Genomic DNA, 57,182 nt, shown 5'->3' on the forward strand with positions numbered 1-57,182 from the left:
TTTTCGCTTGGAGTATTTACAACTATAGATTGGAAGATGGGATCTTCCAGCTACAGACATAGCTGTATCGATAAAGTTTAAGTAATCGCTTGACAAAATGCATTCACCCCCTTTGTGTTTTTGTGGTCAAAATCACATTGGGGGCCTCTTCTTATAAAAATGATAATGTATTAGTGGAGGTTAGAGGAAAGGGTTTCTACAGAGCCGATATAATTTTTATTTATCCCTGTCTTAGTTACATTTACCAATACCTTTGGAGACAGATATAAATAACCCGTATCCTCTGGTTCTATGGCACTCAATGTACACCATGTCGTCAATATAACCATCAAAATACACATTAACATCATTTCTGCCCCATCCAGTATTAATTAGCAAAAACATCACTTTAGACCATGGGATTCAACCTCAAATGATGTAATCCAGTCCTGCCAGGCTCCGACGCAAAAACATCACTTTAGACCATGGGATTCAACACCCAATGCAACCACATGCACGGTTTGAAAACTCTCTTTTTGATTTCCTAATTATTAATCACAGAAAAGTTCCATTGAAAATTTACTAATGGTACATCATAATAATATTTCTTGTTAACATGGGAACAAGAATCATCACTTTCTACTTATTGCCAGCATCACCAATCCAACGATAAGCAGAATTGAAGTGAAGCCTGGTAGTTGGTTGTTTGCCCCCTTATCTTGTTCTGTTGTTTCATTACCTACTATTACAGGATTTCCATCTTCATCAGATGTGCTTTTCTCTTCAACGATTGCTTCATCTAAAACAGCACGTTTCTCCCATCTAAACACCACAGGTACCCCAGTTATGCCAGCTTCCTGTTCAAAGTGACTGTCTATTGCTTGATAGACTTCATCAATTCCTGACTCATTTATTTTTTCAGGGCTGTCCATATCCATGCCCACAAACAGATATCCATTTATGCTGACTCCGTAACCTGTTACAGGTCCGCCAAATTCAGCAGAAAATGGGCGAACTTCTCCGTCCATTGAATGGCCGAGTGAATCTATCCACCTTCTTTTTTCACTTTCTTGTTCAATTACGGGCATTGTCCCATAGACCGCTATAACAGATGGATCGTTTTTAGCATTTTCAAGGGTCTCCGGTCCATAGTCAAGAAGCGGTATATCTTCATCATCCTCTGTCCACATAAAAACCACTGGAATTTCATTGATTACTGCTTCCTGTTCGCAGTATTCATCTATTTTCAGGTATATCTCATCAATCTTTGACTCATTTATTTTTCCCTGATAAGAGGAACTCAAGTACACTTCCAGAAATTCACCAGCATTACCGATGGCATATACCGACGGATCAAATTCGACAAGCGATTTTTCGGTTGATATGGATAACCAGCATTTAGATACCGAATTATTCCATTCCTGATCAATTGTTTCGGGAAAAGTTCCCCTGCTGGCTATGAATAGCGGTTCGTCCTTATATTCTTCAAAATAGGAATTAGAACTATTCGAATCAGAGATTTCATCCGTATGTCCAGAATCATTTACCTCGTCATCAACTGCACTTGCTGAAACTATTGATAAGATAGAAATAAAGAACATCAGAATTACAATTTTGTAAATTTGATTTTTTATAAGCATTTTCTTCCACTCTTATATGCTTCATATGATTTATGCCAACAGTTTAATAATTATATGGACAATATATAAAACTATTTAACTTATATACGAATAAATCTAAAATATAAAAGCCAGATTATACGTCAATAATCTGGCTAAACCACAGAATACATGATATTCTTACGTCAAAGGTTCTACATCCAAATCTAACTCAACTCCACTAATTGGTGAAAAAAGGGCGTTTGTAGCAGTACTGCCCCAATGTACACCAGAGATCATTACTTGATTTCCATATTTCTTAAAGATAGGTGCACCACTATCACCATTGTCGGAATCATAATCTGCAGAAAGTTGATCATAAAGAGTTCCAAAAACTGGGTGGTTTATTTCATCCCACTCTTCTTCGACATAGCCATATGTCCGGCCACTGGTAATTCCTGACATGTAGACTTTGCTGCCTAAGTTTGGATCGTAATAATTACGTACATCCCTAACATCATCAACATCTTCATAATAGATATCATCTTCAACATTACTGGCTTCAACCCATGCAGCATCTGCAAAATGGCCCGTGATGTAAGTTACTTCACCCACTTTTCTGGTTGAACTGGGTTGATAAATGTCTCCTCCGACACTACCAGCTGTCATAGCAGAATGTCCAGATATTACAAACCCTTTTGTTCCAGTGCTGTTTTCTGCAGCAAATGATAACGTTGACTCATACCATGTGTTTGTTGCATTTTGGTATATTATCCTTATACCACCAATCATATCTGACCATTCATCGTCACGTTCATCAAGATAAACTTCTTCTCCTTTTCTGAAAACTACCGGCACATTAGATATTTCTAATTTTTTTGCATTTGTATCCACAATACTGTAAAATTTATCAATTGTAGATTGGTCAATATCTCCCACTTCCTTATCAAATTCTACAAATATATATCCCCCATAGTTTACACCAAACCCTAACAGAGGACCACCACATTCTTTCATATAAGGATGAAGTTCACTTCCAGAATTGTTAAGACTTTTTCTGAGAGTCGCCACCCATTCCACTTTTGTTTTATCATCTGTAAGCTCAGGTACTGCTCCCCTGCTCTCAATTACACTTGAATCTTTCTTCAGGGAATCAAATGTGTTTGCACCATACGCCGGGAAATAATATTCTTCTTCGAAAGAGTCATCATGGCTGGAATCAGACGCTCCTGCCCACGCAAATCCAATGAGCATTATGCTTACAAGCAATATGCTCAAACTTATTTTTGTAATATTCTTCATATATTTACCTCATTTGTTCAATTCTGCTCCCGAGGCAAAGTTACGCTTATATACTGTAAACAGCAAACTAGCTCTGCCTCCGGGCCGATGTGGAGTTCTGGTTGGTTAATATTCATCGGAACCCCACATTGTAAGATCTCGTTCGACGTTAAACTATATATTACGTGTCATAATTCAATTAAACATGAGTGATTAATCTTCATCGCTTCGATTAACAACCAGAATTCCCGAAACGGCATCCCCTGAGAAATCAGAACTAGAGACAAAATATTAATCCTTTTCCAGCTTAAAATGAAATATACAGAATGACTATTGATTGCGAAAATTCAGTCTGTTAGAACAATAAAATTCAAACCCATAACTGCAAAAACAGACTCTCAACAAAATGACAGAAGAAAATTCCCTCTTCATTGTTGGCCCTTAAAATTGAAGCTTAATTCCAACAGGACAATGGTCCGAACCAGTCACTTCCCTAAAAATAGAAGCCTCGATTAAATTCGGCTCCATATCATCACTTACAAAAAAGTAGTCCAGCCTCCATCCCACATTACGATCCCTTGCCCTGGTTTTCAAATCCCACCAGGTATAATTACCATCATCTGAATTGAAAAGCCTGAAAGTATCAATGAAACCATGAGAAAGGAACTTATCTATCCATTCCCTTTCAATTGGGAGAAACCCGGAATGGTTTTCATTTTGCTTTGGTCTTGCAATATCAACCGTTTTATGAGCCGTATTCAAATCCCCACAGACAACTATGGAATATCCCTTGTCTTTTAAGGCCTGTGCATAATTCAGGAGAGCCTCATAGAAATCCATTTTATACTGAAGCCGCTCATCTGAAGAATTACCATTGGGAAAGTAAATATTAAAAAGTACAAAATCATCATAAAAAGCGATTAAAATCCTTCCTTCATGGTCAAAACGGTTTATACCAAAGCCGTAACGAACCTCTTGTGGCTGGACCTTACTGTAAAGGGCAACCCCACTATAGCCTTTCCTTGCAGCAGCACTGAAATAACTGTAATAACCATCTATGCGCCTGATATTTGGTGGGAGCTGGGAAGGGCGGGCTTTTGTCTCCTGCAAACACAGAATATCAGGTGATTCAGAATCCAACCATTCCAAAAATCCTTTTTTAGCAACTGCCCGCAAACCATTGACATTCCAGGAAAGCAGTCGCAGGTTTATTCCCCCTCATTTTTCACAGGAGAAATACCTATATCGACAGCTCGAATAGTAGCAATCACTTCATCCCCCTCACCGACATCCAGATTTCCTAATTCCTTTTCCCTCAGTATAGAAGTTAATACTGCAGACTCAACTTCAATCTGAATCCTGGAGATTCCATCAGAAGATTCTACATTCCTGACCTTACAGGGAATATTATTGATCTCACCCTTATTTTCAGAGGATAATTCTTCCTACACCATCCTGTCAACATACTCACGATTTAGCTCATATTGATTTATCAGATCCCTTCCATACTCTGTAAGAAAAGTACCCTGCTCCTTACCTCCTCTTACAGTCCTTACAACATCGTGTCCGGTTCTTAAATTCATCTTCTTCAATATGTTCCAGGCATGTTTATAGGAGATCTGGAGCTTTTCACAGGCTTTTTTCAGGGATCTCTCTTCATCTATAGCCTTCAGGAGACGTACCTTACCGGCACCAATCACAGGTTTGCCTTCATGTGTCAGCCATACTTTTGTACGGGTTTCCAGAATATCAACCCCTAATGCATTTTATTACATCATCTGCAGGATAATTCAGACGAATAATACGGGTTCTGCCCCGCATACCTTCACCTGAAAACGAAACATCCAGATAATGCGAATCTTTTAATTTATTCACCAAACTATAAAACCGGGTATATCCCAATTCATTATTGTCATTGAAAAGTTCATAAAGTTCGCCTGCTTTGATTCCATCATTTTCCGCCACAAGCCGCAAAATCTCTTTTTCATTATCTGAAAGGGATGATATGTTACGCCTCAGATGCAAAAGGCGTGACGATTCATAGGCCTTATCCACATCATCCTCTGAAATGTTTTTGCTTGCCCTTTTTTCTGCATTCAGGCCTGATCTCTTGAGTAGATCGATACCAACACGCAGATCACCGGTCAAATCGACATAATTCACTATTTTCTCTCTGACTTGATCCGGGACTACTTCCGGATAGAAAGCCAGCTGGATTCGGGAAGAAATGATGTCTCCTATTTCGTCATAAGAATAAGGAGGAAATTCAATCTCTTCAGGCAGGAATACAGAACTCACCTTTGGATCAAACCTGTAAAGTTTTCCCGTATCACTTACAATCGCAATTACACCCATTTTCACACCGGGATACTGTTCATGGGCTCGTAGTATGGAATACATGATCTCATCGGCATGCCCGCCGTGGAATAAATAATTGATATCATCCAGACACACCACCATTACCCTATCCTTTTCGATAAGTTTCAGGACAATTTTTTCAAAAAGTTTCCTGAAAGCTACTCCTGAAGACGGCGGGTCTATATTGAAAAGTTTGCGATATATGCGTGAAACAACAGCAAAGCGGGTGGAATCCATCTGGCAATTGATCTTTACAAGGACCACATTCGAGGTGTGTGCTTCTATTTCTTCAAAAACCTTCAATACAGCACTGGTTTTTCCGGTGCCGGGTGGACCATAAACAAGACAATTAATAGGTCTCATACCTTTTACTGCAGGCTTTAAGCTATAGATGAGAGATTGCAACTGAGAATCCCGGTGCATAAATTGTTCGGGGAGATAATCCAGTTCCAGTACGATGGGATCTCTGAAAATTGTCTCATCCCAGAGAAGCATATTATCTTTCATATACCTGACTCCTAAACCTATTATCAAATTCCCCTGTAAATATAATAGCTTTTTTGCAGGGCAATTTGCGCTTTGTCCGAAAAATCGATTTGTCCGAAAATTACATTGAAAAGCTTGATGCATTCTAATGCAGATCACAAGCACATCGAGCTTACCCTAAAAGTCCCATACATTAGAGCTTAAAACATAACTTTGTAGTCAAATGTCATACATTGCGATCAAATTCGATGATTCAGTTCAAGAAAAGAACATCCACAAGATCCTTTTGTTAAATTTTTCCCAGTGGCCATTTTATTATAGATGTGATTCATATAATGATATACCAAATCATAATGGTGGATTGAGGGTAAGAACGGATGAATAGAAAAGAAGGATTGCTAGTGTTATGTATTGGTATGGTATTGTGTCTATGTCTGACACCGTCAGCAATAGCTTCGACTGGAGAAGAAAACAACACCCCAGTCAAAGATGCTGCTCAATTAAAGATGGAAGAGTTGGAGGCTGAGTTGGGTGAAGAAGGAATGCAAGAAGTCCAGGAATATTTGGAACTACAGGCATCTTTGCCACATGTGGTAAAGGCATCTCCTTATTCATATATTGCCTTTGCTGCAACTGATGAGGAAAGTCAAATTGCATATATGACTGGAATAGATGAGTCTGATTTAACTGAAGAAGAAAAAGAAAAGCTAAAAGCAGAATTGCAAGATATCTGGGATAGGTATCCTGATGGTTTCAAAATTGAAGACAATGAGCCCTTAGAAGTGATTGCTGGAATAATGGAGCAAAGATTCATTGAATCAGAAGAATCTAAAAGAGATGATTTAGATAAATCGGTGAGTAATGAGCATTCAAGTAGCCAGTTTCAATCCAATATAACTTTGCTTAGTATACTTGTGACAAGCCTGCTTATAGTAACGATATGATTCAGGCGACCTTAAAATAGATTTGTAGTCAAAAAAGTACTTTATAATCAGATTCCAAATTTTGTAGGCAAGAGCACTTTATAGACAAGCCCGATTGTGGATGTAAGTTATTTTGCCAACAGGTGCGCAACATATTATTAATTGAACCAACCGCTTTGACCGAAAATCACTTTGAAAAATCTTGATACTTCTTGATGCAATTACACCACCATCCGTTTTGTCCGATAAATACCTTGTTTGTCGGACAAAACGGGCAATTTGGAATCCTTTATATATTTGCTCACCTATGGGTGATTGGTTAACGTATGAAATGCAGGAGAGGAAGACCAAAATGCCCCCGCAGGATACGGGCAGAGCCCAATATTATGTGCTTTAAACCCTGCGGCATACCAAGGTCTGAAGTTGAGGTAGTAGAACTCGCATTTGAGGAACTGGAGGCCATCCGGCTTGTGGATGTGGATGAGCTGACACAGGAAGAAGCAGCCCTTGAGATGGGAATTTCCAGAAGGGCTTTCTGGGAAGAACTGAAAAATGCGAGGAAAAAAGTCGCCAGAGCTCTTGTTGAAGGGCAGGCCATAGATATCAAAGGTGGAAATTACACTACTGAATAAATGGAGTCATTAAAATGAGTCAAAACATACAGTCAGCTGAAAGTCTGGTAAATTCCAAAGTTGAAGAGCCAAAACTCGTATCGAATCTGCGCGGAATAAAAAACAAGCTAATGGTAATGAGTGGCAAAGGCGGCGTAGGAAAAAGTACTGTTTCTGCAAATCTCGCTGCAGCCCTTGCCAGACGCGGGAAAAGGGTCGGGCTGCTTGACAGTGATATTCATGGACCAAGTATTCCCACAATGTTTGGAATTGCTGACAAGAGACCCGAAGTTGGAGAAAAGGGGATCCTGCCTGTACAGGTTGCCGATAACCTCAAGGTTATGTCCATAGGTTTACTGCTGGACGATCCGGATTCCCCTGTTGTCTGGAGAGGGCCTGCCAAGATGGGAGCCATCAAGCAGTTTCTGGAAGAAGTTGACTGGGGAGTGCTGGACTACCTGATCATAGACCTGCCTCCGGGCACAGGAGATGAACCATTGAGTATAGTACAGTTGCTGGGCAAGGTCGACGGTGCCATCATTGTCACAACTCCCCAGGATGTAGCACTTACAAGTGTAAGGAAATCCCTGAAATTTACAGAAATGCTGGAAGTACCCCTTATCGGAATGGTCGAAAACATGAGCGGTGTAATCTGCCCCCACTGCAATGAAGAAATACAGGTCTTTGGCGGTGAATCTGTAGAAAAGGCTGCAAAAGATTTCAACACCCCCATACTTGCTACATTGCCCATCGAACCCGATGTTTCATCATCAGGGGACAAAGGAGATGTATATGTCAATGATGACAAATCCATCTGGAAAGAAAAATTCGATTTAATCGTTAATTCTGTGGAGGAAAAGTTCAACTAATCTTCCATTATATTTTAAGGGCAAGGGAATTTTTATGGAAAATAAAGAGATAAGTGACAAACTCAAGGAAATACTGCAGCTAAGATACGAACCAGTAGCCGTGAAATTGGTAAAAAAGAGCGAAGATATTCCTGCAGACTTTAACCAACCCGAGAAGAAAACCCGTCATTGCCAGTCTATCATGAAAGCAAGGACTGGCGAATGTCTTGTGATACCGGCAGATAAACATGCATGTGTGGTAGGTGGTTCCAGTCTGGGACTTTTAGAAACACCTGACAATGTAAGAAGCGGGGAATTCCACTCCAAAATCGGCATGTTTGATACACCTGAAGCAGCTGCTAAGATGATAGAGGAGAGGGCAGAATTCGAAGAGTGTTCCATGCAGGCAACAGTAGTTTGTCCTCTTGAGAAGGCTGACTTTAAGCCCGATGTAGTGGTTCTGGTCGACCTTCCGGAGACCCTTTACTGGATCGTACCAGCGTTTACTTTTGAAAAGGGAGGGAGGGTAACCCTGAGCACAGCATCGTTCCAGGCCACCTGCGTAGATTCAACGATAATTCCCATCCAGACCGGCGATGTAAATTTTTCCATGGGATGTTTCGGATGTCGCAGGACAACCGATATAGGCAGGGATGAAATGCTGGTGGGAATTCCAGGCCCAATTCTTGAAAATATAGTAGAGCATCTTGAAAAACTCTATGAAAAGCCTATCAAGAAAGCCAGGGGATTGTAAGATTCAGACAAAGGAAACTAAATATAAAGATGCAGCAAGAAGAGGGCTTGATTGGCTGGATGAAAATCAGCCTGTGACCCTCAAGGAATATGCCAGAAGCACAACAGCCAGCTACCTCTGGGGCAGGGGATATACCCGTACAGCCACCCTCATAAAAGAGATTCACAGGTCACAATCTTTCAGGGAAATTTGCAGAGGTGTATCGGCCCTTGCCACAATGGGGATTTACTATCCTGCATTCACCCATTATATCAAAACCAAACAGAAAGGTGGCAATTTAGAAGATATATATGATAGAACTTATGCCCTGATTGCCCTTGCAGATCTCGAAGTGTCCTGCCCCGGCGAATGCCAGAAAATCATAAAGGATTTTGATAGCACATGGGAACATCCCGGTACAATTGCATTGATCATAATTTGCCTCATGAAACAATCAAAACTGACAGGAACAGATCACACTGATTTTATCCGGGAAAAATCCGACTGGTTATTGTCCCGGATGCAGGAAAACGGTGGCTGGAAGTTCATAGCAACCAGCAATCTTGTAATGCAGGCATTGATAATGGCCGATCGCTCTGCTGAAATAGACCAATCTATCAGGTGGTTACTGAAAAAACAAAATGATAATGGTAGCTGGGGTAAAAATAACGGAGATATTACGGCTACTGCACAGTCATTGATTACTCTTGCTCTGTATCTCAATGCTTAAAGCAGAAGGGCTAAAATACAAGCCATTTATAATATTGAAACCATGAATGAAAACAAAGAGAACATCATGAAATTCCATCCACAGAGCAATACCTACATTCTCCGGAAAAAATCCTATTTTGAGCAAAATGTAAGCCTGGATGGAAATCTCATTACAGGACCCGATACTAATTTCTGGAAAAACCTGAAAGTTGCCGGCAACGTAGAACTGGGCAAGGGTACAGTTATCAGGGGAAGCCTACATGCAGAAGAAGTGATATTGGGCCCTGATTGCAGGGTTGACGGGGATATTCATGCCAGCAGGAATGCGACTCTGCTTGATCGTTGTACAATTGGTGGCCATGCCACTACAGATGGCTGGATGAAAGTACGACCTGGTTGCAATCTAAAGTTTGTAAGGGCAAAAAAAGAACTGGAACTTGTTGGTAAAGTCAATGTTGAAAGTATAGAATCAGGCACGAAAGTAATCATACATTCTGAATGAATTACTTATTTTCTTCAGCCAGCATATTCAACAGATTGTTACGCAGTTTATTTGCAGAGGTACTTGTCCTGTCCCTGGGCCGGGGCAGATCAACATCAATCATTTCCTTTATTCGCCCGGGTCGAGAGGTCATGACAGCAATCCTGTCGGAGAGATAAACTGCTTCATCCACGCTGTGTGTTACAAAAAGAATTGTTATCTTTTTAGATTCCCATATCTGTAACAGTTCCTGCTGGAGTTTATTGCGTGTCTGGGCATCAAGGGATCCAAAAGGCTCATCCATAAGTAAAACCGCCGGATCATTTGCAAGGGCTCTGACAATAGCAATCCTTTGTCTCATTCCCCCTGAAAGTTCATAAGGATAACTATCCCTGAACTGCTCAAGGCCTACAAGCCTCAGATATTCTTCAGCAATCTTCCTGGATTCCTTCCTATCCATACCACTCATATCCAACCCAAATGTCACATTGTCCATGACCGTCCGCCAGGGAAACAGGGAATATTCCTGAAAGACCATTCCCCTGCGTGGGTCAGGAGAGGTTATCGTTTCGCCATCCAGCAGTATCCTGCCCGAATCCGCCCTGTCCAATCCGGCAACAATTCGCAAAAGGGTAGTTTTTCCGCAACCTGATGGACCAATGATACAGACAAACTCACCATCCTTCACCTCAAAATTGACATCCCTGAGAGCATCGGTAGCCTCTCCTTTATCCTTCTCAAAACTCTGCCCCACATTCTCAATCACAAGTCTGCCCATTTAAACAACGACTCCTTTTCTCCATTTGAGCAATTTCCCGTCCACATACCAGCGGAAAATACGATCTATCAACAATCCCAAAAAGCCCAGAATAAGCATATAGACCAGCACGAAATCCATCTGGTGCAGATAATAATGCCACCAAATCTTGTATCCCAGACCGTTTTTACTGACACCGAACATCTCAGCTGCTACCAGACACATCCAGCCAACACCCATTGCGATTCGTATTCCAGAGGCTATGGAAGGAAGAGAATAGGGCAGAGCAACATGCCTGATAAGTGAGGTGCTCTTCATGCAACCAAGTACCTTGCCAGCTTCCACATAAACCCTTGATACACTCTTAAAACCCGCTACTGTATTAATTATTATAGGGAAAACTGCGCCCACAAAAACAACAAATCCGGCAGATTGGTGGGTCAGACCGAACCACACAATTGCAAAGGGAATCCATGCAAGAGGAGGAATAGGACGTACAATCTCGATTAAGGGGTCAGTAATCCTGTCCACTGTTTGGAACCATCCCATTGCAATACCTATGGGGATACCCACTATTAGTGCTGATATTATACCTATTCCAAAATGCAACAGGCTTATACCAATATCTGTAAACAGAACACCCCTTTCAACTATGGTGATAAAGGAATAAACTACATCGGTAAAACTCGGAAGAATAAATGTGTTCCCTATAACAAAATCAGCTATCAGTTGCCATATAATAATGGCTGTTACCAGGGAAATGATTTCTATGCCTTTTTTTGAAACCGGTTTGGTTTTCATAATTCCTCCGAAAAATGTGTGGAGATAGAAATCCCCACTTCCGGCGACCTATAATCAACAGGTCCTTAAAAAGTTTACTGTTTTTATTCAGCTGTAGCCTGCTCGTAGAAGCTCATGTCAAACATGTCTGCCCGAGTGAATTCTTCATTTACATAGCCAAGTTCATACTGGATCTGTGCATAGTCCACAGTGGATTCTGCAATAATAGTAGGATCAGCAATCAATTGACCATCCCAATCTTCCAGGGAAGCACGGATTACATCAACATCCCATCCCTGCCTGTCTGCATAGAGCTGTGCAACTTCATCCTGGTTTTCGTTACTGTATTCTGTACCCTTTATATGGGTCTTTACAATCTCAGTCACCAGATCGGGATGATTGCGTATCAGGTCTCCGCTTACAACAACCACACAACAAACATGATCGGGAAGCATTTCACCGGAATATACAACGGACCTGCCGTTGCCCTCCTCTGCAATCAGAGTAGGAGCTGGGTGTGGAAGGAATACTGCATCTACCTGTCCTGCAGATATCGCAGAGATTGCATCACCGGGACCCATTGCTTTTATGTCAACGTCATTATCCGGATCAATACCATTATCTTTCAGCCAGTTACGCAGGATCGTATCCTGAATTGTGCCCGGTGGGAAGGTTGCAATGTCTAAGCCTTTGAGATCATCAGGACCTTCATAGGTAATATCAGGACGCAGGACAAGATCGGACCCCTGGGAATTCGCAGCTGCTACTATTTTGGCATCAAGGTCACTGGCCAGAGTTGCCACAAAAGGAGCCGCCCCTACATAGGCCACATCCAGATCTCCTGCAAGCATGGATTGCATTTCAGGAGCGCCGGTCGGGAATTCATATTCTCTCACATTTTCCACACCATAGGGAGCAAGATCCTCTTCCCACCATCCCTTTTCCTTGGCGGTCATATAGGCAAGCTGATGTGTACTCGGCTGGTATCCTATATTGAGAGTGCTCACATCAGGCACTTCTTCGGTGTCTTCCTGAGAAGTGCAACCTGCGAGAAAGACTCCGCCTGTTACCATAAGCATTAATATCAGTATTGTATTGATTCTTTTCATAAGTAACCTCCATATTATATTTTCAGTGACAATATTACTATATAGCCAATATAGTAGATTGACAAAGAACCTTATTTATAACTTGCCTTTTTTCACAAGATAATATCCTAAAAGTATTAATAAGAGAGGATTTATAGCCTTTAAAAGACATTTATTTTCAGCAGGTGGAAAAATGAGTATTGCAGACAAAGTTATCGAATCAGCATTTGAATCCGATGAAGCGTTCCAGCATACTTTATTGAAGGTCATCAAGGAGGACCTGGGTCTTACAGCGATAGAATTTTCCGAGCATTCCTCCATTCCACCAAGTACCCTTTACAAACTTATGTCCGGCAACCGGGAACCAAATTTACGCACGATGCGCCAGATCGTGAAAACCATAAAGAAACTCGAAGGCTATGAGGGCGGTGAATTCATAGCAGTAATAGCATCCCGTCCGGTACTGGATAACATTAAAGAGACAAAACGGAAAATTCACGGGAACCTGTGCACCATACGTGAATATGCGGCTACCTCCATGGAAGAAGCGATCATTGCGGCTGTGCGGGCTGAAAGGGAAGGGGCAAGGGCACTTGTTTGTGCACCTATCGTAAGCCCTACAGTGGAAAAAATCATCAAAATACCCGTATCCACCATTATGCCAAGGGATAGTCTTCTCGAGGCAATCGAGAATGTGGCACGAAAAATGGAAATGGAATAAAAAAAGAAAAGAAGAGCGCTTTTGTAAGCGCTCATATTCTGGCATTACCTGCCCAGCATGGAACGCAGGGATTCTGCGATCTCAGCGAATTTGGCAGTTCCGCCTGTGGCAAATATGTAGGCTGCACCTCCACCAACTACAAGGAGAAGGCCACCAAGGACATACCATACAATACTTGTTCCCTCTTCCACATCCAGAGTTGTTGAAAGGCCGCCTGCCTTTACAAGATAGGTACCTGGCTCACCTGCAGTAGAGGTGAATTCAACGGTTGTGGAATTGTTCTGCTCAAGAGTGATTTCCTGACTGTCTGTCACATTATCATTGATCGATAACTCGACAGTGTAGGTGCCCTTTGCATTACCCGTGTTGGTCGAGTCAAGCATTACCGTGAATTCCTCACCGGCAGTGGCAGGTGAGGGTTCGATCCTCAGATTACTGAAGTCAAATTTTGCTGCCAGTTCATTGACCTTGATGTTCAATTCTGCATCAAGGTAGCCATCCACCCTGGCTTCCAGCTTGTGGGTACCGGGCTCTTTGGGATTGTAGGTTATGGTGCCGTCCTCATCAGTCTTACCCAGGGATTGGCCGTCAAAGAATACCTCGGCATCCTCCAGTGGTTCTGAACCTATTGCCTTGACCACAGAGATGGTTATCGGTGTACCCTCAAAGACTTCCTCCGGGGAAACTTCGATACTGATCTTTTTGCTTTCATCCTCAGGAGATATCACTTCAAAGTTCCCTTCTGATGAAACATAACCTTCCTTTTGCGCTGTTGCAGTAAAGTTCCCGGCCTCATCAGCATCATACTCGAAAACACCTTCATCTGAGGTGGTTCCGACCTTTTCACCATCAATTAGTATCGATGCATCCTTGATAGCTGCTCCACGGGAGGTTACTGTGAAAGTGATCTCCTCACCTTCGACAACGGTGGTTGGCTCGATATCAATGTTCAGGGATTCATCGGGTTCGGTTTCCACTTCAACGAATGGGTAGTAACGGACAGTACTGCTGTCATCGGCAACCTTGAACTTGATCTCGCCCATGATGTCGATGGTGCTGTCTTCATCAAGGTCTATGTCATCTTCATTTTCCAGAGTAATTGGATTCGTACTAGTGACTTCCATCTCCCCAAATGTATCGCCATCGTCGACTTCCAGGTAATCTTCGGATATCTGGAAGATACCTTCGACAAAGACTGCACTTGTTTCAGTACCGCTGAATACATTATTGAAATGGACAACGATTATTGGGACATCGTCTTCACTGCCAAGATCTTTCTCATAAACATATTCATCGTTGGAAGATATTACACCCGAGTCAACTTCATCTCCATCCCGGGTCAGTTCAACCATTACTCTTTCACCATTAACATCAATTTCCCGGATATTAAGGGTATAACCTTCTTCCAGAATCAGGGAAGATCCGGTATAAACCGATTTTTCATCGTCCTCGTCTATCAGGACCTTTGAAAGCTGACCGTTGGACATTAGATCTGAATCATAGGTTTCATCTCCGAACTCACTTTCATTATAGCTGGCAAAATATTTCTCGGCCATGAAACCTATTACATTATATTTACCCCAGTTATTGTGTTCAAACTCTACAGGTACAGGTTCAGCTTTATAAGTTAGATTTCCTTCATCAATTGACCGTCCATCGTATTCCACAGTAAGAGATTCACTGCTTACCCCCTCATCTATGTCATAATAGAAACCTTCGAAGTTCAATGGAGTCCAGGTGAATCCCTGTTCTTCAGCAATGGTACCTCTGAGTTCATAGGTACCGGGTTCGGACATGTCGACAAAGGGTGCAAATCTCAATACATCACTATCGTCTGCTACTATGAATTTGAGTTTGCCCATGAGGTCAATAATGTCACCTTCTTCAAGGTTGATATCTCCTTCCTCATTTTTCATTTCTATTTCAGTCTTACTTACACTGGAAATCGTCATCTCACCGTATTCATCGTCTTCGTCAATTTCCACATAGTCATCGGAAATCTGGAAAATACCGTCTATGGAAACAACATTTGTCTCAGTACCGCTGAATACGCTATCAATGTGTACTGCAATTAAGGGTACATCTTCCACACCTCCAAGGTCCTTTTCATAAACATAGGTTTCACCGGAGGAAAGGATTGCATCATCTACCTCATCTCCATCTTTGGTCAGGCTCATCCATACGCTGTTCCCGTTTACGTCCACCTGCTGGATATTGAGGTTGTAACCTTCCTCAAGAGCCAGAGATGACCCGGAGTAGATGGATTCGTCATCATCTATATCCAGAAGAACCTTTGCTAAGATGCCGTCTGACATCAGGCTGAGGTCGCTATCTACAATAGATGCAGATGTATTTTTATAACCAGCAAAATATCGCTCTGCCATGAAGCCTATGATCTGGTAATTGTCCCAGCCAGTGTACTCAAATTCCTTGGATATAGGCTCGGTACTATACACAAGGTCATTTTCCTTTATCTCACGACCATCGACATCAATCTCAATTGTCATTGACTCGGAAGTGTCGCCTGTGTCAAGGTCATAGTAGAAACCGGAGAAACTGCGGCCATCCCAGGTGTAAGTGGTGGATTGGTTTGCTTCTTCATCCCAGATACGGTTGCCCCATTCGTAAGTGGCGGAATGAGTCATGGTAGTATTTGATACCTCGGTTTCGTTAACATTACCACTTGTATCAACAGTCTTTACTTCAATAGTATATTCTGTATCAGAATCCAAACCCGTTGCATTGTATTCTGAAACAGAATTACTCAAATTGGTAATATGCTCATCCTTAAGATCGATTACTGTATGATTAAAATCGTCATCTATAGGATTCTCCCATGTCCACTTTATCCAAGTACTTCCTATTTCAGCAGCGGATAGAGAAGATACTGGAGATGGAGGAGTTGTGTCAGAAGTTGTTGTAGCTGTTTGAGTTACCCCACTGGTATTTACATTACCACTTTCGTCAACAGTTCTTATTTCAATTTCATATGTGGTATTTGGAAGTACCGACTCAGTATAGTTATATGAACTGTCAGGCTTTGAAACATTTGCTTCCCAATTATCATCAATATATATTTCCGTGTGATCAAAGTCCTCGTCACCAGGATTTGTCCAGGACCATTCAATCCAGTATGCAGAAGTAGTATTGGTTAAATCACTGATACTGGCTGGTGGTGTTGTATCAGGATTAGTTGTTGTAGCTGTTTGAGTTACCCCACTGGTATTTACATTACCACTTTCGTCAACAGTTCTTATTTCAATTTCATATGTGGTATTTGGAAGTACCGACTCAGTATAGTTATATGAACTGTCAGGCTTTGAAACATTTGCTTCCCAATTATCATCAATATATATTTCCGTGTGATCAAAGTCTTCGTCACCAGGATTTGTCCAGGACCATTCAATCCAGTTTGTAGAAGTAGTATTGGTTAAATCACTGATACTGGCTGGCGGTGTTGTATCTGAATCAGTAGTTACAGTATCAGTAGTCGCAGTATCGTTTTCCCACGCAGAAAAATTCCCCCCATCATCTACAGCACGGGTTGAAATATCGTGAGATGTATCTGAAGCAAAGCCAGATGCATTATAATACTCAGTTGTCACATTATCTTCAAATGTTCCATCAATATACACAGAAACGTGACTGAAATTTTCAGTAGGATTATCCCATGTCCAGTTTATCCAAATAGTTCCTGTATCAGACGCATTAAGATTACTAACACTTGAAATTGCAGATGCACTGCCACAAACAACTCCAAATATCAGTAAACTAGCTATAATTAATTTAAATCCGGTTTTCATACCATAATCTCCTTTGTATAATCATATCTGTTCAGATGCACCTATATGTAAATAGCCTTTTCGAGTAATAGCAAAGTTTGTCTTATCTTTGCCGATTAAGTTAATATCCGCATCAATGTCAACAGTTTCTCCTACAACAGTTAAATATGATTCGGTCTGTAATGCCTTGAAACTCTTCCTTGGAATCGTTACCAATAACTCGAAATCCCCGCCTGAATACAGCGCCAGTTCCAGGGCTTCTTGCTTGCTTGAAGCAATTTCAAACACACGCCTGTCTACTGGCAGCAATTCTTTCCTCAGGACAAACCCCACCTCGTTGACCGAAGCAAGATCATACAGCGACAGTGCCAGCCCGTCACTGGTATCCATGGCAGAGGTCACAGCACCGCTTTTTGCAAGCATCCTGCCCTCGGCAATCCGGGGTACGGGTTCCAGAAGGGGTTTCATGAAATCGCTGTCAATATCCATATTTTTCAGATAGGCTTTCAGGGCTGCCCCGGCTGCCCCAAGGGTGCCGGTAACACATACCAGATCTCCCGGTTTTGCCCCTTTGCGGGTGAGAAGTTCTTCTTTGGAAACCCTGCCCAGAGCAGTTCCCGTGATGGTAAGTTCCTCATGGGAATCCACATCTCCTCCGATTACCGAAGTTTCGCAGAATTCTGCACAATCCCGCATTCCCCGGGCAATTTCCCGGCTGTCCTCCAGAGACATGTTTTGGGGATAGCCCACCGCTGCAAGCAAACCCAGAGGCTGGCCGCCCATTGCAGCAATATCACTGAAATTCACCGCAGCAGCCATCCAGCCGATCTGCCAGGGAGTCATTGTATCGGGAAAATCGGTCCTCTGGTGCAACATGTCCGTAGTAACTACAAGGTACTCCCCGCCAAATTCAAGGACCGCACAGTCATCATCCCCGGCAGGCACCTTTAATTCATCTTTCCCCCTGCCAAAAACTGAAGCCAGCTGTGCGATAAATGCGCGTTCATCAATATCCTTTATCCTTGATACCATCGAAACCTCCGGAAATATCCAGTGCCTGCTTTCGCATGATAGCAGCAATACGCATGTTGCGGTTTACGAAATCAGAAGGCATCGGAAAAAGCCAGAAAGCACGTCTGCAGATCAAGTACCTGCAGGACAGGCAATGATTCAGCAGGTATGCTTCTCACAACTATATCTTATAAAGGTACTGCCGACACATATAAAGAGGTTACTTAAACTGCAGACTGATCTGAAGTTATTTTTTCAGTGCCATTTTTGCCTGTACGTATACAGACATTATTCAGGAAAGAAGTTGCAGCATAACCCAGAGATAAAAGTTCATCCCGGCTCAGGGGAGACAGATCCCTCAGGTTCCTGTCCATTGAATGTTCCGTTTCACCCTGCTGGATAAAATAGGCAACATCTCTGCCAGCACATTTAGCAATAGAAGAAGCAATCGATTCAATATCCCCGGGACTATCCATAAAACCCGGCAGCACTGTTGTCCTTAATTCCTGCAAGAGTCCATTTTCCATAGCCAATTTTATGGAACGTTGCACATTATTCACAGCATCTGCCGGTGAAATTGTCACAGAAGGATAGGAACCATAACCAATCATCCTGCCATAATCCTCGGCATTTTCAAGAGAGGCTTTGACATCGATGAAAACACCATCAACCAATTCCTTTTCGAGAAGGTCTTCTAAAACATCAGCGTATACACCATTGGTATGTATCCCGACCAGAAGTCCCATATCCCGGGCCATTTGAGCGATTCCGGAAACTGCCTGCTCCTGTTGCAGGGGTTCTCCACCGGAAATTACTACAGAACTCACAAAGGGACGGGAAGTTTCCATTAACTGTTTTATCTGGGAACTTTCGACCAGCTCATAACCATTCAAAATAGAATAATTCTGGCAGTAGGGACACCTGAAAGGACAATCCCTTAAAAAGAAAACTACGGAAGCCTTGCCCGGCCAATCGAGGGTAGAAAGGGGGACATAGTCCCCGAAATTTACCTCGAAATCTTCAACGCATGTCTGCTGAGCCATATCTCATCCTGTCCGCAAGTTCTTGTTTCTTGGCAGCATTCCATCCGCCTACAGACTGGATATAACCGGTAACCCTGGAAAGGTGCTCCACATTATCTGAATCACAATTCTCACAACTGTCCTGCAATCCGGACATCATATGAAAATCATTCATACAGACAGTCATATCCTTTGTAAAAGCAAAGTAACCGGTCTGGGTGTTGCGTGCAAGATGCATGGTAAAGTCTTTCAGTCCCTTTGCATCGGGAGAGCCTTCACCAAGCCAGATGTGCATGATATTACCCCCATCAACAATAGGGAAGAATACATGCTCCACATTGATCCGCTCCATCAGGGACAGGTCTGCTCCCGGTGGTACATGTGTACCATTGGTGTAATACACAGGCAAATCGTGCGTTTCCTTGAGTCTGGAAATCGAAGCCTCCACATCTCCCTTGAGAACCGAAGCAGCCATTTCCCTGTACTCATCATGAAGCAGGTCTGAAACAGCGAATCTCTGACAGGTAGTTTCAGCAGGCGTCCGTGCAAGAGCTATCTCAATTCCATGTTCCTCTGAAATCTTGCGGGCATGCATTTCCATTTCTGTCATTGCCCTGACTGCAACCTTGAAAGCCTCTTTTGACTCATGCATCTGGGAGCCTGTATGGTACTGGACCATCTCATTGATACCCACCACACCGATGGTAAACACAAGACTATCCATATCAACAGCAACAGCACCTTTCTTACCGGTAACCGGGTCTTTGGGTTGTTGTGTGGCAAAAGGCATCCTGCCGGATTCAATGATCGGGGTCATCCATTTGAGTTTGGTCTGGAATACCTCAATTGCCCTGTCCATCAACCCCTTAAGTCTTGAGAATAGTTCCTCATCATTACCCTGTGCCTTGTAGGCAGCCCTTGGGCAGTTCAGGGAAACAACCTGCCAGGAACCCATGGAAAAGTGTTTTCCGTCCTTGAAGTTGAGCTTTTCTTCAAATTCATCATCATCTTCTGCATTTGCCGAAAACTGATAGGCACAGCACTGGTAACAGGAAATTCCTTCACCTGCACCCCTGTAAGGAGGAAGCTGGTTATCAAAGTAAGGAGTGCCAAACTTGGCGGTAAGTTCGAATGTCAGGTTATAAAGATCATCATAGGTCGGAAGTTCCGGATGGGCACGATTGAACATCTCATCCTCTTCCATGAAATCAGGCTCAATGGAAATCTCCGGTTTGGGGAAATTAAAGGGTTTACCCCAGTAATCACCTTCAAGCATGACATTCATAAGTGCCTGGAAGCCAAGGCGGACCTCTCTTTCATACTCACCATAAACCCTTACGTCACTACCATCCGAACCATCCCAGACACGTCCGCGATAGACTACAGGTTTATCTCTCCAGAGTTTGGGGACCCCGGGAGAAAGCTGTACGGAGGAAAAAACAAGCTGTCCTCCCCGGGCTACCATCATCTGAGTCATCTCATAAACGAACATCTGCATCAGCTGTTCGATCTCCTTGTAGGACTTACCCTCTAAAAAGGGCGCAAGGAACGTAAGGAAATTATAGAATCCCTGCCCTCCGGCAAAATTAGTCTGGGCACTACCCAGAGCTTTCACCGCATGAAGAACTGCAACTTCAGCTTTCATTGCCGGACCGGCAACACTGGCCTTGGCACCGGAACCATCCGGCATGAGTCCATAATAGAAGAAATATCTCAAATCCCAGTCCTGACAGAAAGCCCGGGTTCCCATGTATTCCAGATCATGGATATGCAGATCACCATTCAGGTGAAGGTCGGAAAGTTTGGGTGGCAGAAGTAAAAGATACTGTTCCTTGGAGATTTTGTCGGCCTTCTTTTTGTGCGAGGTTTCCGCATTCTCCTGGAGATTGGCATTTTCCTTGGCTTCAAAGCCGGTACCCATATCGATCTCGCAGGCATCATAAACAGGAGTACCTACCCTGGTGGAAATATTACGCCATTCCACATCATTGTGCTCAATCAGGACCATATTAACAACTTCCCTGATGAGCGGGCCGGAGAGGAATCTGAGATTCATACTACGAATCCTTTTTTCCGTTTCCTTTGCTATACCAAAGGCCTCATCCCGGGTGATAGCCGGGATACCATGGAAACGTTCACTGAGAGAGGTTTCTTTCAGTAACTGGTTTACAACGATATTGCGGTCCCATTCAACCATGTGTCCGTCAGTGGTCCTGACTTTAGGCATTATTGAAACAAAACTCCCGTCAAGAGTCTGCTGTCGTGGAGATGATTCGGAAGTAGTTTCAACAATACTGGAGGAAGGGATGGTGTCCTCAGGGACACCACTTATATCGGTATTTTTCACTTTCTTTTCAATTTCTTCTGCCATAGAATCCATATTAAGCCCCCATTTAATTTAGCAAATCCTGAAGGACATCCATATCCACATCACTACCTTTGAATAAATTGTCAGATGTAAGGAATTCATCCCCTATCTGCAAGACAGGTGCTTCACTTGTAAAGACACCATTTATGCGCAGTTCTGTAAGTGCTTCCGCAGAAGTCATATCTGCTTCTTCAAACTGTACATTATTCTCTTTTAGCGTCGCTTTCAGACGGGCACATTTCGGGCAGACATCGGTGGTATAGATAATAATTTCAGACATGATACTCCATCCTTGTAACAATAAACACCATCAGGAGAGCCAAAGAAGATAGAAAGGAATCAACAATCATGAATCCGGTTTTGATTTCCCCTAAACGACTGGCTTCCCACAGTGAGTAGATACGAAATAGGATTCATTCATTTATAATGCTTTTTCAGCCTATGTCTGGATACACTAAAATGTGCCTGGTAACAAATGTGATATACAATAAAATAATCTAAATGTTCTGAATTTATTGCATTATCCGATCTGGTAACAAACAAATAAGAACGTTTCCAAAAGATGTATAACCTAAACACCGATAATAGCAGTAACTTGAACCAATTGAGGTGTACAATATAACCGACTTACTTACATCAGGGTGCAAGCCCATAGATGAACTGCTTGGAGGTGGGTTCGAAGCAGGAATTGTGACCCAGATATATGGAGAATCCGGAAGCGGAAAGACAAACCTCTGCCTCCAGCTTGCAGTCCATTGTGTAAAGAATGAGAAAAAAGCAATTCTTGTTGATACTGAGGCAATCTCCCCGGAACGATTCAGTCAGATAGCAGGTGAAAATGCCAGGGAAATCGCCCAGAACATAATCATCTACGAACCCCACAGTTTCGAGGAACAGTATTCTGCAATCCACGAGATAGAAAAAATAAGTGCCCAGAACATCGGACTTATAATTGTTGACTCAGCAACTGCTTATTACCGGTTTGGCCTTGAAGATGAAGAGAAAAGCATCCGCACCCGCAGAGAACTTGCCAATCAGATTGGCTATCTGCACGGCCTGGCCCGCAAGAGAGGAATTGTAGTTGTTATCACAAATCAGGTATACTCAGACATAGGAACCGGCAAACTGAAACCTGTGGGTGGCAGTACGGTCGAACACATGTCAAAAACCATAATCCAGCTTGAGCGTACAGGGGAGAATAAAAGAAAAGCCAACCTGCTCAAACATCGCTCCCGTCCGGAAGGATTGAGCAGGGAATTCACAATAACCCAGGAAGGGCTGAAGTAAAATAAGAATATTCATTCCAGATATGGAGACTGGGCAAGCACCGACATCCCATTATCCGAAATATTAAGTACACGCACCTCATTGATTGTGCTCGACCCCCTCAGTTTCATAACAAAGATCGTACGCTGGAGATTATTACCCACCCTGACACGTTCCAGTTTGACAACTGAATCCGCACCATATTCCACCATCTCATCAAGACCAAACATCTTGCCAACTGAAATCACAGAAGTTACATCGCGGCTGCGCAGGACACCAAACACATCATCTATGAGGGTTCTCAGTTTGTAATTTGAATCTATGGCAAGGAATAGGGCTTCAATTGAATCAATGAATACCCTCTGAGGCTGCACATCATCTATTTTGCTTTCAATTAGTTTTTTGAAACTCTTAATAAGCTCTGAGGGTGCGATTTCCACACTTTTCTGGAGACGAAGCCCCGGCTCGGTGATATCCACAAAAGAAAGTAAGCCATCATCCTCAAGTTTCTTAAAATCCCAGTCAAAGGATGCTTTCATTTCCCGAACAATGGATTTGGATTCTTCCGATGTGATTATACACATCACCTTCTCCCCGTTCTTTGCCCCTTCATAAATGAACTGAGATCCAAAAATTGTTTTACCGGTTCCTGATTTCCCGGAAACAACGTTTGCAGTACCTTTAAAGTACCCGCCTTTGAGCATCTCATCCAGTCCCTTAATACCAGTACTAACCCTTTCAGGAATTGTCGTCTCCTCCATTTGAAACACCTTGTGAACCACACCACACTTACGCATGATGCTTCCTGCTTCATACCTTTTCCCAACGAAAAACAAGTCCGCAGGCTCTACCCGTAGTTCCTACGGTGCTTTAAATATATTAAGCTTACTTGGTTATCGTAAACTTATGCATTACATTATGTAATTAATATTTTTATACTTTTGGTACGCATTCATCCCCGTAGCTTACGCAAAGGGGTATTCTGGGCTCTGTAGAAAACCCTTTCCTCTAATTTCCACTAATACATTATTATTATTATTATTATTATTATTATAAGAAAAGGTCCCCAATGTAATTCTGGATAGACAAAATACATTGGGGATGAATGTATTTTGTTCCAGATTTCCAATATGGAACTCTCATTAAATCTGTGATTTAATGGTATACCGTCGTAATATTACAGAAATATAGACAGGACATATTCTATTTCAGTAATTATTCAAATGAGGATTTCTACAGAGCCGGATTCCTGATATAAAAATTCATGTATCTTTCCCGGAATTTAACAAAAATCGCTTTCATAAGACGTATCAGGTTCTTCGACGACTTCAAGCAACACCTCACTGAAAAGCAATTTTTCCAGTGTACGCGTAACATAGCTGCGTAGCTGATGTTTACTTATGTCCTCCCCAAGACGCAAGTCAGAATCAACCTGAACTCTCCACAGCGCCAACCGGAAATTTTCAGGGTCCTTTATGTCCATAGTATAGAATTTCTCCAGGAAAAACGGAAGAATAAAAGGATTATCCACAACTTCACACAATAAGAGATATTCTTCAGCTAAAGAATTTGTGATATTCAGGTCCTGTGTACCCACAATAAGCCCTAATGTATCCAGAGAATAATCCTTGCCCTTAATATTGACACAATTTGTCATAGAGAACTCCGAATTATTTATTCTGTCTTTTTTCCAGAATATCAGTGCAGCGCTGCAGGTCTTCTGCAGTATTGACATTCAGAGCTACTTCAGGGTCTTCCAGAAGATAATTATAATATTCCTGCTCCTCCCGGATTTTGCTTCCGTCAAGGATATTTATCCCAGTGGGGACTATGAGATTTCCACTCCAGTTGAAAACGGTATCCGGACGCAAACCTATCTTTTTACACAGGGAAAGGGGTATAAATACCGACATTGAAGGTTTTCCACACCTGTAATATTCCTCCACAATGGAATCGATACGACCGGCTGTTATCAGGGGCAGGTCGGACATGATTACCATCAGGGGCTCTGCAACTTTAGCCTGCTCCACAGCATAAACCATATCTCCAACATAATTATCACCGGCAGTATCAATGGTTTTAACATTACCTCCATAACAATTTTGTACAACTCTTTCTGTGTGAGGGGTAAAAGGAGACACTGTCACATAAACATCACCAATACTCTCAGATTCCTCCAGGGCATCCACAACATAACATATCATGGGCTTACCCAGAAGATCTACACAGGGTTTCTCATCCATACCCAGACGTAAACCCTGTCCACCAGCCATTATAAAAGCATCCATGAAAGACCTCCGTAACCTGTATTGATGGCAAATAGCGCCATAGTAATGGCAATCAGGGAAGTAAGCCTGGCAATTTCATTGGCGGTTCCAATACAATCCCCGTTAACGCCACCAAAATGCCTGTTGGAAACATTGAGAACCCCGAAAGCCCCAAATATGGCTGCCACAAAACCTATCAGACCAATTAAACCCAACCCGAGAACAGATACAATACCACCCATTATCAGGCCAGCCAGATATTTACCAACATCTGTTTTGTCGATCATCATGGAACCCAGGCCTTCATGGATCGATTTGCCAAAAGCTGCTATTGTGAGCATACCCTGTTTGGCACCGATTTCCGACACAAACAGTGACAGGGGCAAAAGTGTCCACTGTGGCAGCGATGAGATGGCCCCTGTCATGTATATCTGCTGCTGAAGAGAGGAAATACTGGCATAGAGCAAAATCAGGCCTATGACACAATATGCCACCCCGCCTATACCCAGCGACATATCCTTAAGGGCACTGATCTTCTTTTCAAGAGAGCCGTGAGCCGTACACCCGTCACCAAAATCAGACAGCCCGTCCAGGTGATTGAGACCTGTCAGATAGTAAATAAAAACAATAACCAGGGCTGCGGAAATATTGGCGGGAAAGACATACTCCACAATTCCTGTAAACATGCCAATCAAAAGACCCAGTATAATACCCGTAAAGACAAACAGGTAACTTCGTTTAACCAGCTCATCAAGGCCTTCCATAGTAATTCCCACGGGAATTGTCGATAAGAAACCAAAACCCGTCCTGGCTGCGAGTAGAAATCCGCTCATCCGGCTATCACACCACCGCCATGTTTTTCGTCATCATCTTTATTTTTAGAAGTGTCAATCTCTGCCATTCCCCTGGTATACATATTGGCAGAAACTCCTCCGATAAGTCCACCGATGACATCATCCATGAAAGGACCGAGTTCTGCAAGTATACCCGGTTTTTGTTTGTCGAACCTGACAAACTCAAACATTCCCTTGTCCCCACTGATATATTTGGAAATGCTCATACCCAGTACCTCATCAGCTATCAGGAAGGTCAGATCCCTTTCATAGGAATCACGACTTATGTTAGGCAGTGTCCCATTGCGACCCTCTCTTTCAAGCAGGATACCGGAATAGATCAGCATGCAAAGGTTGGGATCAGAAATCGCAAGACGAAGTTCCCTTATAAAAAGGGCTTCTGCCTTTTCACGAGTCTCGATTCCCGGATGAGGTGTGTAAAGTCCCATTGAGGCTTCCACAAGTGCCTCTTCAGTAATACCCTCTTCCTTCAGGATATCCATAATATCATAAATATAACCGGTATCAGCTTCTTCGGGCTGTTCTCCTTTTGTATTCCTGGATTCTACATCAGACAGTTTCATAGTATCACTTTGACCAGATTACATAAATTTCCATAAAAAGTTTGTAAAAACATAATTACAAGTGAAAAGCACGCTATAGATATAAGAGCCGCTCCTTCTACAAGCCGGTTTGCCCTTTTAATAGATTCCGCATCCGGGAATGCAAGCCCCTCTCCCAGTACATAAACTCCCGGTTTTTCCAGCTTGACACCTACAGCCCCTGCCACTGCTGCCATTGGATATCCTGAATTTGGGGAATCCGGAACTTTGCAATAATTATTTGTACAGTAGCATGCGCCTGAAGGATCAAAAGACATATTTCTTGACAGAATGTTCAGGAAGAATGCAGTTACCCAGATGAAAAACAGGGAAATCCGGGCAGGAATCCAGTTAAGTACATCATCCAGTTTTGCCGAGAAGAAACCAACTTCCCTGTGTGCCTCATCCCGGTAGCCAACCATGGAATCAAGGGTACTTACAGCTTTAAAGGCATAAGCTGCTATCAGACCGAAGGGACCTGCTACAGAATAATAGAGCAGGGGAGAGAGAACAGAATCTACGTAATTCTCGGACACGGTTTCTATGGCAGCAGAAGATACATGGGAGTCACTAAGTTTGGAGGTGTCCCTGCTTACATACATAGAAAGTTGTTTTCTGGCCTCCTCCAGGGCCCCAACTTCCAGAGTTGATGCAACTTCTTCTCCGGCAAATAACAATCTGCGAATTGAAAAAGTGCTTTTGAGGAAATAGGCTTCAATAACTATACCCACAAGTTCAGGAACCAGGGATTGATTCGACACTAAAAGTACAATATAGGCAAGAAGGGATGCAAAAAGAATGCATGAAATACCCATGAAAACACCATAGGTTTTTCTTCCCGATGAAGGAATGTGCTTTTTAAAAATGCCAATCAGTGTCCCGATCCAGACCACCGGGTGCAGGCGAGCCGGAGGTTCCCCAACTGCAAGATCAATTAACACAGCAAATAAAAGCACATAAATCATATGCATATAACCGGCAAAAATAAAATCCATCATAATAGGGGCTCCATTACCTCATCCCAGCCCTTTTTGAGTTTGTCTTCCATCTCTCCTTCACCTTTAAGGACATCAAGCAGTTTCTGGACAGTTGGTTTTTGGTGAACCAAGCCACATTTTTCACAACTCCACACCTTACCTCCGCTTGAGCGACAGACCCACCTGCCTCCTGTGCGCTCATCCCCACAGGGATAAAAGGGACAAAAGCAGAAAGTGCAATCCTGCCCTTTGAAATGGCAGGGATAATAGGGACATGCCCTGTTCGCACCAAGAGGCTTTACAGGTTCTTCGTCCAGTATCTGGTTAAGATTCTCCATGGCACTATCCCGGGCACTGTCAACTACAACTGTCCCTATAGCCTCCACAAGCCTATCAGTATCCTCTTTTGGCCTCACCGAAACCCTGATAAAATTACAGTCCATGGAATAAAAGTCGGAACAATCCCTTACAAGAAGACCCTTTTCAGCGAGTCTGTGAGTCAATTCAACCGAATCCAGGCTTGCAGCACTTATATCCACAAGGACAAAGGATGTATTACTTTCATGCGTTTTGAACCTGCGCACCTTGCCCAGGCGCTCCATAAGGTAGCGGCGGTTTTCCCGGACAAATTGCCTTGAGGCAGTTAGATAATCATTCACAATATCAGAAGGCATATTCAATAAGGATATAGCGACTGCTTCATCCATTGGCCCTATATTGCAGCAATTGCGTACCCTATTCAGAATCATTGCAAACTTCTCATTAGTAATACTAAAAGCAATTCCTGCTCCGGGAAGCGAAAAGGTATCTTTCAGAGAGCGTATCACTAAAAGATTGTTAAAAGAAGGAACTTCATCTGCCAAAGTTGCAGATACGTCCGTTAGGTCTAACAGACTTTCATCAACCACCAGCAGGGTAGAATGGTCATTACAGCGTTGCAGAAGAGAAATTAAATCAGTTTTTGAATAAAGCTGGCCTGAAAGATTATCCGGGTTAGTGAGCATGATTATTTTTGCTTTGGTAAGCAAAGCTGAAGATATGTTTTTTAAGTCGTCCTCAAAAACATAGTTCACTTCCCCACCACTGATTATACAATGTTTTTCATCGGCCGGATTCTGAGACCTGTTCAGAAGAACGGTATCGCCGGTTTCAATTACCGAGGAAAATACCATGCGTATTACATCTTCAACTCCCAGAGCAGGAACAATATTATCAGCAGCAATATTATTTCCAAAATATTCGGCAGCACTTGACCTTAATTCTGAATATTCATTATCGGGGAATTGGGAATACATGGATTCCACACGGGAAAAAATATCCTCCAGGCAGAGGTTGTAATCCGGGTGATCAAAGGGACTGCCCAGAGGATTGGATGTTGAACTAAAATCAATTATAGCTGTTTCACTAATACCTTTTTCCAGAGCAATTCTGTGCCCATCTTCTAAAGGTTTCCTGATTGATTCAATTTCTTTTTTCCATAATCCCTTATCAGACACGTTAATCGAAATAAACTAATGAATAGAACCTATATTAAATTAATCAAATTGAGTTTCCTATGCTTCAGAATAATTAGTCCTGAAACATCATGAAAAATAAAAAAGATTAATCTACCCTTGATCATTTTCTGGCAAAGGTTAGATAACCGGTGTGGCCCACCCTTGATGGTGCGGGTCTTGTGCCTCTTTCGGATACAGATAACTCTCTTTCCAGACATTCAAGAGTATTTAAACTGTAAAATCCTGCCTTCACTGCTTCCAGGTATACGGCTTTTGCCTGTTCAATGAAAGGTGAATAAACAACAAGGAAACCTCCGGCAAGCAGGTTGGAGCAGGCATACCTGACAGATTCTGCCGAATCTTTAATATCAAGTACTATAACATCGAAAAAATCACTGCCCTGCTTCATCACATCCACAATATCCCCGCAGCGAACTTCCACATTGGAAAGGCCGGCCATGGACAAATTGGCCCGGGCATTCTTCACAAAATCCTCACGTATCTCATAGCTGATCACTTCCTTTGCTACAGAACCCAGATAAATTGCAAGCACACCGCTGCCCGTACCGGCTTCGAGAATCCTGTCAGAAGAATTGATACCTGCATGGGAAATAATCTGGCCCACATCCTTGGGCATGATAGGTGCCCCCGTGCGTTTTGCAAGTCTGAACATATCCGGAGCCCGGGGCCTGATGACAGAGAATTGCTGACCCATATGGGACACAATGGTGCCGCCGGGTTTTATATCCAGCAAGTCGGCCGTTTCAACAATACCAAATTCACAGTGGAACTGTTTACCCGAAACTGTGGTCAGATATTCCCGGAATTTGTCTTTATGACGGGTGCGCAAAAGCACCGTTTCATTTTCTTTCATACATGCACCTCAGGGTTGTTGATAACGGCGGGCAGGAATCGTTACAATATCCCGGGGTATAGAGTGTTTATCCTGCCGGAGAATTTTTGTAAGCTCTCTGAATTCAGGGCCGTAGGCTTCTGAAAGTTGTTTTCCATATTTAACTCCGTGCATCGTCAGGACATACTCATAGCGCTGGTGGAACCTGTTATTCTTTTCATAATAACGCAGGTCTTCATCCACAATACCCATTGCCACGAGCAGCTGGATGTTCTCAAAAACCCTGTTGCTGTAAGGAAAACCATAGTCCCAATGGAATTCATAATCAAAGAGGTTACGAAGGCTGACATCTTCACTGAACCGCTGGACCATGCGATATATCCAGGTTATATTACGTAAACGGGGAATTGAGACAAAGCCATCTTCCTCTTTCCAGAAGATGGAATTAACGGTATAGAACAACAATATCAGCCCCTCTATCGGTAGGTAATTTTCCTGACGTATAAATCTCAGCAACTGAGGAGACAGGGTGTCAACAGTATGGCCTACAACATCCTTGAGCTGTGCAGCTTCTGGGCATCCTACACCATCAATCGGAGAAAAAACAACCAGTGACAGTTGCCTGGAAATCGCCCTGACCAGACCGTTTGCAAGGGCAGATTCATCGTAAAAGAAACTATCCTCACCGTTCACAACAACCCTTGTACTGCGAGGCACACCGCTGGCAACACTCAAATCTACAAAAACGTCCCCAATTCTCTTTTCAAGCTGCTCCTCGAACATCTTCTTGGCCACACCATGCCGGGCTATTGTAGACAGGGCCATGCGGGTTGCCGGGTTGAGGGTTTTCTGGTTAAATCGCACAATAGGGTCACAGATATTTCCCGCAAGGACTGAACTGATAAGATGTTGTGCCTGATCGTTGCCATATGTTTTTATGAAATAAAGCAAGTCAGCATCATTATATTCAGTGAAAAACAAACCCACCTGTTTATTCACAGATTCTGCATCCTTCTTTTCCCCGAATATAGCCAGAGCATTTTCAAGAGATCGCAATAACATAATCCTGGCAGACTGGGTATGAGGATGATGCACTATAGCATTATAGTGATGTGCACGAGCTATGAGCATTGATTCAGCAACCGTCAATGTCATATCTTCATCATAACTGCAACCATCCTTTTTGCCCAGTACGATATTGCCATTGCGGATGCTCAGGTTCTGTATTATCTGGTCCACGTCTATTAAACCCAGGGATATACCGGTGTGATACGAATCACGAAGCAAAAAATCGATCCGGTCCGCATCTATGTCACCGGATATTAACTGTCCCAGATAGGGCTTTTCCAGAAAAGAGGATTTACCTGTTGCCATGAGGGCGATTTGATCGAAAAAATCCACAGGATCCTGACCCAGCTCTTCCTCAACTATTCTCGCAATATTACCGTTGTTTGCAAAACAATTTCTTATGACATATTCACTGAAAGCTTCGTGGTTTTCCCTAATTATACCACCATATTGTGGCTTAATATCAGGATTGCGTTTTAGGACATCTTCCACGGCATGAGAATATGCAGAGTGACCTACATCGTGCAAAAGACCTGCAACCTCTACTTTCATTTTATCCTCTTGCGGCAGAGACAGGGCATCGGCCATCAGGGATGCCATATGCATGGTACCCAGACTATGTTCAAACCTGCTGTGCTTCGCACCCGGATAAACGATATCAACAAGACCGAGCTGCTGTATGGAACGTAACCTCTGCACCTGAGGAGTTTCCACCAGTTCCTTTTGGAGAGGAGTCAACAGGATAGTTTTATGCACAGGATCATGAATCGCCCTTGAACTGACCATGGATGTGTATTTAGGTGGAAGATATATATAAAGGTGTAAAATATCTCAACCAGACTTAATTAATTATCACCAGAGAGAAAATAATGAGAACAATTCAATGGAATGCTGAGAATTCTACCGTGAGAATGATCGATCAAACCCTGTTGCCTGTCGAATACAGGGAGATCGAATGTGAAAATCTGGCCCAGCTGTGTGAAGCAATCAAATCATTGCGGGTCAGGGGAGCACCCGCATTGGCAGCAGCAGGTGCCTATGGTATTGCCCTTGCCAGCAAACTCAGCAGTGCAAATGACATGGAAAGCCTCCTGAAAGATCTCAAAAATGCCGCACGGATCATCCTGGCAACCCGACCCACAGCTATAAACCTGGGATGGGGAGTAAACCGGGTGGTCAAAGCAGTCTCTGAAGCCTACGACACTGAAGGCATACGGAACATAGCTCTCAACGAAGCACAGGCCATTGCAGATGAAGATGTGCAGATCAACAAAACTCTCGGCAAACATGGTGCTTCCCTGCTGGAAGATGGGGATACCGTAATGACCCACTGTAATGCCGGCAGACTGGCCTGTGTGGACTGGGGCACAGCCCTGGGAGTGGTACGCTCCGCTGTGGAACAGGGAAAAGACATCAATGTGATCGCATGTGAGACCCGGCCTTTGAACCAGGGAGGCCGGCTTACGACCTGGGAGTTGATGCAGGACAATATCCCGGTCAAACTAATCTCGGACTCCATGAGTGGTTATGTAATGCGCCACGAGCTTGTGGACAAAGTAGTCGTCGGGGCAGACCGTATTACAGAAGATGCTGTATTCAACAAGATCGGGACCTACAACCATGCGATAGTGGCCATGGAACACGAAATTCCTTTTTATGTAGCAGCTCCTGCCTCAACATTTGATTTCAAGGGATGGGAAGGTAGTGTGAAGATAGAAGAGCGAGATCCTGATGAATTGCGCTACATGCAGGGAGTACAGATAGCACCTGAAGATGTACCGGTAATCAATCCTGCTTTTGACAGCACACCGATGGAATATATTGAGGCGATAATTACAGAAAAAGGAATCTTCAGGCCACCGTTTTTGATAGATGAAGTAAGAACATGAGGGCGCAAGCTTTTAAAGTATAAAATACAATCAGGGTACAAGTAAACAAAAGGAAAGAGCTGGAAGAATATGGGAAAAAAGAAACAGAGTAACAACGGATTGATGTCTTCTGCCGGCCTTATGAGATATTATGAAGAGGACAAAAGGGCAATCCACCTGGACCCCAAAGCAGTTATGGTCTTTGGATTGCTTTGTGGATTTGCTGTTATTCTATTAAGCGCCAGTTATGGCACCTGGCCATAAAATGTAATCCATTATAAAGAAAAAGGGCATTCAGCCCTGTCTATCTTTTTTAATCGTTTTAGAGATCTGCCTTGCCGTGGTAGTTCTGGGTTCGTTCTTATCCACAAGGATGCGTCCACTTTTCTCCCACCAGGAACGCGGATAAGCTTTATCTTTTTGAACCTCTGGATTAAGATCCAGAGACGCAGCTGCCTTTTCCATTTCTTCCAGACTCGGCTCCTTTACTGAACTTTTGCGAGATATAATCCTTCCTTCATTCCTGCTTTTGGAACGATCTATGGAAGCCGGCCAGATTACAAGCCTGCCTTCATCTTTCATTAGCATGATCCATAGATTGGAATTCATTAAATATAATTCTTGGTGATAGACCACCTCAGATAAACCTAAAATAGTAAAGTGGCATCTAGTATAGCAAGTAGGAGAGTTTACAAATGGGCCTGTTCGGAACCAACGGAGTACGTGGAATAGCTAATGAATTCATCACACCTAAATTTGCAATCGACCTTTCCAGAAGTATGGGAACCCATCTTGGAGAAGGTAAAACCGTAGCTATCGGAAGAGATACGCGCATCTCAGGAGAGATGCTAAAAGCAGCTGCAATATCCGGTTTACTTTCAGCGGGCATAAGAGTAATCGACATTGGAACCTGCCCAACCCCGTCTGTCCAGTATTATGTGCGCGACCATGCAGATGCCGGGATTGTTATTACTGCATCCCACAACCCGCGGGAATACAATGGCATAAAACTTATAGACGCAGATGGCACCGAGTTTTCCAGGGAAGGGGAGAAAAAGATCGAAAATATCTACAATACCGGCGAATTCCACACTGCTAACTGGAACCTGACAGGCGAACTGAACAGGGATTATAATGCCAATGATTACTACATCAATGGAATAATTTCATCGGTCAATTCCACAGAGATCAGAGCAAAACGGTTCCGGGTGGCCATAGATACAGGATGTGGTGCAGGTTCTCTTACACTACCCCTCTTGTTGCGTAAACTGGGATGCGAGGTCATTACTATCAACGCCCAACCGGATGGTACTTTCCCCTGGAGAAATCCCGAGCCAACCCCCGATGTACTTGGAGAACTCAGGGATATTGTCAAAAACTACGATGCTGACCTGGGAGTTGCCCAGGACGGTGATGCAGACAGAGCAGTCTTCTTTGATGAAAATGGTACATTTATTGATGAAGAAATACTGCTTTCCATGATGGCAAAATATGTGATATCGGGTAAAAAAGGCCCACTCGTAACACCGGTAAGTTCATCCCGGCGCATGCTGGACATTGCAGAAAAAACAGGCGTGGAACTTCACTGGACAGCCGTAGGATCCATTAATGTAGCACGCAGAATGATGGAAATAGACGCTGTTTTTGGCGGAGAGGGGAATGGAGGGCTTATTTTCCCCGAACACCAGTATTGCAGGGATGGAGCCATGGCATGTGCCAAATTACTTGACATAATGGCAACGGGAGTAAAACCATCAGAGATGGCCGGAAATGTTCCGGAATACCACAATGCCAAAACAAAGGTGAAATGTGGTGATCTGAAAAAGACACTTGAAAATGTAACCAGTCGTGTACAGGGAGAAGGAATTGAGATTGATACCACTGATGGTTTCAAGATATGGTATGAAGACGGGTGGCTACTGATACGCCCTTCAGGCACCGAACCAATTGTCAGGATATTTGCCGAAGCCAAAACTGAGCAAAAGGCAAACGAACTGCTGGAAAGAGGGAATAAAATAGTACTGGATTCAATTCAGGAGTGAACATCAGGGTTTGCCGCAGGATTCCCCGCAAATAATACCTGTGGCAATGAGATGTGCAACCCTCAAAGGCTCAGGAATATTGCTACGGGTAGCACTTAACTGGACTATCTTGGTGGCGGAAATTTCATCGATGCCTGCACACTGGATGTAAACCGGTGTATGGGAATGTGAAGTTACCACACGGGATATCCTGCCTGCTTTTTTTATTATTCCAAACCTGTCATCCGGATAATCCAGGTGAGACAGGGCTTTTTTCATGTTCTCAAAATCAGGCATCGAGCGCATCAGCACAATCACACCCATTCCTGTAGATTCGTTTAAGCGCACGATGTCAATCGGATTGAAACCGCCGTATGTGACTCCATCCAGCATTATCACACGCACCTGATTTTTGTGTTTGCTGGCTGAGATCATCTCTATTAATGAATCGGTAGCATCCATACCATCCCTGGTAATGTAGGTGGATAACACGCCGTCAAGCCACATTCCCCCTCTGAAAAAAGTCCCTACCACAAGTATACGGTCACTTACCAGCGCTGAATCATCAATACCCAGAATCCTTATTTCCGGTTTTATATGAAAAAAAGAAAAGGGTATACCCCCTTTTTAAACAAACATTGAGCCCGGATGCTCATTAACCTGAGGTTGCCTGGGCTTTAGGACCTTATCGATGGCATCCATAAAGTCAGCCATTGCCACACTATCACGATCATTGCGTACAGCAAACATACCTGCCTCGGTAGTCAGTGCATGCAGATCCGCACCACTTGTATTTTCTGTAAGAGTGGCAAGTTTGTCAAAATCCACATCCCGGGCAAGGGAAAGCCCTCTGGAATGAATCTTAAGTATCAAACTACGTGCTTCTTTATCCGGCATCGGAACCTCGACCATCCTATCAAAGCGACCCGGACGGATTATGGCAGGATCCAGGATATCCACCCTGTTGGTGGCTGCAATTATGCGAATATCACCCCGGTTCTCAAATCCATCCATCTCCGCAAGAAGTTGCATGAGGGTGCGCTGCACTTCCCTGTCAGCACCGTTGGTATCACTCAGCCGGGCTGCTGCAATGGCATCGAGCTCATCTATGAAAATAATGCTGGGAGCCTTCTTTCTTGCCATATCGAAAACTTCTCTGACCAGCCGGGAACCTTCACCAATGTACTTTTGCACAAGTTCCGAGCCCACAACACGGATAAAAGTTGCGTCAGTACGATGGGCTACCGCTTTTGCCATCATCGTTTTACCGGTACCCGGGGGCCCGTGCAGGAGCACACCTTTAGGAGGTTCCACACCCACACGTTCAAAAGATTCGGGTTTAATGAGCGGTAGTTCGACACATTCGATAATATCCTGGATCTGATTATCCAATCCACCGATATCTTCATAACTTATATCCTGGGATTCCAGGACTTCCATTGCTGAAACTTCCGGTTCTTCTGTCGAGGGAAGAACATCCACTATGGAAAGGGTCTGCTGATTCAGGGCAACCCTGACACCGGCAACCAATTTGGATTCATCTATGTACTGGGAAACTCCCACCATGAACTGGGGGCCCGAACTGCTGCGTATCAATACTTTATTGGAATCAATGACATCAATGATATTTGCCACGATCAAAGGAACAGTCTTAAGCCTGTTAATCTCAGAGCGAAGTTTGCGAACTTCTCGCTCATACTTCACTTTCTGGGATTCAACATTCTTTTTTTCAGATTCAATCTGGTCGCACTGCTCTTTAAGTTTGCTGTTGCGGGATTCAAGTTGTTTCATCCTGTCCAGAAGGTACTTTGAAAAATCTTCGTCTCCTTCAGAACCCATATAATCATATTCTACATCGGACATATTTTTAAATCCGTAATTTCCCTGATTTACCGTATCATCGCTGGTTTCGTTCATATAGCTCCGAATAATATTTAAGTCCATAGGTATATAGCACTTTCGAAAAGAGGCATGGCAGCTTCCATGCAAGAGATGATTTTTTATGCAGTGTGAAATATGTGGTGCAGAGATAAAAGGGGAGCCTTTTAAGATAAATGTCGAGGGAAGCGAACTCAACGCCTGCAACCGATGTTCACAATACGGAACATCAGTAAGCACCCGGAAACCGGTATCCAGAAAAAACGCTCCTGTGCGGCAGGGGATTAAAAACAGTTCAAAACCCAAAAAGAACCCGGTAACTGCTCCTACAGAAGAACTCATAGACGAATACGAACAAACCATAAGAGAGGCCAGGGAAGCAAAGGGCCTTACCCAGGAAGAACTTGCTTCCAAGATAAAGGAAAAAGCATCCCTGATCAAAAAGATCGAGAAGGGAGACATCGTACCTGAAGATTCGGTACGTACAAAGCTTGAACATACCCTTGATATCGAACTCACCGAAAAAGTGGGAGAAAACGACTGGGATACAAATACCCTGAACAGGGGCACTACTCTTGGCGATATAGTAACCATCAAGAAAAAATGAAGTGATATTATGCACCTCGAAAACAAGAAAGTCGGTATAATAGGGACCGGCAAGATGGGGCAAAGCCTGCTTAGAGGTATAATACGTGCAGGAAAAGCAAAGCCTGCAAATATCTATGCCAGCGATGTTTATGAACCTGCACTGCAAGCACTTAAAAGTGAACTTGGAATTAACGTATCAACAAATAATTTTGATACAGTGGATAATTCAGACCTCATCATTCTTGCGGTCAAGCCCCAGATACTGCGCAATGTACTGAGAGGTTTTGCAGACCATATCAACGAACACAAACTCATAATATCAATTGCAGCAGGAGTTCCTGCATCCACTATTGAAGAGGAGTTGCATGAAGATACAAGAGTAATTCGTGTGATGCCAAACATTGCCGCAACCGTCGGTGAAGCGGCCTCTGCAGTCAGTACGGGGAAAAATGCATCCGCAGAAGATGCTGAGATTGCAATGGAAATATTTTCAAGCGTGGGTTCTGCTGCCCTTGTTCCTGAACATCTCATGGATGCTGTTACAGGAGTTTCCGGGAGCGGTCCCGCATATATTTTCCCCGTAATAGAGGCCATGGCGGACGGTGGTGTGCTTGAAGGGCTTGACAGGGAAAGTGCACAAAAACTGGCAGCCCAGACAGTACTGGGCGCAGCAAAGATGGTCCTTGAAACAAAAAAACATCCAGCAGAGCTCAAGGACATGGTGACCTCTCCTGCAGGGACAACCATTCATGGTGTTCATGCACTTGAGAAAAACGGAGTAAGGGCGGCTTTCACAGATGCAGTGATGGCTTCTGCAAAACGCTCCCGTGAAATGGGGAAATAATTCCCCTACCTTTCCTGAAACGATACAAAAATTGATATAGTTGTATGATTTAATTAATTACAAAGCCTTCAACGGGGGTTTGTATGAAATCCTTTGCGGTAATCAGGGGAGAAGACAAAAACAAAGTCAGGATTGCGCTGCACGATTTGCAGCAATACGGGAGCATGAAGTTCAGCTCCTGTCCAAAACGTATCGAACCAAACTATGCAGACACTCTTCTTGTAAGGGTTGTGGGAGTACCCTTGCGTTCAAATTGTAAGTTTGCAGCACTTGTGGGTCTGGAAAATAATGCCGGCTCTGCGATAAACAAACTGAGGAAAATACATCCACCAGCCCATATTGTAATAATAAGTCCCAGGCACGATGCTTATGAAGAGTTAATGGATAATTCTGAAATCTATCCTGAATTCGAAATAAATAATTGATACCTTAAAAAAATCATTGAAAAATAAGTTTTCCTGCGAAAATTAAAGAATATGGGGCCGGGACCGAGAATCGAACTCAGATCGTAGCCTCCACAGGGCTACAGGATAACCGCTACCCTACCCCGGCATATTGAGAATGTCCTACGCGAGGACATCCTATAGATGTATTTCTGTTAGATAAACTTTTCTCCAGATCAGTCTTTCAGACGGGAAATTGCAAGCTGTGCTGCCTTTTCACCTGAGAGAAGCATTCCTCCAAAAACAGGACCCATCCGGGGAGAACCTGCAACGGCATTGGCAGCCATACCTGTAACTATCAGACCGGGATAAACTTCCCGGGTATTTTTCATTACAAGACGCTCACCGGTATCAGCCCACATTGGTTTTTCACCCACTACCTCCTTGCCACCAAAAGCTCCGGGAATCTTGCGCTGCACAGTATTGCATACAGTAGCCTCATGGCCGGTTCCGTCAAGTACCAGGCGAGAACGGATTGTGAGAGGATCAACATGAAGACGGGCTATTTCAACTGCTGTCCAGTTAATAACAAGCCCGCATACCTCATCGTTATCCCGTATCATAACATCTTCAAAACTTACCAGATTGAATATTTCAACCCCGGCAGAAACCGCTGCACTTATGAGTTTACCCACAGTACCAACCGAGTTTGCCACATAGTAGCCTTCTTCATACTCATGATAAGGCACATCAAAATCATCAAGGATCCTGCGCGCTTCTTCCTGGACCACAATACGCGGGAACATCATGCCACCGCCCCACATACCGCCTCCTACAGATAGTTTCTTCTCAAAAAGCACAGTCTTTAATCCTGCTTCTGCAAGATAACGTGCAGCAACAAGGTTTGCCGGGCCTCCACCCACAAGGGCCACATCAACATCAGTATAGTCCAGAAAAACATTGGTAAATTCTTCAACTATCGCTCGGGTAATAATTCTCTCATCAAGTTCCATGGATCTGCCTCAAATGCTGCTAATTCTCTCATTTGATAGGCCACATATATATTAAAACTATTGGGATACAGAAAGAACAAGACCACTGTGTATGAAATATATTGAAATATCCTTGCAAAAAGTGCCAGATATTTATTGAAAAGAGATTAGATACAGAGGCTATATTGTAATGAATGCAAGAGTAAAGCCCTTGAAAAAAGCATTTTATCCACCGTTGGAATCCCCAAATAATTGGAATCAATTTTCGACATAAGATGAGACGGTTTGTTGGAAATCATGTATGTCGATTGGTTTGGATATATAACCCGCACATCCTGCATCAATAAATTTCTTATCATCGCCCCTCATTGCATGTGCTGTCAATGCAACCACAGGTGTATCTTTTGCATTTTCAATCTCTTTGAATTTCTCCAGAACTTCAAGCCCATCCATTTTGGGCAGCTGCATATCAAGTAAGATGAGATCAAAAGTATTTTTCTCTGCAACTTCAAGGGCCTGTGAACCGTCTTCTGCCTGCATTACCTCATATCCATAAGACTCAAGCAAATCCACTGTAAGTTCCATGTTCATTGGGTTGTCTTCAACTACCAGAATTGTGGCCATTCTTTAAACCTCCAAATATGATTTGATAATTATCGGTATAAGTTCTTTCCCGGAAAATACCTGACTGTTTTGGTCACAGCTTAAATTGCAAGGCTGTCTTATAGTATATTTTCACATATATATAGTAATAGCATACAACTTAGAATTAGGACCATTTATGCAAAAACAGGCATGTGAATGACCAAAATTAATTCATATAACCCACAAATAAAATTAATCATTGCTAGCAGAACCACCATGGTTTCTCCTGGAATCAAGATGTTTTATTATTTCAATCAGATGAGTGCGAGTAAAAGCGCCTTTCTGGAGAATTGAAACTACATTACCTTCAAAAACACCTTTATTTTCCATATCCCTGGCAGTATGGATAATTATAGGGATATCTGCAGTATTACTGTTTCCTCTCAAAGCTGCCATAACGTCAAATCCACTTGTAACTGGCATCATCAGGTCCAGGATAATAAGGTCTGGAGAATAGGAAAATGTTTTATCGATGGCTTCCTGGCCACCATAGGCAGGTATCACATTATATCCTTCAATACCAAGGGAGGACCTGAGCATTTCTACTGCAGATGGATCATCGTCCACAACCAGTATTGAGGAAGAAGAACCGGAGGAGCCCCCGAAACCATCCAATACCGTCAATAATCTTTCCCTATCAATGGGCTTGGGAATATAAGCAGATATATCATACTCTTTTTTAATTGCATTGGCATTAAGGACAGAAACTATAATTACAGGAATGCCGGCAGTATCAGAACTTTTTTTCAGTCTGGCTAAAACGTCCCACCCATTCACCCCGGGCATCATGATGTCAAGCAATATCGCAAAGGGTTTTACAACATCCACATAACGGGATACAAGATACCCACGAGAAAGAGGCAATGCCCTGTAGCCGGCATTGACAACAGTTGAAACAAGTAAATTACGTGATGAATAGTCATCCTCTACTACCATTACAATAGGTTCATTATTGCTGGAATTCAGAGGTTTTTCCAAAAGAGGAAAAGGATCAATATCAGTGTTTTCAGGAGCCTGTGGGTTAGAATCAATAACATATTCGCCTTCCCTGGTTTCTTCAGGATTACCTTCACAGGAAACCTGACTTAAAGGAATCGTAAAGGTAAAGGTGCTGCCTTCTCCCTTTTTGCTTGTCACCCATACATCCCCGCCATGCATATTCACAAATTTTTTTACAAGAGACAAACCAAGACCTGTCCCTTCATAATTGCGTGAAGAAGATGTATCTTCCTGGGTAAAGGCATCGAATAAAGTATCCTGGGCCTTTTCAGATATCCCTACTCCGGTATCTGATACCGAAACCTGCAATACATCGTTTTCCACATGGGAAAGTAAACGCACCCTTCCCCCTTCGGGTGTAAATTTTATTGCATTGCTGAGGAGATTGTAAAGTATCTGCTTGAATTTGCCCTTATCGGCACATATCTCTTCAGAGTAATTATGTTCAACTGAAAGAGAAAGAGATTTCTTATTTCCAAGAGGCATAACTAGTTCCATCACTTCTTTGGAAGCCTCAGTTAAAGAGAAAGCCTCACATTCAAGCTCCATCTTACCGGCTTCCACTTTTGACAGGTCAAGGATATCATTAATCAGATTTAGCAGGTGTTTCCCGCTTTTGGCAATATTGGACACATATTTCTTCTGTGGATCATTGAGATCCCCCCTTACTTCTTCCAGCAGGATATCTGAAAATCCAATCACCGAATTTAAAGGTGTTCTCAGTTCATGGCTCATATTTGCCAGAAATTCACTCTTGGACCTGTTTGCCTGTTCTGCAGCCATTTTTGCATGGTTGAGAGCCTCTTCTATATTTTTTCGCTCAGTCATGTTGTATAGTACACCCACGATCACAAGATTCCCATTGGATTTTTCAAGTGGAAGAAGGGTTTCTTCAACCTGGTAACCTCCTATACTAAATTCAAACCTGCGAGTTTCACCATCAAGAGCAGCATACAGATGAGGAAGAAGGGTATCAAGAATATCTTTGGAAAGGACCTCTTCAGGTAGCTTACCTATGAAATCTTTTTTATTGAAATTGAGTTTATCAAGCATTTTACCCCCTATTGAAATATATCTCAAATCGCTGTCATGCAGAACAACTATTCCATTGGGAAAATTGGAAATGATCAATTCAAGCTGTTTATCGCGTTCCTTCTTTTCCTGTTCTGCACGGTCCCTCTGATCGATTTCTACCTGTAAACGACGATTCTTATTGTTAACAGCCTGACTGGCCCCTGCAAGAGTAACTGTTGTGATACCCATTAAAAGAAAAACATACCAATACTGATTAATCACATCGGAAAGAGCGACTTCACCATAGTTTTCATACGGCCCCAATCTTAATTCCTTCATACATTCGTGGACCGGTCCATAATCCAGGGGAACTGTCCACCCTCCATAACCGCCCCTCAGGGCCGCTTTTGAAAAGCGGGGCAATTGGAGTAAATTTGAAAGCATCTTTTCAGCAACATCCTCGGATACATGAGAGGTGCGGGAAAATGCCCACTGCGGATATAGACGAGTGCTGTGCTTCTGTAAGAAAGAAGAATCAAAATTATCTCCCTCATGTAAACCAGGAGAATGATCCACGTTCAAGCACTTGATATCAACAAAAGAAATCTTGCCTTCCTTTTTCATCGATTCAAGGATCCCGGTACTAACGATCCCCACATCAACCTCCCCGGAAAGCACTGCTTCTACCACTTTGTCCTCTGTACCCCCATAAGTGACATCCATGGCATCTATATCCAATCCTGCATCATTAAATTCTCTCGCAGCCATCCACCAACCCCCAAAGGAATGTTCGTTAACTGCCATTACCGATAAACTTTCAACGTCATTAAGAGAATTCACATCGATCCTGTCGTTTTTAGTGAAGATGACTGAACCAAAGACAGTGTATGAGCGGCCTCCCCAGGATTCTTTCAAAGTTGCTATTCTCTGTACATTGTGATCGACTTCCAGCTCAACATATACCAAAGGGTTTGTGATAAGGAAATCAATTTGTTCATTAGCTACTTCAGAAGTCATCTGTCCAAAATCCATGGGGACAAGCACTACATCTTTTTCCGGGAAACCGGCATCCAGATAATCTATAGTAGGACCCCATCTCTCCATTGCAGCTTCATCTCCCCTGTTTGCAAGCACTCCTATCCTGAGAGGGTCGCCGGAAGCAGAAACTACAATACTGCAAGTCAAAATAATAAATAATACAGTGATAGACATACATAGATACCTGGATATGGGTTTCATGGGTAAATATATAGAAAAATTATCTGATATAAATATAACCAAATAAATTAGTATACGAAGACAGAGAATACATATAAGTTCACCCATCTAATCAATATAAAGCAGTAATAATACATCCGAAAGTAGCAGAAAGTTATTACTTTCTCCAACCGGCTATCTAAAATTTAATTTTACAGGAAAATCTTATGGATAAACTTTAATACTGCAACACGACCCATATGACCTAAAGGAGAAAATATGGCAAGATCCGCACAACGTCCCAGTCTGAAAAAAATACCCCAGGAAGCAATCGAGGCAAAAGAAGCTACTGCAGAAATTGTAATTTTGCAACCTATTGGTTATCCCCTCTGTGGAATTATTGAAGAATATCCACGCATCGAAGAACCCGAACTTTTCGAATGTTATGCGAGAATGCAATGGAATGGTTACATTGCCCGAAAAAACGATTTCCTCTTTGATCACCGAATGTTCCCTGATTTTGCGTACAGAATCCAGGAAGTAAGGCCCGAAGCTACAATAATAGGCCAATCCACAACAATTGTAGTAAATCAGGAAGAGAAAGAAAAAATGGATATTGAATATCCCGTGGAAATTGCATTTGATGATATCGTCGGACAGATTAAAGCAAAACGCAAATGCAAGCTTATCGAGAGATATCTGGAAGAGCCCGAAAGGTTTGGCAAATGGGCACCCCGCAACATCCTGTTCCATGGACCAGCAGGTACAGGAAAAACCATGGTCGCAAAAGCCCTTGCAAATAAAACTGATGTGGCATTCCTTCCGGTCAAAGCCACACAACTTATAGGAGAATTTGTAGGAGAAGGCTCCCGGCAGATACATCAGTTGTATGAAAGAGCCGGTGAACTTGCACCCAGCATCATTTTCATAGATGAACTGGATGCCATTGCCCTTGACAGGCGATACCAGGAACTCAGGGGCGATGTAGCCGAGATCGTCAACGCCCTGCTCACCGAAATGGACGGAATCAGCCAGAGAGAAGGGGTATGCACCATCTGTGCCACAAACAGGACAGCAGTACTCGACGGGGCAGTAAGGAGCCGTTTTGAAGAGGAGATCGAGTTTGTACTTCCTGGCAAAGAGGAAAGAAAAGAAATAATCGAACTCAATCTACAGACATTCCCCATAGAAGCTGAAGTTAACCTGAGCGAACTTGCAAAACTGACCAACGGCCTTTCAGGAAGAGACATTGTGGAAAAAGTCCTCAAAAGTGCCCTTCACCATGCAATAATGGACGACATGGAAAAAGTTGAAGCACATTATTTTGAAAAAGCTGCGTCCGGGTTGCAGAAAAAAGAAACCAATACCCACCTTTACGCCTGAGAAGAGGTGACAAAATGACAGAAATAAAAGAATCAGACAGGTTCGAGTGCAAAGTTGTCAACATAATAAACAACCTGAAATGGAAAGGAGTAATGGTCAAAGAAATAAAAAGTGGAGGGAATGTTTATTTTGCCCGCACTGATCCAAAAAGGGATTTGAAACCTGGGGATACCCTCTACCTGGGAGTCAGAGAATTACCCAGCCAGATGGAAGAGATGCAGGCCGAAGTTACCCTTTACGACAAAAATGATGAGAAAATCGATTGGACCTTCATTTAAAGGCACATGAGTGCTCCCTTATTATTTCCCATAGGGAACTTCAAATTCCACTAGGTCCTCTGCCACACAGGTATTTTCGAAAACTTCTTTTGCCTCCTCCAGAAGCACTGAAGAATCGTCAGTATACCTCGAGCTGATATGGGTCAGGATAAGCCGCTGTACCTCTGCTTTTTGTGCCACATCTGCGGCCTCTTTTGCTGTAGAATGCAGTGATTCACGGGCCCAATCCACTTTTTCCTGTGCAAGTGTCCCATCATGAATTAATACATCAGCGTTTTTACTTGCTCTAATAATTGCCTCGCATGGACGGGTATCACCGGTATAGATGAGTTTACGCCCCCTGCGGCAGGGACCTATCACTTCATTAGGATGGACTAACCTGCCATTTACTTCCACCGATTCCCCTTTCTGGAGACAGGAATAAAGTGGGCCTACAGGCACACCCAGCTCTTCAGCACGACGGCGGTCAAATCTACCGGGGCGTTCATTTTCTACAAGAGCATAGGCAAGAGAAGGAACACTGTGCTCACTTGCAATTGCATTAATCACATAACCTTCCCGGTGGACAGTGTCCCCGGCTTCGAGAGGTACTGCTTTGATTTCAAAATTCAATCGGCAGTAGCCAAGTAGTGATACCAATTTTACAAATTGTTCCACCCAGGCAGGACCATATATAGTCAGTGGAGCATCCCTGTCGTGGAAAGAAAGAGTTTGCAAAAGGCCGGGAATTCCCAGCACATGATCTGCATGAAAATGTGTAATGAATATAGAAGAAAGGGACATCATGCCAGTCCTGGCACGCATCATTTGCTGCTGGGTACCCTCCCCGCAGTCAAAAAGGAGCAACTCCCCTTCCCTGTTGACCAGGATGGAAGAGGGATTTCTGTTCACAGTTGGGAGAGCTCCCCCGGTACCAAGGAACACTACACGAAGCATAATAAATATCATAAGTAAAAGCATTATTTATGATTATCCAAGCTCGTGAGTAGTCTATATTCGAAAGGTTCATATACAATATTACAATTAATGAGCTCTCCTAATAGCAAAGCTTAGTATTATACTTAAATCACAAAACAGAGGTTCCAATCATGATATCCCAGGGAAGATCAAAGAGAACGGCCACAGCTGCCAAGAGAAAAACAGCACGCGGAAAAAGGAAATACGAAATCGGCAGTGAACCTGCAGAAACACATGTCGCAGAAACCAGAAGAAAACCCGTAAAAACAAGGGGCGGCTCCCACAAAGTAAAACTCCTTCAGGAAAAAATTGCCAATGTCACCGATCCCTCTACCGGCAAGACAGCAGCAGTCACAATAGAGAATGTTACCGACAACGAAGCCAACGAGCACTACGTCAGGCGTAACATACTCACAAAAGGCAGCATCATCAAGACCGAACTTGGAGATGCCAGGATAACCAGTCGTCCGGGTCAGGATGGCGTTGTCAACGCAATTCTTACAAAATAAACAAAAAATACAGGTGGCTCAAAGAGCATGGACAGGAAAACAAGGGATATATTGGAGATTCTGGAAAATGATGCCAGGTCAAGCCTTGAGGACATTTCCGCCCTTGTTGACATGACTCCGGAAGAAGTCCAGAAGCGAATCCATCAGCTTGAAAAAGCAAAGATAATCCGCAAATATAAAACAGTGATTGACTGGGAACTTGCTGGAGAAGATTATGTCTATGCAATCATTGAACTGAAGGTAACACTGGAACGCAAACAGGGATACCAGCGTATCGCAGAAAGACTGTACCGTTTCCCCGAAGTGCGTTCTGTCAGACTGCTTTCAGGAGAACATGACATAACCCTTACGGTCCGTGGCAAATCCATGAAGCAGGTCGCTTTTTTTGTTGCAGAAAAGATAGCCACCCTGGAACAGGTGCATAATACTGCCACCCATTTCGTACTCAAGACATACAAAGAAGACGGGTTGATTATGGAAGAGCCCGAACATGTAAAACGTCTGCCGGTTTCCCCCTAAAGGAGGTATGAGAACTGACAGACACTTCACGCTTTGTAGCCAGTTATCTGGATAGAGTACCCCCTTCGGGGATCCGCCGATTTTTTGACATGGTCTCCAACAATGAGGATATAATATCCCTCGGAGTTGGAGAACCCGATTATATTACTCCCTGGCACATCCGGGAAGCCTGCATTCATTCACTGGAACAGGGAGAAACATCCTATACATCCAACTATGGACTTGTAGAACTCAGGGATGAAATATCCAGGACCTATACCCAGAAACACGGATTATACTATGACCTTACATCCGAAATACTGGTGACATCGGGAGTAAGTGAGGCACTGGACCTGGCGGTGCGTGCTATCACCGATCCGGGTGATGAGATTATAATTGTGGAGCCCTCTTACGTTGCCTATGCACCTGCAATCATTTTTGCAGGAGGAAACCCGGTTGCCGTACAAACATTCAGGGAAGACAAATTCAAACTTACCTCCGAAAACCTGAAAAAAGCGATCACTCCAAAAACCAAAGCTATCCTGCTCAATTATCCAAACAACCCCACCGGAGCAGTGATGGATAAAAAGGAACTGGAACCCATCGCAGATATTGTGGAAGAACACGATATAATGGTCATCTCGGATGAAGTCTATGAAAGGATGACCTATGACACACAGCATACATGTTTTGCCTCCCTGGATGGCATGAGGCAACGCACCATAGTCCTCAATGGCTTTTCCAAGGCATATTCGATGACCGGATTTAGAATGGCCTATGCACTTGCCCCTGCACCGGTGTTAGCAGCCATGATGCGCATACACCAGTATAGCATGCTTTGTGCCCCGATAACCGCACAGGTAGGAGCGATAGAGGCCCTCAAGAACGGTGAAGAAGAAGTGGAGAAAATGGTCAATGAATATAACCGGCGTCGCAGACTTATTGTCAAAGGGTTCAATAATATCGGCCTGGACTGCTTCAACCCGGGAGGAGCTTTTTACGCATTCCCATCTGTTGCATCCACAGGCCTGACATCGGAACAATTTGCCGAAAGACTGCTTGAACAGCAACAGGTTGTCACCATACCAGGAGATGTGTTCGGCAGGGCAGGAAATGGATATCTCAGATGTGCCTATGCGGCCTCCAGGGAAAACATCAAGGAAGCTCTTGAGAGAATCGAGACTTTCATATCAGACATCTAAAACCAATTCCGTAAAGCAATTGTAAAGGAAAATCACTTCCCATCGCTTTTCTTATCCTTCACGTAAATCAACCGGTTATTGCTGGAATTATCCGCCCGGACCTCATCGATATCAAAAAGGTCTATTGCCCGGAAAATGTCCCACATTTTTTTGTAACCATAATTACGAGGATCAAAATCCGGCTGTTTCTGCACAAGATTGCTGCCCACATTGCCCAGGAAGGCCCAGCCACTTTCTTCAGCTGAATCTTCTACAGCATCCCTTAGCATTTTAACTAGCTTGCTGTCACCTTTGAGGCGGTTGGTATCCCATTTTCCCTGGGCCTGCATTGGTGACTCAGAGACTGTGCCTACTACATCTTCCTCTTTACGCAGGTTTTCCGTATATATGAACTTGTCACAAGCCGCAATAAAGGGTTTTGGAGTCTTGATTTCTCCGAAACCGTAGACTTTGCGACCTGATTCCCTGATCCGGGATGAAAGGCGTGTGAAATCACTGTCACTAGAAACAATACAGAAACCATCCAGGGGCTCGGAATAAAGCAAATCCATCGCATCGATAATAAGGGAACTATCGGTAGCATTTTTCCCGTAAGTATAGCTGAATTGCTGTATCGGCTGGATGGAGTGTTCCAGGAGATTGTCCTTCCAGTTTTTAAGGTTGGGACGCGTCCAGTCACCATAAATCCTTTTTACACTTGCAATCCCGTATTTGGCTATTTCCGAAAAAAGTCCCTCCACTATGGAAGGTTGTGCATTGTCAGCATCGATAAGTACTGCCAGTTTCTTCTGTGCTGCATCGGTCTCCATTAATATTCCCCAAAAAGATAGTGCAAAATCCAGAGCACATCGATCTAGTGAACTACACCTGAGCTAAAGACTCAGGTGCTTCCTGCTTCATACTTTTTCCCAAAGGAAACAAGTCCACAGGCTCTCCCCGTAGTTCCTACGGTGCTTCAAATACCTATCAAATTCTGCTTAGGTTATGGCATTTCGTCCCCTACAAGTTCCTTGTCAATTTTATTGATAAGATGGCTGACTTTATCATACCACTGGTCTACACTTTCCTGAAGCATTCGCCTGACCTCTGCCGGATTTACGGCCACATATTCATAAAAATAGCCACCTACATCAATGGTATGGGTTTCCCTGTAAACAAGCCCACAGGAGATCAGGTTCTGGAGAGAACGATAAGCTGTACTGCGTTCACGGCCCAGATGCTTTCCGAGTTTTTCGGCTGTCAGAGGGCCATTGGAAAGCAGTATTTTGTAAGCCTTTAGATCCAAATCCTTTAAACCCAGAATACACTTGGCAACATCATCGCATTCACAATTAGCTTTGAGCATTTCCGAAATTGAACCCATCATTTTAAATTTCACCTGAAGCTCTATAAAAAAAAGCTGCACAGATTGTACAAAACCATACTAATCAAATCGTTAATTATATATATAGTTTTTCAGCAACGGTAGTCCAGTGCCCACTATAATACCAGAAAATGAAAGGTCAGATGAACCGCTTGATACAGAGCGATTAATTTATCATCCGGACATGATACGTGCCAATGAGTGGGTCCTCAATGAATATGAGGCACCTACACGCAAATTCTGCATATTCGTCCCCTGTTCTATGAGGAAACCCTATCATACGAGTCCATCCCACAGGATGTATGACAGGATCATTTTTGACCTGCTAAAGCCCGAAGATGTCCATATAGTAGTTTTTGGAACCTGTGGCGTAACTCCACGGGAAATCGATAATGAATATCCTTTTACAGATTATAAATTCATGATGGGAAAATGCAATGTGGCAAAGATCAAGCGGGATTTTATAAGTATGGAAAGCAAAAGACTTGCAACATACCTCGAGAAGACCCGTGACAACTATAGCCACAGGATAGCCTATTGCACAGGTGACTTCAGGAAGGCGATGCTCAGGGGTCTTGAAAAAACAGATATTGAAGTAGAAATCGCCCCCCGACAAGAAACAATGGAGGAACACATCCGCCCCAACAAGAGATTCATTTATGGAAGCTTGAGCCAGAAAGGATATCTTCAGGACCTCTCCGATGCAATCACCGATAAATTGGGGATTGAAAGAAGGGTTGTGGGTATTGATCCCGAGTTTTCAGAAAACGATAATGACTGGTATCTTTTGTGAACAAGAGCAAACATGCAAAGTCAGTTGTTCCCTCACACCTATAAAATATACGCAAAGAGCAATCCACAGATGCCATAATATATACTACTCCTGATTTTACAATCAATTTTGTGAACCGAACTGCAGAAGAGATGTTCGGATGACCTTGCCTGAAATAAAAGGCAAATCAATAACGATCCTCCATGAGCAAGAGCTGACCTCGGAACAGAAAAAAGAAATGTTCTCAAACCTCTATTCAGGAAAGCCTCATGATATTGAAGATGCCAGTAAACGCAAGGATGGAAGCACGTTCTGTTGCCAGATTAAAATATCACCTCTTTTTACAGAAAAATCCAGAATATACGGACACCTGGGAATAATAAGGGACATCACTGAAGAAAAACAGAATGAAGACAGTTTGGTAAAAGAAATCGACCTTTTAACCGGCCTAATCGGCACTGCCAGAGTGATTGTGGCTGTTCTTGACAGAGAGGGAAAAATAATATATTATAATCCCCACATGGAAAAACTTTCCGGCTACAAGCTAAAGGAAGTAAAAGGAGAAGATTGGTTTTCCAGATTCATACCTGACAGAGAAAGGGGAAATATCAAATCCGTATTCAAAAAGGCGATTTGCAGTCACTCTACTGAAGGCAATATCAACCCTATTGTCACAAAAGAAGGCAATGAAATCATTGTCGATTGGTATGACACGACACTAAAAGATGATGAGGGAGAAGTAACCGGCCTTCTTGCCATCGGAAATGACATTACACAAAGAGTCGAAGTTGAAGAAAAGTTAAAGACAATATATGAAAACATGCCCGGCGGCATCCTGATGATAGGTCAGGATTACATTATAAAAGATGTAAACTACCGTACATGTGAGATTACAGGTTATAAAAAAGAAGAACTCGTCGGACAACTATGTGATATCGTTTGCCCCAAGGGATCCGCCTCAAAAAAATGCCCCATATGGGAGGAGGGGGAGGAAGGATTCAGAGGAATGGATACCGCAATAAAGTGCAAAAACGGAATAAAAAACCCATATTGAAAAATGCACAGGAAATTACCATAAAAGGGGATACATACATTCTGGAACTGTTTCAGGACATATCGGAACGCAAAAATGCCGAAGAAAATGCCATCGAAGCAAAAAAGGCTGCAGAAGAAGCGAACCAGGCCAAGAGTGAATTTCTGGCAAATATGAGTCATGAATTGAGAACACCTTTGAATTCGGTGATTGGATTTTCCGATATCCTGCTGGAAGAAGTAAAAGGTGAACTCAATGATCCCCAGAAGAAATATGTGTCCAACATTGCCAGAAGTGGCAAACATCTGCTAAGTCTGATTAATGATATTCTTGATCTTTCAAAGATAGAGGCAGGACAAAAACAACTTGAATACAGTAGTTTTGAGCTGCATGAAGCATTGGATGAGATCAGTAAATTAACCAAACCCCTAATCTCCAAAAAGAATATAGGCCTGCAAATGGAGTTACCTTCTGAAGATATCAGGGTTTATGCCGACAGGAAAAAGTTCAAACAGATTATGTACAACCTGCTGAGCAATGCAGCCAAGTTCACCCCGGATAAAGGAACAATTACAATTATTGCCAATCAAGAAAAGGACAAATTGAAAGTTGCAGTCTCGGACACCGGCATAGGCATACCCGAGAGCGAGCAGGCTACAATTTTTGAACCTTTCCAGCAGGTCAAATCCTCCAAATCCAGTGAACATAAGGGCACCGGACTGGGACTTTCCCTTGTCAGGGAACTGGTGGAAATGCACGGCGGACAGGTCAGACTGAAAAGTGAGGTTGGTAAGGGAAGTACATTTTCCTTCACTATCCCGGATAAACCGACTACGAATTGATAATTAAAGATTATATAAATTATAAGCTGATATCTATCACTTCATCCCAGGCTTTTTTGAGGCTGATCTCAGTACCACCATCCTCCATGAGAATGTTAAGCATCCTGTGTACAACATCCGAATTATGGACAAGTACACAATCTTCACAGCTCCAGACCCTGCTACCTGTAGTGCTATCTATCCATTTGCCCCCGGTGCGCGTATCTTCACACGGGTAGAAGGGGCAGAAACAGAAAGTACAGTCCTGGCCTTCGAAATGACAGGGATAGTATTCACAGGTATTGCGACTTGAAGAACAGCCGGATGAGACGCCTTTTATGGTTTCTTTCAGTTTTTCCTCAGCATAATCCTTACCGGATTCTGTAAGGACCTCTCCGATAGTATGGATCAGTATATCCGTTTCTTCAGGAGGCCGGACGGCAAGACGGATGAAATCGTTTTTCATCAGCGGGAAAGAACTGCAATCCCTTATAAGTACACCATGTCTTGCAAGCCTTTTCGTGAGTTCTACAGAATCCATAAGGAGCTCGGAGATATCCACAAGTATATAATTTACAGAACTTGAATGAGGATGGAAACCGTAGATATCACTCAGCCGATCTATAAGATAATCCCTGTATTCTGTTATCTTCTGGCGGGACACATTCAGGTATGCTGACTCCATACCGCCCTCCATCCCCATCAGGGAACATCCCACCTCTTCGGCAAGAGAGCCCATATTCCAGGGCAGACGGGCAGTATTCAATTTTTCAGCCATTGTCTCAGATGCGACACCAAATCCCATACGTATACCCGGTAGTGCAAATGATTTGGTAAGGGACCTCATTACGAAAACATGATCATTAGAGACGGCAACATCAACGACAGTACTTGATATATCGGATAGTTCAATAAAAGCTTCATCAACAAAAAGCAGGGTATCTGTTTCTGCACAAAGTCCTGCAAGGCGCAGGATATCTTCCCTTGCCAGCAACTTACCTGTAGGATTGTTGGGATTGCAAACAAAAAGGACACGTGCCGATTCCAGGGCATCCTCAGAGATGGAAAACAGGGATTCTACCGGATAATACACAATTTTTGCCCCTGCCACCCTGCATTGCTGCTCATATTCAGCAAAGGTGGGCTGGGGAATCATTACCTCATCCCCTTCATTGAGAATACAACCGGCGACAAGCCTGATGATTTCCGACGAACCATTACCGGGGACAATGTTAACAGCATCTGCACCCCCTCCTACAAAAAAGGCAGCTGCAGCTCTGTATTCAAGATAGCGATTATCAGGATATTGGCCCATTTTTTCAAAGGAAGTGGCAAACAAATCCTGCAGGTCCATATCCCATTCAGGATTATCAAAAGGGCTGCCCAGAGGATTCAAACTGGCACTAAAATCCACTATATCGGAGAGGGGAATGGAATACTGCTGTGAGGTCTTCCGGATAAGTCCGCCATGGGTTGAAGGAATTAACTCAAGTATATTTTCTTTGAAGGGGAGCATATGTTTATCATCTGCCGGCTTTAATTGGTGTTTTTCAAGATGCATGAAGTTATATAAAGCAATTTTTAGCAGCGAACTTATTATTAATATAATTTATGATATGGGCACTGTTCAGTAAAAGCATCTTTCCCATTGATAATGGTATATGAATTTAGATTTTGATGATTTCTGATGTAATTATGATAAGCGATAAACATTTGTATTCAGTTATTAATATGCTGAACAAGTCCCTCTTTATGTGGGAAAGATTTATCGAACATCTTAATCCTCCTTTTAAATGATTTGAACCATCGCTCGATATAATTTCTGATACCCCCGGATATTACAGTTCTCTTAATCCCGGGTTTCTCTATAACAGTGTACCATGGCCCCCATCCACAACTGCCCTCTTTGGTATGCCGCGTATAAGAACCAGTACTGGCTTGCAAACTGTACTTTCAAACTACTATGGTATCTGGTAATTTACCAGCACAAGGCTGTACGCACCAGCCGAATTTCTGTACCCGGTAATGTACTCCCCTGTAACTTATCGATTCACCAAAATATGATAATAGTTCTGAGGTTTTCCTCAAACTTAAGTCCCTGCTGGTACACAAGTATGGATAATGCTATGGCTTTTAGATCCCTTCTTTTCCTTTGCACGTAAGATTTAATATCTACCGGCATTAAATCTAATAATGCATTCTGTTCCATTTTCATCCCCTTTAAATGGGGTATGAATCCCCCTATTTATTTCTTAACTGAACAATGCCCACACAAAGGCCGAACAACTTTTTAAGTGAATAAGAACATGAATTGTATCCTAAAAGTCGTGATATACAATGGTTCAGGTAAAGGATCTCCACTGGAAAAAAGACATGAGGGTGTCAGAACTCGTTAATTCCTATGAGAATGTGGGTTTTCAGAGCGTAGAACTATATCGGGCATCCGAAGTAATCGTCAAGATGAAAAAGGATTCAGCACAGGTTTTCCTTACGTTTACCTCTAACATGGTTACTTCCGGGCTGAGAGGATTTTTTGCCCAGCTAATTGAATTGGGAATTGCAGATGTGCTTGTTACAACAGTCGGGGGCCTTGAAGAAGATATAATGAAGGCTACCGGGGAAGTTTTCTCCATCGGCAACTTCAATACAGACGATGTGGAACTCCATGAGAGAGGAATAAACAGAGTAGGGAATCTCCTGATCCAGAATCAAAGTTACATGAATTTCGAGGATATGATCACAGATATTCTCAGGAAACTTTACGCTAAGCAAAACCGATGGTCTGTATCAGAGATGCTGCGGGAAATCGGCCTGCTTTTGGATGACCAAAACTCAATCCTTTACCAGGCAGCAAAGAATAATGTGCCTGTTTTCTGTCCCGCCATAACCGATGGTGCCTTCGGATTCCACCTGTTTCTTTTCCAGCAGGAAAACCCGGATTTCATAGTTGATGTCGTGAAAGATTTCGGCAACATCCTCCTTACCACCAGCTATGATGACAGGAAAGGAGTGATCGCCCTGGGTGGTTCAATATCCAAACACCATGCAATCCTGGCTACATTGCTCAACGGAGGGGCGGAATACGCTGTATACATGACCACGGCCCACCGCACTTCAGGGAGCATGTCCGGTGCCAATACAAGTGAAGCAAAATCCTGGGGCAAAGTTAAGGACGAAAGTGATATTGCCACGGTTATCGGTGATGTAAGCATAACCTTCCCCATGGCAATGACAAGGGCACTGGATGAACTATACGAAGAAGGATTACTGAATATAGAAAATAAATAAAGAGATTTATAAAATGACTGTCCCTGATCCCAAATTCATTCTTTCAAAAAAAGTTATTATGCAGCAGTATAATCTGGTGGAGGATATAGCTGACATTGTCTCATACAGTTCCAAGACGAACCCCAAAGTCACCTCCGTACTTGAAGAGATGACGGATTGTCTTTTCAGCGTCCATATGGAAAACGAGCTGAAACATATACGAGACCTATCCAGGACGGTATTTCTGGCACAGGGGTGGAGCAGTGCCTAGGCAAAGGAACTCTATGACAGGGGTATTCGCAATTTCATTCTGGACAACGAGCACGACCTGGACGTCCTGCTTGCAACCCTTAAGAACACCAACCGCAAGGTCAACCTTATGCTCAGGCTCAAACTGCGGGAAAATTCCATCCGTACCGAACGCTATTTTGTCTTTGGTATGCCTTCTGCGACCATAAACCGACGTATTGGCGAACTGATGGATAACCCTAATATTGGTAAACTTGGCATCCATTTCCACAGGAAGACCCAGAACGTAAGCGAATGGAAACTGCAGCGTGATATTGAGGATGTAATCAGTCCTGAAACACTGGATGCCATCGATATTCTCAATATCGGAGGTGGCTTGCCTTCGGTTTATGCCAACAGTAATGTCGATGTCATCGGAGGTATTTTCAAAAGAATTACAGATTTCAGGAAATGGTTGCATGACAGGGACATATCCCTCATGATTGAACCCGGCAGGTATATCGCCGCACCTGCAGGCAAACTGGAAACCCGTGTGATGGCGGTTTATGAGGACAATGTCATCGTGAATGCTTCCGTATACAACAGTGATATGGATGCAATCCTGGTACCTGTAAAACTGCGTGTGGAGAATGAGGTCAGCAGTAATGAAGGAGAAGCCTATGTGATCAAGGGTTGTACACCCTGTTCAATGGATCTGTTCAGATACCGTGTTTATCTCGAAAAGAGGCCGCAAATTGGCGACCCGATTACCTTCATAAATGCCGGGGCCTATAATTTCAGGTCTGATTTCTGCGATCTGGAAGAAATCACCACAGAACTTACTGATTGAGTTACTCCACAAATACCATAGCAGCCACAACGGTTGTCCAGAGGCCGCTCCTGTCGCCTTTGGCAGTCTGGCAGATGTGGGAAGGATTGATAATATGACCGCTGGCCCTGTAGAGCTGTTCCCTTTCCTGCCAGGCAGAATCAGCATCGAATTCAATGCCCAGGGTGGTTGCGAGCATTGTGGCAGCAATATCCTCTGCATACATCCCTGCGGAATTCTCATCTTCCCCGAAGGAATGATGTTCTGAAATGTATCCATAATTATTCTCATTCACAGGTACCGCCGTTCCTACTGCCGAAGCTATCAGACGATGAGCTTCATTGGTCTGGTTGCGAGCAAGTACCGAATAGACGATTTCCCCGGGACTGAGATATTCAAGACCCTCCTCCTTTGGAATTATCCTGCAACCCGGTGGAAGAATACTGGAAACACTCACAAGATTATATTTTTCAATACCCGCATCCCTTAACGCAAGTTCAAAGGAAGCCAGTTTATCCCGATGGACACCTGTTCCCTTTGTGAGGAACGCTCTGGAAGGAATCATGGCTGTCCGATAGAGCCTTATTGATAAATAAATTTCGATACCTACAGATATTGACTTAAAACATGACACCTTTAAAAAGCATATAATCATAGAATTTTTAAATAAAATCATTATCGGTGAACATAATGGCAGAAATCACACACTGGGC

General features: G+C 43.2%; 61 protein-coding genes, 1 tRNA gene and 1 pseudogene (1 of these 63 running past the window's edge). 26 read left to right on the forward strand and 37 right to left on the reverse strand.

The genetic code is table 11. The annotated features are described in order from the left end of the window. The 6 genes and pseudogenes from CP947_RS08205 to CP947_RS08230 all read right to left on the reverse strand — a co-directional run. Positions 1-99, reverse strand: a pseudogene (locus tag CP947_RS08205) (IS5/IS1182 family transposase); the annotation flags it as partial. A 512-nt stretch (positions 100-611) separates the two neighbouring features. After that, positions 612-1,619: a hypothetical protein gene (locus CP947_RS08210; RefSeq protein ID WP_096712731.1), complete on the reverse strand. Its 1,008-nt coding sequence runs from the start codon at positions 1,617-1,619 to the stop codon at positions 612-614. A gap of 159 nt (positions 1,620-1,778) precedes the next feature. Then, entirely contained in the window at positions 1,779-2,879 is a 1,101-nt protein-coding gene (locus CP947_RS08215; RefSeq protein ID WP_096712732.1) for a chymotrypsin family serine protease, read from the reverse strand. A gap of 420 nt (positions 2,880-3,299) precedes the next feature. Then, complete coding sequence (gene xth / locus CP947_RS08220; RefSeq protein WP_165869002.1) at positions 3,300-4,070, reverse strand: exodeoxyribonuclease III; 771 nt, start codon at positions 4,068-4,070, stop codon at positions 3,300-3,302. Positions 4,071-4,303: 233 nt separating this feature from the next. Beyond that, entirely contained in the window at positions 4,304-4,558 is a 255-nt protein-coding gene (locus tag CP947_RS10805; RefSeq protein ID WP_243641495.1) for a winged helix-turn-helix domain-containing protein, read from the reverse strand. A gap of 49 nt (positions 4,559-4,607) precedes the next feature. Then, positions 4,608-5,723, reverse strand: a complete 1,116-nt coding sequence (locus CP947_RS08230) for an ORC1-type DNA replication protein (RefSeq protein WP_096712734.1) — start codon at positions 5,721-5,723, stop codon at positions 4,608-4,610. Positions 5,724-6,079: 356 nt separating this feature from the next. Between CP947_RS08230 and CP947_RS08235 the strand changes: the two genes are divergently transcribed. The 6 genes from CP947_RS08235 to CP947_RS08260 all read left to right on the forward strand — a co-directional run bounded on the left by CP947_RS08235 (position 6,080) and on the right by CP947_RS08260 (position 10,030). Next, on the forward strand, positions 6,080-6,646 hold the full coding sequence (locus tag CP947_RS08235; protein WP_243641494.1) for a hypothetical protein: 567 nt from the start codon (positions 6,080-6,082) through the stop codon (positions 6,644-6,646). Positions 6,647-6,951: 305 nt separating this feature from the next. Further along, the gene (locus CP947_RS08240) at positions 6,952-7,257 is read left to right on the forward strand and encodes a DUF134 domain-containing protein (protein ID WP_096712735.1); all 306 of its coding nucleotides are present in this window, start codon (positions 6,952-6,954) and stop codon (positions 7,255-7,257) included. Between the two features lie 14 nt (positions 7,258-7,271). Continuing rightward, complete coding sequence (locus tag CP947_RS08245) at positions 7,272-8,105, forward strand: Mrp/NBP35 family ATP-binding protein (RefSeq protein ID WP_172425464.1); 834 nt, start codon at positions 7,272-7,274, stop codon at positions 8,103-8,105. 34 nt (positions 8,106-8,139) lie between these two features. Further along, positions 8,140-8,838 (forward strand): DUF169 domain-containing protein, encoded by a 699-nt coding sequence (locus tag CP947_RS08250; RefSeq protein ID WP_096712737.1) that lies wholly within the window; start codon positions 8,140-8,142, stop codon positions 8,836-8,838. Then, positions 8,804-9,547 carry a prenyltransferase/squalene oxidase repeat-containing protein gene (locus tag CP947_RS08255; protein WP_096712738.1) on the forward strand — a complete coding sequence of 248 codons (744 nt, stop codon included), beginning with the start codon at positions 8,804-8,806 and terminating at the stop codon, positions 9,545-9,547. Before CP947_RS08250 ends, CP947_RS08255 begins: the two co-directional genes overlap by 35 nt. A 42-nt stretch (positions 9,548-9,589) precedes the next feature. Next, on the forward strand, positions 9,590-10,030 hold the full coding sequence (locus CP947_RS08260; RefSeq protein ID WP_096712739.1) for a bactofilin family protein: 441 nt from the start codon (positions 9,590-9,592) through the stop codon (positions 10,028-10,030). Position 10,031: 1 nt separating this feature from the next. Here CP947_RS08260 and CP947_RS08265 read toward each other — a convergent pair whose 3' ends face one another. The 3 genes from CP947_RS08265 to CP947_RS08275 all read right to left on the reverse strand — a co-directional run bounded on the left by CP947_RS08265 (position 10,032) and on the right by CP947_RS08275 (position 12,655). Continuing rightward, the gene (locus CP947_RS08265; RefSeq protein ID WP_096712740.1) at positions 10,032-10,787 is read right to left on the reverse strand and encodes an ABC transporter ATP-binding protein; all 756 of its coding nucleotides are present in this window, start codon (positions 10,785-10,787) and stop codon (positions 10,032-10,034) included. Beyond that, the gene (locus CP947_RS08270; RefSeq protein WP_096712741.1) at positions 10,788-11,567 is read right to left on the reverse strand and encodes an ABC transporter permease; all 780 of its coding nucleotides are present in this window, start codon (positions 11,565-11,567) and stop codon (positions 10,788-10,790) included. It abuts the gene before it with no gap. An 83-nt stretch (positions 11,568-11,650) separates the two neighbouring features. After that, positions 11,651-12,655, reverse strand: a complete 1,005-nt coding sequence (locus tag CP947_RS08275) for an ABC transporter substrate-binding protein (RefSeq protein WP_096712742.1) — start codon at positions 12,653-12,655, stop codon at positions 11,651-11,653. Positions 12,656-12,827: 172 nt separating this feature from the next. Here CP947_RS08275 and CP947_RS08280 point away from each other — a divergent pair, with 172 nt between their 5' ends. Continuing rightward, a complete protein-coding gene (locus tag CP947_RS08280) occupies positions 12,828-13,355 on the forward strand; it encodes a helix-turn-helix domain-containing protein (RefSeq protein WP_013036798.1) in 528 nt (175 codons plus the stop codon). Between the two features lie 44 nt (positions 13,356-13,399). Here CP947_RS08280 and CP947_RS08285 read toward each other — a convergent pair whose 3' ends face one another. From CP947_RS08285 to CP947_RS08305, 6 genes are all read right to left on the reverse strand, one after another. Beyond that, positions 13,400-17,158 (reverse strand): S-layer protein domain-containing protein, encoded by a 3,759-nt coding sequence (locus CP947_RS08285; protein ID WP_096712743.1) that lies wholly within the window; start codon positions 17,156-17,158, stop codon positions 13,400-13,402. Positions 17,159-17,179: 21 nt separating this feature from the next. Then, positions 17,180-18,169: a thiamine-phosphate kinase gene (gene thiL, locus CP947_RS08290; protein WP_096712744.1), complete on the reverse strand. Its 990-nt coding sequence runs from the start codon at positions 18,167-18,169 to the stop codon at positions 17,180-17,182. Further along, complete coding sequence (locus tag CP947_RS10580; RefSeq protein ID WP_164909029.1) at positions 18,144-18,284, reverse strand: hypothetical protein; 141 nt, start codon at positions 18,282-18,284, stop codon at positions 18,144-18,146. The genes thiL and CP947_RS10580 overlap by 26 nt, the downstream gene beginning before the upstream one ends. A gap of 88 nt (positions 18,285-18,372) precedes the next feature. Then, positions 18,373-19,191 (reverse strand): anaerobic ribonucleoside-triphosphate reductase activating protein, encoded by an 819-nt coding sequence (locus tag CP947_RS08295; RefSeq protein ID WP_096712745.1) that lies wholly within the window; start codon positions 19,189-19,191, stop codon positions 18,373-18,375. Then, positions 19,169-21,397: an anaerobic ribonucleoside-triphosphate reductase gene (nrdD, locus tag CP947_RS08300; RefSeq protein ID WP_243641563.1), complete on the reverse strand. Its 2,229-nt coding sequence runs from the start codon at positions 21,395-21,397 to the stop codon at positions 19,169-19,171. Before nrdD ends, CP947_RS08295 begins: the two co-directional genes overlap by 23 nt. 166 nt (positions 21,398-21,563) lie before the next feature. Continuing rightward, on the reverse strand, positions 21,564-21,818 hold the full coding sequence (locus tag CP947_RS08305) for a glutaredoxin family protein (RefSeq protein ID WP_096712747.1): 255 nt from the start codon (positions 21,816-21,818) through the stop codon (positions 21,564-21,566). A 329-nt stretch (positions 21,819-22,147) separates the two neighbouring features. Here CP947_RS08305 and radB point away from each other — a divergent pair, with 329 nt between their 5' ends. Continuing rightward, the gene (gene radB, locus CP947_RS08310) at positions 22,148-22,825 is read left to right on the forward strand and encodes a DNA repair and recombination protein RadB (protein ID WP_096712748.1); all 678 of its coding nucleotides are present in this window, start codon (positions 22,148-22,150) and stop codon (positions 22,823-22,825) included. 11 nt (positions 22,826-22,836) lie between these two features. Here the strand turns inward: radB and CP947_RS08315 are convergent, their stop codons facing one another. The 9 genes from CP947_RS08315 to CP947_RS08355 form a co-directional block, all read right to left on the reverse strand. Further along, complete coding sequence (locus tag CP947_RS08315; RefSeq protein WP_096712749.1) at positions 22,837-23,565, reverse strand: RAD55 family ATPase; 729 nt, start codon at positions 23,563-23,565, stop codon at positions 22,837-22,839. Positions 23,566-24,086: 521 nt separating this feature from the next. Further along, positions 24,087-24,461, reverse strand: a complete 375-nt coding sequence (locus tag CP947_RS08320) for a hypothetical protein (RefSeq protein WP_096712750.1) — start codon at positions 24,459-24,461, stop codon at positions 24,087-24,089. A 13-nt stretch (positions 24,462-24,474) separates the two neighbouring features. Beyond that, the gene (locus CP947_RS08325) at positions 24,475-25,092 is read right to left on the reverse strand and encodes an NTP transferase domain-containing protein (protein ID WP_096712751.1); all 618 of its coding nucleotides are present in this window, start codon (positions 25,090-25,092) and stop codon (positions 24,475-24,477) included. After that, entirely contained in the window at positions 25,077-25,904 is an 828-nt protein-coding gene (gene cobS / locus CP947_RS08330) for an adenosylcobinamide-GDP ribazoletransferase (protein ID WP_096712752.1), read from the reverse strand. The genes CP947_RS08325 and cobS overlap by 16 nt, the downstream gene beginning before the upstream one ends. Beyond that, positions 25,901-26,488 carry an alpha-ribazole phosphatase CobZ gene (gene cobZ / locus CP947_RS08335; RefSeq protein ID WP_096712753.1) on the reverse strand — a complete coding sequence of 196 codons (588 nt, stop codon included), beginning with the start codon at positions 26,486-26,488 and terminating at the stop codon, positions 25,901-25,903. Before cobZ ends, cobS begins: the two co-directional genes overlap by 4 nt. Next, positions 26,485-27,504 (reverse strand): cobalamin biosynthesis protein, encoded by a 1,020-nt coding sequence (locus CP947_RS08340; protein ID WP_241645925.1) that lies wholly within the window; start codon positions 27,502-27,504, stop codon positions 26,485-26,487. The genes cobZ and CP947_RS08340 overlap by 4 nt, the downstream gene beginning before the upstream one ends. Further along, entirely contained in the window at positions 27,501-28,979 is a 1,479-nt protein-coding gene (locus tag CP947_RS08345) for an aminotransferase class I/II-fold pyridoxal phosphate-dependent enzyme (protein ID WP_096712754.1), read from the reverse strand. Before CP947_RS08345 ends, CP947_RS08340 begins: the two co-directional genes overlap by 4 nt. A 121-nt stretch (positions 28,980-29,100) precedes the next feature. Further along, positions 29,101-29,853 (reverse strand): tRNA (adenine-N1)-methyltransferase, encoded by a 753-nt coding sequence (locus tag CP947_RS08350; protein WP_096712755.1) that lies wholly within the window; start codon positions 29,851-29,853, stop codon positions 29,101-29,103. A gap of 9 nt (positions 29,854-29,862) precedes the next feature. Then, positions 29,863-31,686, reverse strand: a complete 1,824-nt coding sequence (locus CP947_RS08355; RefSeq protein WP_096712756.1) for an HD domain-containing protein — start codon at positions 31,684-31,686, stop codon at positions 29,863-29,865. An 83-nt stretch (positions 31,687-31,769) separates the two neighbouring features. Between CP947_RS08355 and CP947_RS08360 the strand changes: the two genes are divergently transcribed. Continuing rightward, positions 31,770-32,789 (forward strand): S-methyl-5-thioribose-1-phosphate isomerase, encoded by a 1,020-nt coding sequence (locus CP947_RS08360; protein ID WP_096712757.1) that lies wholly within the window; start codon positions 31,770-31,772, stop codon positions 32,787-32,789. A gap of 69 nt (positions 32,790-32,858) precedes the next feature. After that, positions 32,859-33,032 carry a preprotein translocase subunit Sec61beta gene (locus tag CP947_RS08365; protein WP_096712758.1) on the forward strand — a complete coding sequence of 58 codons (174 nt, stop codon included), beginning with the start codon at positions 32,859-32,861 and terminating at the stop codon, positions 33,030-33,032. A 30-nt stretch (positions 33,033-33,062) separates the two neighbouring features. Here the strand turns inward: CP947_RS08365 and CP947_RS08370 are convergent, their stop codons facing one another. Then, on the reverse strand, positions 33,063-33,350 hold the full coding sequence (locus CP947_RS08370) for a signal recognition particle protein Srp19 (protein ID WP_096712759.1): 288 nt from the start codon (positions 33,348-33,350) through the stop codon (positions 33,063-33,065). A gap of 113 nt (positions 33,351-33,463) precedes the next feature. On the opposite strand from CP947_RS08370, the gene glmM reads away from it, so the two are divergent. Then, positions 33,464-34,810 (forward strand): phosphoglucosamine mutase, encoded by a 1,347-nt coding sequence (gene glmM / locus CP947_RS08375; RefSeq protein WP_096712760.1) that lies wholly within the window; start codon positions 33,464-33,466, stop codon positions 34,808-34,810. Positions 34,811-34,813: 3 nt separating this feature from the next. Here the strand turns inward: glmM and CP947_RS08380 are convergent, their stop codons facing one another. Both CP947_RS08380 and CP947_RS08385 read right to left on the reverse strand, forming a co-directional pair. Next, on the reverse strand, positions 34,814-35,407 hold the full coding sequence (locus CP947_RS08380) for an endonuclease dU (RefSeq protein WP_096712761.1): 594 nt from the start codon (positions 35,405-35,407) through the stop codon (positions 34,814-34,816). Between the two features lie 9 nt (positions 35,408-35,416). Next, positions 35,417-36,706, reverse strand: a complete 1,290-nt coding sequence (locus CP947_RS08385; RefSeq protein ID WP_096712762.1) for a proteasome-activating nucleotidase — start codon at positions 36,704-36,706, stop codon at positions 35,417-35,419. An 85-nt stretch (positions 36,707-36,791) separates the two neighbouring features. Here CP947_RS08385 and CP947_RS08390 point away from each other — a divergent pair, with 85 nt between their 5' ends. From CP947_RS08390 to CP947_RS08400, 3 genes are all read left to right on the forward strand, one after another. Beyond that, positions 36,792-37,274, forward strand: coding sequence for a multiprotein bridging factor aMBF1 (locus CP947_RS08390; RefSeq protein WP_096712763.1), 483 nt, complete (start codon positions 36,792-36,794; stop codon positions 37,272-37,274). A 9-nt stretch (positions 37,275-37,283) separates the two neighbouring features. Beyond that, positions 37,284-38,099 (forward strand): pyrroline-5-carboxylate reductase, encoded by an 816-nt coding sequence (gene proC, locus CP947_RS08395; protein ID WP_096712764.1) that lies wholly within the window; start codon positions 37,284-37,286, stop codon positions 38,097-38,099. Positions 38,100-38,182: 83 nt separating this feature from the next. Continuing rightward, complete coding sequence (locus CP947_RS08400; RefSeq protein ID WP_096712765.1) at positions 38,183-38,524, forward strand: DUF356 domain-containing protein; 342 nt, start codon at positions 38,183-38,185, stop codon at positions 38,522-38,524. 52 nt (positions 38,525-38,576) lie between these two features. Here CP947_RS08400 and CP947_RS08405 read toward each other — a convergent pair. The 4 genes from CP947_RS08405 to CP947_RS08420 form a co-directional block, all read right to left on the reverse strand. Next, positions 38,577-38,651: transfer RNA gene (locus CP947_RS08405), tRNA-His, on the reverse strand. Between the two features lie 67 nt (positions 38,652-38,718). Beyond that, positions 38,719-39,495 carry a sulfide-dependent adenosine diphosphate thiazole synthase gene (locus CP947_RS08410; RefSeq protein ID WP_096712766.1) on the reverse strand — a complete coding sequence of 259 codons (777 nt, stop codon included), beginning with the start codon at positions 39,493-39,495 and terminating at the stop codon, positions 38,719-38,721. A gap of 237 nt (positions 39,496-39,732) precedes the next feature. Next, positions 39,733-40,098, reverse strand: a complete 366-nt coding sequence (locus tag CP947_RS08415) for a response regulator (protein WP_096712767.1) — start codon at positions 40,096-40,098, stop codon at positions 39,733-39,735. A 213-nt stretch (positions 40,099-40,311) separates the two neighbouring features. After that, the gene (locus tag CP947_RS08420; RefSeq protein ID WP_165868975.1) at positions 40,312-43,317 is read right to left on the reverse strand and encodes a PhnD/SsuA/transferrin family substrate-binding protein; all 3,006 of its coding nucleotides are present in this window, start codon (positions 43,315-43,317) and stop codon (positions 40,312-40,314) included. A 291-nt stretch (positions 43,318-43,608) separates the two neighbouring features. Here CP947_RS08420 and CP947_RS08425 point away from each other — a divergent pair, with 291 nt between their 5' ends. Together CP947_RS08425 and CP947_RS08430 are read left to right on the forward strand one after the other, a co-directional pair. Further along, positions 43,609-44,712, forward strand: coding sequence for an AAA family ATPase (locus tag CP947_RS08425; protein ID WP_096712769.1), 1,104 nt, complete (start codon positions 43,609-43,611; stop codon positions 44,710-44,712). Positions 44,713-44,726: 14 nt separating this feature from the next. Continuing rightward, positions 44,727-44,990 (forward strand): hypothetical protein, encoded by a 264-nt coding sequence (locus tag CP947_RS08430; protein WP_096712770.1) that lies wholly within the window; start codon positions 44,727-44,729, stop codon positions 44,988-44,990. A 21-nt stretch (positions 44,991-45,011) separates the two neighbouring features. On the opposite strand, the gene rnz is transcribed toward CP947_RS08430, so the two are convergent. Beyond that, positions 45,012-45,926, reverse strand: coding sequence for a ribonuclease Z (rnz, locus tag CP947_RS08435; RefSeq protein ID WP_096712789.1), 915 nt, complete (start codon positions 45,924-45,926; stop codon positions 45,012-45,014). A 152-nt stretch (positions 45,927-46,078) separates the two neighbouring features. Between rnz and CP947_RS08440 the strand changes: the two genes are divergently transcribed. The 3 genes from CP947_RS08440 to CP947_RS08450 all read left to right on the forward strand — a co-directional run bounded on the left by CP947_RS08440 (position 46,079) and on the right by CP947_RS08450 (position 48,156). Beyond that, positions 46,079-46,456, forward strand: coding sequence for a 30S ribosomal protein S8e (locus tag CP947_RS08440; RefSeq protein ID WP_096712771.1), 378 nt, complete (start codon positions 46,079-46,081; stop codon positions 46,454-46,456). 27 nt (positions 46,457-46,483) lie between these two features. Further along, complete coding sequence (locus CP947_RS08445) at positions 46,484-46,975, forward strand: Lrp/AsnC family transcriptional regulator (RefSeq protein WP_096712772.1); 492 nt, start codon at positions 46,484-46,486, stop codon at positions 46,973-46,975. 89 nt (positions 46,976-47,064) lie between these two features. Continuing rightward, positions 47,065-48,156, forward strand: a complete 1,092-nt coding sequence (locus CP947_RS08450; RefSeq protein WP_241645928.1) for an aminotransferase class I/II-fold pyridoxal phosphate-dependent enzyme — start codon at positions 47,065-47,067, stop codon at positions 48,154-48,156. Positions 48,157-48,188: 32 nt separating this feature from the next. Here CP947_RS08450 and CP947_RS08455 read toward each other — a convergent pair whose 3' ends face one another. Then, positions 48,189-48,965, reverse strand: a complete 777-nt coding sequence (locus CP947_RS08455) for an NYN domain-containing protein (RefSeq protein WP_096712774.1) — start codon at positions 48,963-48,965, stop codon at positions 48,189-48,191. Between the two features lie 173 nt (positions 48,966-49,138). Continuing rightward, positions 49,139-49,522, reverse strand: a complete 384-nt coding sequence (locus CP947_RS08460) for a helix-turn-helix domain-containing protein (RefSeq protein WP_096712775.1) — start codon at positions 49,520-49,522, stop codon at positions 49,139-49,141. Positions 49,523-49,628: 106 nt separating this feature from the next. Between CP947_RS08460 and CP947_RS08465 the strand changes: the two genes are divergently transcribed. The 3 genes from CP947_RS08465 (at position 49,629) to CP947_RS08475 (ending at position 52,166) form a co-directional block, all read left to right on the forward strand. Next, positions 49,629-50,312 carry a DUF5591 domain-containing protein gene (locus tag CP947_RS08465; protein WP_096712776.1) on the forward strand — a complete coding sequence of 228 codons (684 nt, stop codon included), beginning with the start codon at positions 49,629-49,631 and terminating at the stop codon, positions 50,310-50,312. Positions 50,313-50,451: 139 nt separating this feature from the next. After that, positions 50,452-51,345 carry a PAS domain-containing protein gene (locus CP947_RS08470; protein ID WP_132130912.1) on the forward strand — a complete coding sequence of 298 codons (894 nt, stop codon included), beginning with the start codon at positions 50,452-50,454 and terminating at the stop codon, positions 51,343-51,345. Continuing rightward, the gene (locus CP947_RS08475) at positions 51,315-52,166 is read left to right on the forward strand and encodes a sensor histidine kinase (RefSeq protein ID WP_165868974.1); all 852 of its coding nucleotides are present in this window, start codon (positions 51,315-51,317) and stop codon (positions 52,164-52,166) included. The genes CP947_RS08470 and CP947_RS08475 overlap by 31 nt, the downstream gene beginning before the upstream one ends. A 19-nt stretch (positions 52,167-52,185) precedes the next feature. Here CP947_RS08475 and CP947_RS08480 read toward each other — a convergent pair whose 3' ends face one another. Next, a complete protein-coding gene (locus CP947_RS08480) occupies positions 52,186-53,706 on the reverse strand; it encodes an aminotransferase class I/II-fold pyridoxal phosphate-dependent enzyme (protein ID WP_096712778.1) in 1,521 nt (506 codons plus the stop codon). 489 nt (positions 53,707-54,195) lie between these two features. Then, positions 54,196-54,354: a hypothetical protein gene (locus tag CP947_RS10585; protein WP_165868973.1), complete on the reverse strand. Its 159-nt coding sequence runs from the start codon at positions 54,352-54,354 to the stop codon at positions 54,196-54,198. 128 nt (positions 54,355-54,482) lie between these two features. On the opposite strand from CP947_RS10585, the gene CP947_RS08485 reads away from it, so the two are divergent. Genes CP947_RS08485 through CP947_RS08490 form a run of 3 tightly spaced genes read left to right on the forward strand, consistent with a single transcriptional unit; the run spans position 54,483 to position 56,490 of the window. Next, positions 54,483-55,433: a deoxyhypusine synthase family protein gene (locus CP947_RS08485; protein ID WP_096712779.1), complete on the forward strand. Its 951-nt coding sequence runs from the start codon at positions 54,483-54,485 to the stop codon at positions 55,431-55,433. A 13-nt stretch (positions 55,434-55,446) separates the two neighbouring features. Further along, the gene (locus tag CP947_RS10810) at positions 55,447-55,683 is read left to right on the forward strand and encodes a hypothetical protein (RefSeq protein ID WP_243641493.1); all 237 of its coding nucleotides are present in this window, start codon (positions 55,447-55,449) and stop codon (positions 55,681-55,683) included. A gap of 24 nt (positions 55,684-55,707) precedes the next feature. Beyond that, entirely contained in the window at positions 55,708-56,490 is a 783-nt protein-coding gene (locus CP947_RS08490; RefSeq protein ID WP_258082613.1) for a type III PLP-dependent enzyme domain-containing protein, read from the forward strand. Between the two features lies 1 nt (position 56,491). On the opposite strand, the gene CP947_RS08495 is transcribed toward CP947_RS08490, so the two are convergent. After that, positions 56,492-57,034 carry a pyruvoyl-dependent arginine decarboxylase gene (locus tag CP947_RS08495; RefSeq protein ID WP_096712780.1) on the reverse strand — a complete coding sequence of 181 codons (543 nt, stop codon included), beginning with the start codon at positions 57,032-57,034 and terminating at the stop codon, positions 56,492-56,494. A gap of 125 nt (positions 57,035-57,159) precedes the next feature. On the opposite strand from CP947_RS08495, the gene lysS reads away from it, so the two are divergent. Then, positions 57,160-57,182 carry the beginning of a lysine--tRNA ligase gene (gene lysS, locus CP947_RS08500; protein ID WP_096712781.1) on the forward strand. Its footprint extends 1,561 nt past the window's final position, so the window shows 23 of its 1,584 coding nt (coding positions 1-23); its start codon is at positions 57,160-57,162; its stop codon lies beyond the right edge, outside the window.

It is taken from the genome of Methanohalophilus euhalobius (assembly GCF_900215215.1).
Taxonomy (GTDB): Archaea; Halobacteriota; Methanosarcinia; order Methanosarcinales; family Methanosarcinaceae; genus Methanohalophilus; species Methanohalophilus euhalobius.

What these genes read in the sequence shown, in the direction of transcription:
- CP947_RS08210 (WP_096712731.1), bottom strand. Translation starts at nt 1,619, where the DNA reads ATGCTTATAAAAAATCAAATTTACAAAATTGTAATTCTGATGTTCTTT.
- CP947_RS08215 (WP_096712732.1), bottom strand. Translation starts at nt 2,879, where the DNA reads ATGAAGAATATTACAAAAATAAGTTTGAGCATATTGCTTGTAAGCATA.
- CP947_RS08230 (WP_096712734.1), bottom strand. Translation starts at nt 5,723, where the DNA reads ATGAAAGATAATATGCTTCTCTGGGATGAGACAATTTTCAGAGATCCC.
- CP947_RS08235 (WP_243641494.1), top strand. Translation starts at nt 6,080, where the DNA reads ATGAATAGAAAAGAAGGATTGCTAGTGTTATGTATTGGTATGGTATTG.
- CP947_RS08240 (WP_096712735.1), top strand. Translation starts at nt 6,952, where the DNA reads ATGAAATGCAGGAGAGGAAGACCAAAATGCCCCCGCAGGATACGGGCA.
- CP947_RS08245 (WP_172425464.1), top strand. Translation starts at nt 7,272, where the DNA reads ATGAGTCAAAACATACAGTCAGCTGAAAGTCTGGTAAATTCCAAAGTT.
- CP947_RS08250 (WP_096712737.1), top strand. Translation starts at nt 8,140, where the DNA reads ATGGAAAATAAAGAGATAAGTGACAAACTCAAGGAAATACTGCAGCTA.
- CP947_RS08255 (WP_096712738.1), top strand. Translation starts at nt 8,804, where the DNA reads ATGAAAAGCCTATCAAGAAAGCCAGGGGATTGTAAGATTCAGACAAAG.
- CP947_RS08260 (WP_096712739.1), top strand. Translation starts at nt 9,590, where the DNA reads ATGAATGAAAACAAAGAGAACATCATGAAATTCCATCCACAGAGCAAT.
- CP947_RS08265 (WP_096712740.1), bottom strand. Translation starts at nt 10,787, where the DNA reads ATGGGCAGACTTGTGATTGAGAATGTGGGGCAGAGTTTTGAGAAGGAT.
- CP947_RS08270 (WP_096712741.1), bottom strand. Translation starts at nt 11,567, where the DNA reads ATGAAAACCAAACCGGTTTCAAAAAAAGGCATAGAAATCATTTCCCTG.
- CP947_RS08275 (WP_096712742.1), bottom strand. Translation starts at nt 12,655, where the DNA reads ATGAAAAGAATCAATACAATACTGATATTAATGCTTATGGTAACAGGC.
- CP947_RS08280 (WP_013036798.1), top strand. Translation starts at nt 12,828, where the DNA reads ATGAGTATTGCAGACAAAGTTATCGAATCAGCATTTGAATCCGATGAA.
- CP947_RS08285 (WP_096712743.1), bottom strand. Translation starts at nt 17,158, where the DNA reads ATGAAAACCGGATTTAAATTAATTATAGCTAGTTTACTGATATTTGGA.
- thiL (WP_096712744.1), bottom strand. Translation starts at nt 18,169, where the DNA reads ATGGTATCAAGGATAAAGGATATTGATGAACGCGCATTTATCGCACAG.
- CP947_RS08295 (WP_096712745.1), bottom strand. Translation starts at nt 19,191, where the DNA reads ATGGCTCAGCAGACATGCGTTGAAGATTTCGAGGTAAATTTCGGGGAC.
- nrdD (WP_243641563.1), bottom strand. Translation starts at nt 21,397, where the DNA reads ATGCCTAAAGTCAGGACCACTGACGGACACATGGTTGAATGGGACCGC.
- CP947_RS08305 (WP_096712747.1), bottom strand. Translation starts at nt 21,818, where the DNA reads ATGTCTGAAATTATTATCTATACCACCGATGTCTGCCCGAAATGTGCC.
- CP947_RS08315 (WP_096712749.1), bottom strand. Translation starts at nt 23,565, where the DNA reads ATGGAGGAGACGACAATTCCTGAAAGGGTTAGTACTGGTATTAAGGGA.
- CP947_RS08320 (WP_096712750.1), bottom strand. Translation starts at nt 24,461, where the DNA reads ATGACAAATTGTGTCAATATTAAGGGCAAGGATTATTCTCTGGATACA.
- CP947_RS08325 (WP_096712751.1), bottom strand. Translation starts at nt 25,092, where the DNA reads ATGGATGCTTTTATAATGGCTGGTGGACAGGGTTTACGTCTGGGTATG.
- cobS (WP_096712752.1), bottom strand. Translation starts at nt 25,904, where the DNA reads ATGAGCGGATTTCTACTCGCAGCCAGGACGGGTTTTGGTTTCTTATCG.
- cobZ (WP_096712753.1), bottom strand. Translation starts at nt 26,488, where the DNA reads ATGAAACTGTCTGATGTAGAATCCAGGAATACAAAAGGAGAACAGCCC.
- CP947_RS08340 (WP_241645925.1), bottom strand. Translation starts at nt 27,504, where the DNA reads ATGATGGATTTTATTTTTGCCGGTTATATGCATATGATTTATGTGCTT.
- CP947_RS08350 (WP_096712755.1), bottom strand. Translation starts at nt 29,853, where the DNA reads ATGAAAGAAAATGAAACGGTGCTTTTGCGCACCCGTCATAAAGACAAA.
- CP947_RS08355 (WP_096712756.1), bottom strand. Translation starts at nt 31,686, where the DNA reads ATGGTCAGTTCAAGGGCGATTCATGATCCTGTGCATAAAACTATCCTG.
- CP947_RS08360 (WP_096712757.1), top strand. Translation starts at nt 31,770, where the DNA reads ATGAGAACAATTCAATGGAATGCTGAGAATTCTACCGTGAGAATGATC.
- CP947_RS08365 (WP_096712758.1), top strand. Translation starts at nt 32,859, where the DNA reads ATGGGAAAAAAGAAACAGAGTAACAACGGATTGATGTCTTCTGCCGGC.
- CP947_RS08370 (WP_096712759.1), bottom strand. Translation starts at nt 33,350, where the DNA reads ATGAAAGATGAAGGCAGGCTTGTAATCTGGCCGGCTTCCATAGATCGT.
- glmM (WP_096712760.1), top strand. Translation starts at nt 33,464, where the DNA reads ATGGGCCTGTTCGGAACCAACGGAGTACGTGGAATAGCTAATGAATTC.
- CP947_RS08385 (WP_096712762.1), bottom strand. Translation starts at nt 36,706, where the DNA reads ATGAACGAAACCAGCGATGATACGGTAAATCAGGGAAATTACGGATTT.
- CP947_RS08390 (WP_096712763.1), top strand. Translation starts at nt 36,792, where the DNA reads ATGCAGTGTGAAATATGTGGTGCAGAGATAAAAGGGGAGCCTTTTAAG.
- proC (WP_096712764.1), top strand. Translation starts at nt 37,284, where the DNA reads ATGCACCTCGAAAACAAGAAAGTCGGTATAATAGGGACCGGCAAGATG.
- CP947_RS08400 (WP_096712765.1), top strand. Translation starts at nt 38,183, where the DNA reads ATGAAATCCTTTGCGGTAATCAGGGGAGAAGACAAAAACAAAGTCAGG.
- CP947_RS08410 (WP_096712766.1), bottom strand. Translation starts at nt 39,495, where the DNA reads ATGGAACTTGATGAGAGAATTATTACCCGAGCGATAGTTGAAGAATTT.
- CP947_RS08415 (WP_096712767.1), bottom strand. Translation starts at nt 40,098, where the DNA reads ATGGCCACAATTCTGGTAGTTGAAGACAACCCAATGAACATGGAACTT.
- CP947_RS08425 (WP_096712769.1), top strand. Translation starts at nt 43,609, where the DNA reads ATGGCAAGATCCGCACAACGTCCCAGTCTGAAAAAAATACCCCAGGAA.
- CP947_RS08430 (WP_096712770.1), top strand. Translation starts at nt 44,727, where the DNA reads ATGACAGAAATAAAAGAATCAGACAGGTTCGAGTGCAAAGTTGTCAAC.
- rnz (WP_096712789.1), bottom strand. Translation starts at nt 45,926, where the DNA reads ATGCTTCGTGTAGTGTTCCTTGGTACCGGGGGAGCTCTCCCAACTGTG.
- CP947_RS08440 (WP_096712771.1), top strand. Translation starts at nt 46,079, where the DNA reads ATGATATCCCAGGGAAGATCAAAGAGAACGGCCACAGCTGCCAAGAGA.
- CP947_RS08445 (WP_096712772.1), top strand. Translation starts at nt 46,484, where the DNA reads ATGGACAGGAAAACAAGGGATATATTGGAGATTCTGGAAAATGATGCC.
- CP947_RS08450 (WP_241645928.1), top strand. Translation starts at nt 47,065, where the DNA reads ATGGTCTCCAACAATGAGGATATAATATCCCTCGGAGTTGGAGAACCC.
- CP947_RS08455 (WP_096712774.1), bottom strand. Translation starts at nt 48,965, where the DNA reads ATGGAGACCGATGCAGCACAGAAGAAACTGGCAGTACTTATCGATGCT.
- CP947_RS08460 (WP_096712775.1), bottom strand. Translation starts at nt 49,522, where the DNA reads ATGATGGGTTCAATTTCGGAAATGCTCAAAGCTAATTGTGAATGCGAT.
- CP947_RS08470 (WP_132130912.1), top strand. Translation starts at nt 50,452, where the DNA reads ATGACCTTGCCTGAAATAAAAGGCAAATCAATAACGATCCTCCATGAG.
- CP947_RS08480 (WP_096712778.1), bottom strand. Translation starts at nt 53,706, where the DNA reads ATGCATCTTGAAAAACACCAATTAAAGCCGGCAGATGATAAACATATG.
- CP947_RS10585 (WP_165868973.1), bottom strand. Translation starts at nt 54,354, where the DNA reads ATGGAACAGAATGCATTATTAGATTTAATGCCGGTAGATATTAAATCT.
- CP947_RS08485 (WP_096712779.1), top strand. Translation starts at nt 54,483, where the DNA reads ATGGTTCAGGTAAAGGATCTCCACTGGAAAAAAGACATGAGGGTGTCA.
- CP947_RS10810 (WP_243641493.1), top strand. Translation starts at nt 55,447, where the DNA reads ATGACTGTCCCTGATCCCAAATTCATTCTTTCAAAAAAAGTTATTATG.
- CP947_RS08495 (WP_096712780.1), bottom strand. Translation starts at nt 57,034, where the DNA reads ATGATTCCTTCCAGAGCGTTCCTCACAAAGGGAACAGGTGTCCATCGG.